This window comes from Mucilaginibacter paludis DSM 18603, assembly GCF_000166195.2.
Classification (GTDB): Bacteria; Bacteroidota; Bacteroidia; order Sphingobacteriales; family Sphingobacteriaceae; genus Mucilaginibacter; species Mucilaginibacter paludis.
Genome location: NZ_CM001403.1, coordinates 6,145,384 through 6,203,054, shown reverse-complemented (window position 1 = coordinate 6,203,054; position 57,671 = coordinate 6,145,384). Strand labels below are relative to the sequence as shown.

General features: G+C 42.5%; 51 protein-coding genes, 2 tRNA genes and 3 rRNA genes (2 of these 56 only partly in view). 25 read left to right on the top strand and 31 right to left on the bottom strand.

Going from position 1 to position 57,671, the window contains the following annotated elements; genetic code table 11:
* The 11 genes from MUCPA_RS26025 to MUCPA_RS25970 all read right to left on the bottom strand — a co-directional run.
* Positions 1 to 219, bottom strand: the beginning of a protein-coding gene (locus tag MUCPA_RS26025) for a glycoside hydrolase family 3 N-terminal domain-containing protein (RefSeq protein WP_157543987.1). Its footprint begins 2,181 nt before the window's first position; 219 of the gene's 2,400 nt are visible here — the first part of the coding sequence; it begins with the start codon at positions 217 to 219; its stop codon lies beyond the left edge, outside the window.
* Between the two features lie 195 nt (positions 220 to 414).
* The gene (locus MUCPA_RS26020; RefSeq protein ID WP_008510462.1) at positions 415 to 4,530 is read right to left on the bottom strand and encodes a hybrid sensor histidine kinase/response regulator transcription factor; all 4,116 of its coding nucleotides are present in this window, start codon (positions 4,528 to 4,530) and stop codon (positions 415 to 417) included.
* A 200-nt stretch (positions 4,531 to 4,730) separates the two neighbouring features.
* A complete protein-coding gene (locus MUCPA_RS26015) occupies positions 4,731 to 5,957 on the bottom strand; it encodes a right-handed parallel beta-helix repeat-containing protein (RefSeq protein ID WP_008510460.1) in 1,227 nt (408 codons plus the stop codon).
* 245 nt (positions 5,958 to 6,202) lie between these two features.
* Positions 6,203 to 6,314 (bottom strand): 5S ribosomal RNA (gene rrf / locus MUCPA_RS26010).
* Positions 6,315 to 6,629: 315 nt separating this feature from the next.
* Positions 6,630 to 9,507: ribosomal RNA gene (locus tag MUCPA_RS26005) — 23S ribosomal RNA — on the bottom strand.
* A gap of 266 nt (positions 9,508 to 9,773) precedes the next feature.
* Positions 9,774 to 9,847 (bottom strand) — tRNA-Ala (locus MUCPA_RS26000).
* 89 nt (positions 9,848 to 9,936) lie between these two features.
* A tRNA-Ile gene (locus tag MUCPA_RS25995) sits at positions 9,937 to 10,011 on the bottom strand.
* 251 nt (positions 10,012 to 10,262) lie between these two features.
* Positions 10,263 to 11,785 (bottom strand): 16S ribosomal RNA (locus MUCPA_RS25990).
* Together the 16S, 23S and 5S rRNA genes with 2 tRNA genes alongside form the textbook arrangement of a ribosomal RNA operon.
* Positions 11,786 to 12,609: 824 nt before the next feature.
* Positions 12,610 to 12,858 (bottom strand): HypC/HybG/HupF family hydrogenase formation chaperone, encoded by a 249-nt coding sequence (locus tag MUCPA_RS25980; RefSeq protein ID WP_008510458.1) that lies wholly within the window; start codon positions 12,856 to 12,858, stop codon positions 12,610 to 12,612.
* 70 nt (positions 12,859 to 12,928) lie between these two features.
* Positions 12,929 to 13,762, bottom strand: coding sequence for a hydrogenase nickel incorporation protein HypB (gene hypB / locus MUCPA_RS25975; RefSeq protein WP_008510456.1), 834 nt, complete (start codon positions 13,760 to 13,762; stop codon positions 12,929 to 12,931).
* A gap of 21 nt (positions 13,763 to 13,783) precedes the next feature.
* Positions 13,784 to 14,125 (bottom strand): hydrogenase maturation nickel metallochaperone HypA, encoded by a 342-nt coding sequence (locus tag MUCPA_RS25970; protein WP_008510453.1) that lies wholly within the window; start codon positions 14,123 to 14,125, stop codon positions 13,784 to 13,786.
* A 195-nt stretch (positions 14,126 to 14,320) separates the two neighbouring features.
* Between MUCPA_RS25970 and MUCPA_RS25965 the strand changes: the two genes are divergently transcribed.
* The 9 genes from MUCPA_RS25965 (at position 14,321) to MUCPA_RS25925 (ending at position 25,607) form a co-directional block, all read left to right on the top strand.
* Positions 14,321 to 15,451, top strand: coding sequence for a hydrogenase small subunit (locus tag MUCPA_RS25965; protein WP_008510451.1), 1,131 nt, complete (start codon positions 14,321 to 14,323; stop codon positions 15,449 to 15,451).
* 29 nt (positions 15,452 to 15,480) lie between these two features.
* A complete protein-coding gene (locus MUCPA_RS25960) occupies positions 15,481 to 17,205 on the top strand; it encodes a nickel-dependent hydrogenase large subunit (protein ID WP_008510449.1) in 1,725 nt (574 codons plus the stop codon).
* Positions 17,206 to 17,220: 15 nt separating this feature from the next.
* Positions 17,221 to 17,973, top strand: coding sequence for a Ni/Fe-hydrogenase, b-type cytochrome subunit (gene cybH / locus MUCPA_RS25955; RefSeq protein ID WP_008510447.1), 753 nt, complete (start codon positions 17,221 to 17,223; stop codon positions 17,971 to 17,973).
* The gene (locus MUCPA_RS25950; RefSeq protein WP_008510445.1) at positions 17,960 to 18,457 is read left to right on the top strand and encodes a hydrogenase maturation protease; all 498 of its coding nucleotides are present in this window, start codon (positions 17,960 to 17,962) and stop codon (positions 18,455 to 18,457) included. The genes cybH and MUCPA_RS25950 overlap by 14 nt, the downstream gene beginning before the upstream one ends.
* 21 nt (positions 18,458 to 18,478) lie before the next feature.
* On the top strand, positions 18,479 to 20,848 hold the full coding sequence (gene hypF / locus MUCPA_RS25945; RefSeq protein ID WP_008510443.1) for a carbamoyltransferase HypF: 2,370 nt from the start codon (positions 18,479 to 18,481) through the stop codon (positions 20,846 to 20,848).
* 13 nt (positions 20,849 to 20,861) lie between these two features.
* Complete coding sequence (hypD, locus tag MUCPA_RS25940; RefSeq protein ID WP_008510441.1) at positions 20,862 to 21,965, top strand: hydrogenase formation protein HypD; 1,104 nt, start codon at positions 20,862 to 20,864, stop codon at positions 21,963 to 21,965.
* Between the two features lie 42 nt (positions 21,966 to 22,007).
* Positions 22,008 to 23,051 (top strand): hydrogenase expression/formation protein HypE, encoded by a 1,044-nt coding sequence (gene hypE, locus MUCPA_RS25935; protein ID WP_008510438.1) that lies wholly within the window; start codon positions 22,008 to 22,010, stop codon positions 23,049 to 23,051.
* 82 nt (positions 23,052 to 23,133) lie between these two features.
* Positions 23,134 to 23,940: a nickel transporter gene (locus MUCPA_RS25930; RefSeq protein ID WP_008510436.1), complete on the top strand. Its 807-nt coding sequence runs from the start codon at positions 23,134 to 23,136 to the stop codon at positions 23,938 to 23,940.
* A gap of 680 nt (positions 23,941 to 24,620) precedes the next feature.
* Complete coding sequence (locus MUCPA_RS25925) at positions 24,621 to 25,607, top strand: 2-hydroxyacid dehydrogenase (RefSeq protein WP_040626456.1); 987 nt, start codon at positions 24,621 to 24,623, stop codon at positions 25,605 to 25,607.
* Positions 25,608 to 25,697: 90 nt separating this feature from the next.
* Here the strand turns inward: MUCPA_RS25925 and MUCPA_RS25920 are convergent, their stop codons facing one another.
* The 3 genes from MUCPA_RS25920 to MUCPA_RS25910 form a co-directional block, all read right to left on the bottom strand.
* A complete protein-coding gene (locus MUCPA_RS25920; protein ID WP_008510433.1) occupies positions 25,698 to 26,132 on the bottom strand; it encodes a putative signal transducing protein in 435 nt (144 codons plus the stop codon).
* A gap of 90 nt (positions 26,133 to 26,222) precedes the next feature.
* Complete coding sequence (locus MUCPA_RS25915; protein WP_008510431.1) at positions 26,223 to 26,945, bottom strand: head GIN domain-containing protein; 723 nt, start codon at positions 26,943 to 26,945, stop codon at positions 26,223 to 26,225.
* A 129-nt stretch (positions 26,946 to 27,074) separates the two neighbouring features.
* Entirely contained in the window at positions 27,075 to 27,683 is a 609-nt protein-coding gene (locus tag MUCPA_RS25910; protein ID WP_008510430.1) for a GIN domain-containing protein, read from the bottom strand.
* A gap of 188 nt (positions 27,684 to 27,871) precedes the next feature.
* On the opposite strand from MUCPA_RS25910, the gene scpB reads away from it, so the two are divergent.
* The 3 genes from scpB to MUCPA_RS25895 all read left to right on the top strand — a co-directional run bounded on the left by scpB (position 27,872) and on the right by MUCPA_RS25895 (position 29,973).
* Positions 27,872 to 28,432, top strand: coding sequence for an SMC-Scp complex subunit ScpB (gene scpB, locus MUCPA_RS25905; RefSeq protein ID WP_008510429.1), 561 nt, complete (start codon positions 27,872 to 27,874; stop codon positions 28,430 to 28,432).
* A gap of 159 nt (positions 28,433 to 28,591) precedes the next feature.
* The gene (locus tag MUCPA_RS25900) at positions 28,592 to 28,789 is read left to right on the top strand and encodes a hypothetical protein (RefSeq protein WP_008510427.1); all 198 of its coding nucleotides are present in this window, start codon (positions 28,592 to 28,594) and stop codon (positions 28,787 to 28,789) included.
* Between the two features lie 65 nt (positions 28,790 to 28,854).
* A complete protein-coding gene (locus MUCPA_RS25895) occupies positions 28,855 to 29,973 on the top strand; it encodes a hypothetical protein (RefSeq protein WP_040626450.1) in 1,119 nt (372 codons plus the stop codon).
* Positions 29,974 to 30,185: 212 nt separating this feature from the next.
* Here MUCPA_RS25895 and MUCPA_RS25890 read toward each other — a convergent pair whose 3' ends face one another.
* The 8 genes from MUCPA_RS25890 to mce all read right to left on the bottom strand — a co-directional run bounded on the left by MUCPA_RS25890 (position 30,186) and on the right by mce (position 36,867).
* Positions 30,186 to 30,527, bottom strand: coding sequence for a helix-turn-helix domain-containing protein (locus tag MUCPA_RS25890; RefSeq protein WP_008510424.1), 342 nt, complete (start codon positions 30,525 to 30,527; stop codon positions 30,186 to 30,188).
* 97 nt (positions 30,528 to 30,624) lie between these two features.
* On the bottom strand, positions 30,625 to 31,992 hold the full coding sequence (locus MUCPA_RS25885; protein ID WP_008510423.1) for a UDP-N-acetylmuramate--L-alanine ligase: 1,368 nt from the start codon (positions 31,990 to 31,992) through the stop codon (positions 30,625 to 30,627).
* 124 nt (positions 31,993 to 32,116) lie between these two features.
* A complete protein-coding gene (gene prmA, locus MUCPA_RS25880; RefSeq protein ID WP_008510421.1) occupies positions 32,117 to 32,953 on the bottom strand; it encodes a 50S ribosomal protein L11 methyltransferase in 837 nt (278 codons plus the stop codon).
* Positions 32,954 to 33,278: 325 nt separating this feature from the next.
* Complete coding sequence (gene tpiA / locus MUCPA_RS25875) at positions 33,279 to 34,043, bottom strand: triose-phosphate isomerase (protein ID WP_008510420.1); 765 nt, start codon at positions 34,041 to 34,043, stop codon at positions 33,279 to 33,281.
* Position 34,044: 1 nt separating this feature from the next.
* Complete coding sequence (locus MUCPA_RS25870) at positions 34,045 to 35,232, bottom strand: putative sugar nucleotidyl transferase (RefSeq protein ID WP_008510418.1); 1,188 nt, start codon at positions 35,230 to 35,232, stop codon at positions 34,045 to 34,047.
* Positions 35,233 to 35,297: 65 nt separating this feature from the next.
* Positions 35,298 to 35,543 carry a type B 50S ribosomal protein L31 gene (locus MUCPA_RS25865; RefSeq protein ID WP_008510416.1) on the bottom strand — a complete coding sequence of 82 codons (246 nt, stop codon included), beginning with the start codon at positions 35,541 to 35,543 and terminating at the stop codon, positions 35,298 to 35,300.
* Positions 35,544 to 35,700: 157 nt separating this feature from the next.
* Positions 35,701 to 36,249 (bottom strand): DUF6252 family protein, encoded by a 549-nt coding sequence (locus MUCPA_RS25860; protein ID WP_008510414.1) that lies wholly within the window; start codon positions 36,247 to 36,249, stop codon positions 35,701 to 35,703.
* A 207-nt stretch (positions 36,250 to 36,456) separates the two neighbouring features.
* A complete protein-coding gene (mce, locus tag MUCPA_RS25855) occupies positions 36,457 to 36,867 on the bottom strand; it encodes a methylmalonyl-CoA epimerase (protein ID WP_008510412.1) in 411 nt (136 codons plus the stop codon).
* 115 nt (positions 36,868 to 36,982) lie between these two features.
* On the opposite strand from mce, the gene MUCPA_RS25850 reads away from it, so the two are divergent.
* From MUCPA_RS25850 to MUCPA_RS25840, 3 genes are all read left to right on the top strand, one after another.
* Complete coding sequence (locus tag MUCPA_RS25850) at positions 36,983 to 38,194, top strand: IscS subfamily cysteine desulfurase (protein ID WP_008510410.1); 1,212 nt, start codon at positions 36,983 to 36,985, stop codon at positions 38,192 to 38,194.
* Positions 38,195 to 38,318: 124 nt separating this feature from the next.
* Complete coding sequence (iscU, locus tag MUCPA_RS25845; protein ID WP_008510408.1) at positions 38,319 to 38,732, top strand: Fe-S cluster assembly scaffold IscU; 414 nt, start codon at positions 38,319 to 38,321, stop codon at positions 38,730 to 38,732.
* Positions 38,733 to 38,910: 178 nt separating this feature from the next.
* Positions 38,911 to 39,237 carry a HesB/IscA family protein gene (locus MUCPA_RS25840; RefSeq protein WP_008510407.1) on the top strand — a complete coding sequence of 109 codons (327 nt, stop codon included), beginning with the start codon at positions 38,911 to 38,913 and terminating at the stop codon, positions 39,235 to 39,237.
* A gap of 141 nt (positions 39,238 to 39,378) precedes the next feature.
* Here the strand turns inward: MUCPA_RS25840 and MUCPA_RS25835 are convergent, their stop codons facing one another.
* From MUCPA_RS25835 to MUCPA_RS25825, 3 genes are read right to left on the bottom strand one after another with little or no spacing between them, the layout of a single operon-like run.
* Complete coding sequence (locus MUCPA_RS25835; protein ID WP_008510405.1) at positions 39,379 to 40,908, bottom strand: dihydrolipoamide acetyltransferase family protein; 1,530 nt, start codon at positions 40,906 to 40,908, stop codon at positions 39,379 to 39,381.
* Between the two features lie 48 nt (positions 40,909 to 40,956).
* Positions 40,957 to 42,201: a competence/damage-inducible protein A gene (locus MUCPA_RS25830; RefSeq protein ID WP_008510404.1), complete on the bottom strand. Its 1,245-nt coding sequence runs from the start codon at positions 42,199 to 42,201 to the stop codon at positions 40,957 to 40,959.
* A 1-nt stretch (position 42,202) separates the two neighbouring features.
* Entirely contained in the window at positions 42,203 to 44,959 is a 2,757-nt protein-coding gene (locus tag MUCPA_RS25825) for a putative LPS assembly protein LptD (protein WP_008510402.1), read from the bottom strand.
* Positions 44,960 to 45,050: 91 nt separating this feature from the next.
* Between MUCPA_RS25825 and MUCPA_RS25820 the strand changes: the two genes are divergently transcribed.
* The 7 genes from MUCPA_RS25820 (at position 45,051) to MUCPA_RS25790 (ending at position 49,552) form a co-directional block, all read left to right on the top strand.
* Positions 45,051 to 45,860, top strand: a complete 810-nt coding sequence (locus tag MUCPA_RS25820) for an N-acetylmuramoyl-L-alanine amidase family protein (RefSeq protein ID WP_157543986.1) — start codon at positions 45,051 to 45,053, stop codon at positions 45,858 to 45,860.
* 26 nt (positions 45,861 to 45,886) lie between these two features.
* Positions 45,887 to 46,837 (top strand): MlaD family protein, encoded by a 951-nt coding sequence (locus tag MUCPA_RS25815; protein ID WP_008510398.1) that lies wholly within the window; start codon positions 45,887 to 45,889, stop codon positions 46,835 to 46,837.
* A 158-nt stretch (positions 46,838 to 46,995) separates the two neighbouring features.
* Positions 46,996 to 47,412 (top strand): helix-hairpin-helix domain-containing protein, encoded by a 417-nt coding sequence (locus tag MUCPA_RS25810; protein ID WP_008510396.1) that lies wholly within the window; start codon positions 46,996 to 46,998, stop codon positions 47,410 to 47,412.
* 184 nt (positions 47,413 to 47,596) lie between these two features.
* Positions 47,597 to 48,046 carry a DinB family protein gene (locus tag MUCPA_RS36415; RefSeq protein WP_008510395.1) on the top strand — a complete coding sequence of 150 codons (450 nt, stop codon included), beginning with the start codon at positions 47,597 to 47,599 and terminating at the stop codon, positions 48,044 to 48,046.
* A gap of 41 nt (positions 48,047 to 48,087) precedes the next feature.
* Positions 48,088 to 48,501, top strand: a complete 414-nt coding sequence (locus MUCPA_RS25800) for a hypothetical protein (protein ID WP_008510393.1) — start codon at positions 48,088 to 48,090, stop codon at positions 48,499 to 48,501.
* Positions 48,498 to 49,124 carry an SCO family protein gene (locus tag MUCPA_RS25795; RefSeq protein ID WP_008510391.1) on the top strand — a complete coding sequence of 209 codons (627 nt, stop codon included), beginning with the start codon at positions 48,498 to 48,500 and terminating at the stop codon, positions 49,122 to 49,124. Before MUCPA_RS25800 ends, MUCPA_RS25795 begins: the two co-directional genes overlap by 4 nt.
* On the top strand, positions 49,124 to 49,552 hold the full coding sequence (locus MUCPA_RS25790) for a c-type cytochrome (RefSeq protein WP_008510389.1): 429 nt from the start codon (positions 49,124 to 49,126) through the stop codon (positions 49,550 to 49,552). Before MUCPA_RS25795 ends, MUCPA_RS25790 begins: the two co-directional genes overlap by 1 nt.
* Positions 49,553 to 49,717: 165 nt before the next feature.
* Here the strand turns inward: MUCPA_RS25790 and xerD are convergent, their stop codons facing one another.
* Positions 49,718 to 50,617, bottom strand: coding sequence for a site-specific tyrosine recombinase XerD (xerD, locus tag MUCPA_RS25785; protein WP_008510387.1), 900 nt, complete (start codon positions 50,615 to 50,617; stop codon positions 49,718 to 49,720).
* Positions 50,618 to 50,646: 29 nt separating this feature from the next.
* On the opposite strand from xerD, the gene aroQ reads away from it, so the two are divergent.
* Positions 50,647 to 51,066 (top strand): type II 3-dehydroquinate dehydratase, encoded by a 420-nt coding sequence (gene aroQ / locus MUCPA_RS25780; RefSeq protein ID WP_008510384.1) that lies wholly within the window; start codon positions 50,647 to 50,649, stop codon positions 51,064 to 51,066.
* An 11-nt stretch (positions 51,067 to 51,077) separates the two neighbouring features.
* Positions 51,078 to 53,582, top strand: a complete 2,505-nt coding sequence (locus MUCPA_RS25775) for a mechanosensitive ion channel family protein (RefSeq protein WP_008510382.1) — start codon at positions 51,078 to 51,080, stop codon at positions 53,580 to 53,582.
* Here the strand turns inward: MUCPA_RS25775 and MUCPA_RS25770 are convergent.
* Together MUCPA_RS25770 and MUCPA_RS25765 are read right to left on the bottom strand one after the other, a co-directional pair.
* Positions 53,551 to 54,582 carry a glycosyltransferase family 2 protein gene (locus MUCPA_RS25770; RefSeq protein ID WP_008510380.1) on the bottom strand — a complete coding sequence of 344 codons (1,032 nt, stop codon included), beginning with the start codon at positions 54,580 to 54,582 and terminating at the stop codon, positions 53,551 to 53,553. The genes MUCPA_RS25775 and MUCPA_RS25770 overlap by 32 nt on opposite strands.
* The gene (locus MUCPA_RS25765; RefSeq protein WP_008510378.1) at positions 54,582 to 55,463 is read right to left on the bottom strand and encodes a lysophospholipid acyltransferase family protein; all 882 of its coding nucleotides are present in this window, start codon (positions 55,461 to 55,463) and stop codon (positions 54,582 to 54,584) included. Before MUCPA_RS25765 ends, MUCPA_RS25770 begins: the two co-directional genes overlap by 1 nt.
* 40 nt (positions 55,464 to 55,503) lie before the next feature.
* Between MUCPA_RS25765 and MUCPA_RS25760 the strand changes: the two genes are divergently transcribed.
* Complete coding sequence (locus MUCPA_RS25760; protein ID WP_008510376.1) at positions 55,504 to 56,115, top strand: WbqC family protein; 612 nt, start codon at positions 55,504 to 55,506, stop codon at positions 56,113 to 56,115.
* Between the two features lie 85 nt (positions 56,116 to 56,200).
* Here the strand turns inward: MUCPA_RS25760 and msrA are convergent, their stop codons facing one another.
* The 3 genes from msrA to MUCPA_RS25745 form a co-directional block, all read right to left on the bottom strand.
* The gene (gene msrA / locus MUCPA_RS25755; RefSeq protein WP_008510375.1) at positions 56,201 to 56,851 is read right to left on the bottom strand and encodes a peptide-methionine (S)-S-oxide reductase MsrA; all 651 of its coding nucleotides are present in this window, start codon (positions 56,849 to 56,851) and stop codon (positions 56,201 to 56,203) included.
* A gap of 99 nt (positions 56,852 to 56,950) precedes the next feature.
* Positions 56,951 to 57,163 (bottom strand): DUF3820 family protein, encoded by a 213-nt coding sequence (locus MUCPA_RS25750; protein ID WP_040626444.1) that lies wholly within the window; start codon positions 57,161 to 57,163, stop codon positions 56,951 to 56,953.
* Between the two features lie 41 nt (positions 57,164 to 57,204).
* Positions 57,205 to 57,671, bottom strand: the final stretch of a protein-coding gene (locus MUCPA_RS25745; RefSeq protein ID WP_008510372.1) for an MBL fold metallo-hydrolase. It continues 481 nt past the right edge of the window; the window shows 467 of its 948 coding nt (coding positions 482–948); the start codon falls outside the window, past its right edge; its stop codon occupies positions 57,205 to 57,207.

Here is a 57,671-nt window from a genome sequence, read left to right as displayed (position 1 = left end):
TGTTTTTTCTTCCAGGGTCATCTGGCCGATCAAATCGTTTAAACGCGCCTCAATAGGTTGCGTGCTATCCTCATAAATATCCTTCTTTCCGTTTTTATTCAGGTCGATCCAGCCTTTCTTATAAATAGGCGGATCAGCCTTAAACGATAGGCAGGTAAGCAGGTAAAAAAAAGCAATTACGCAAGGCAAAGCATATTTGATGCGGATAGTCAATTTCATTTTTATAATAACAGGTTTGGATAATTCAATAAATGTATTTTTTGCAGCACGTGTACCGGTTGCCTGCAACATTTACTTAAAGCGAATATGAGGTTGAAAAGGCCTGACAAGGGGGTAAAATGCAGCCTATTTAGGGGGAATAATCGGGCTAATGCTAAATAATAGTTAAATTAAACGCAATACGCCATTAACTGATCAAAAAGTTGAAGCCGAATTTTGTTCAACATACTCTGAGGGCGCTTTGCCAAACTGTTTCTTAAATTCTTTACTGAAATACTTCCGGTCGTTAAAGCCAACAGCATAAGCAACACCGGCTATAGTGAGTTTATTTTGACTTAACAATAACGCCGCCTGCTTTAACCTGGCCGATTTAATAAAATCGGTAATGGTTAAATCGGTAAGCGCCTTAATTTTGCGGTAAAGTACGGTTTGGCTCATGCCGATCTCTTTCACCAGTTTCACAACATCAAAATCCGGATCTTCCATATTGCGCTCAACGATGTCCATCAACTTAGTTAAAAACTGCTCGTCGGGCGAATCGATCACCTTATTTTTAGGCATTAAAGTAACCTGCTGAGCATATTTTTGCCGCATGGCCTGCCGGGCCTGCAATAAATTGCGGATGTTCAGTTCGAGTATCTGCATACTGAAGGGCTTGGTGATGTAAGCATCGGCCCCTGTTTCTAACCCGCTAACCTGGTGTGTATGGGCGGCTTTGGCGGTGAGCAGTATAACAGGAATATGGTTGGTACGGTCGTCGGTTTTAATTTTTGAACACAGCTCGAGGCCATCCATAACCGGCATGGTTACGTCGCTGATAATCAGATCCGGGATAAGCCTGGTAGCTGTTTCCCAACCTTCATGGCCATTAACGCTCTCATGAATTTCATAGCTGTTGCTCAGGGCTTCCTTCACAAAACCACGCACTTCCTCATTGTCCTCAATTAATAAGATCACCGGCTTTTCAATATCCCCCTCCTTTAATAACTCTTCATTTAAAACAGGTTCGGGATAATAAGGCTGATACGAAGATGGTTCCTGAATAATTTCGTCTACCAGTTCATCATCGCTAAAATGGGTCTTACCCTTTAGTACCGACACTTTAAAGGATGTGCTCCCGGAATGATCGGCAGTGGCGGCTGTGCTGTTAACCGAGATTGTGCCTTGATGCAGTTCAATTATATTTTTGGCCAGAGCCAAACCGATGCCCCAGCCGGATGATTTTGAAGAATGCTTATCCTGGTAAAAATTTTCAAAAATATGTTGTTGCGCCTCGTCAGATATCCCGATGCCGTTATCGGTAATCAAGATATCGATCGTATCTGCGCCTGAAAATACAGATAGCGTGATGCTGCCGTTATCAGGTGTAAATTTAAACGCATTGGATAAGATATTAAAAAGCACCTTTTCAAATTGCGGGCCATCAAAATACGCGGGGATACCTTGGCTATCGCACTCAAAACGGTAGGTCATGTTTTGGGCTACACTCAACCGCTCGAACGACATATAAATATCATAGCAAAACTTCACCATATCATGTTCTGATACGTAGAGCTTCATGTGGCCGGTTTCAACTTTCCTGAAATCAAGCAATTCGTTAACCAACCTGATCAAACGATCAGCATTTTGTTTTACGTAAACCAGTTGCCGGCTTATCACACCATGATCAAGCGTTAAATCAATCAGCTTTTCAACGGGCGCCAATATCAGGGTAAGCGGTGTCCTGATCTCGTGAGATATTTTGGTAAAAAAATCGAGCTTTAGTTGATATACTTCCTGCTGGCGTTCATAATTCAGATGTTCATAATATAAATCGCGCTCAAGCCTTGCCTGCCTGCGGAAAAAGCGGATCACCAGATATAAGATCAGCAAAAAAGCGGATACATAGAACACGTACGCCCACCAGGTCTTCCATAAGGGCGGCAATATTTTGATATGTAACGATTTAACGTTTTTACTCCATAAGCCATCGTTGTTGCTTCCCCGCACTAAAAAATTATAATCGCCGGCAGGCAAATTGGTATAAGTGGCCGTTGGGTTGCTTACATAATTCCAGTCCTTTTCAAAGCCTTCCAATTTGTACATGTAGTGATTCCTGTCAGGCTTATCATAATTAAGGGCGGTAAAATCGAGGCTAAAAACGTTTTGGTCGTGTGTGAAGATAATCTGGTTTGTTAAGCTGATATCTTTTGTTAACAGGTTGGTTTTATCCATAATATTTACAGGCCTGTTAAAAAGTTTTAAACCGGTAAACAACACCGGTGGGGCAATACCGTTCTCTTTAATTTGTTTCGGACTAAAATTTACCAACCCATTGTACGTGCCGAAATATAAATTACCGGCTGCATCTTTAAACGATGAATTGTAGTTAAACTCGTTTGTTGGTAAACCATCCTTTACGGTATAAACCTTCACCTTCCCGGTATTGATGTTAAATTTTGCCAGGCCATTATCGGTACTAACCCATAAGTACCCATCATCGCCCTGCTGAATATTTAATACATTATCGCTCGGCATGCCATTTTGGGTGGTATACGTTTTAAACGTTTGGCTTTTCGCCATAAACCTGCTCAGGCCGCCATGAAAAGAGCCTATCCAAATATTGCCGCGACTATCTTCCTTAATGCAATTGATATAGCCTACTCTTAAACTGTTACTATCGAGCTCATTGGCCTTGAACCAGAAAAATGATGATGCCCCGGCCTTCAGCACATTGAGTCCCCCGGTGGTACCCGCCCAGATATTATGCCTGGAATCCTCATAGATACACCTGATGCCACGGCTGCTTAAATGTAAAGGATTGGCAGGGTTGCTGATGTACTTACAGAATTGTTGCTTCGATTTGTCAAAAATTACCATCCCCATCGATGTGCCAATCCAAAACCGGTTGCTGCTATCTTCAAGCATGCAGCTTACAATATCACTGCTGATGGAATTCGGATCGTCGGCATTATGGCGATAATGTTTAAAACTATCACCTGATGGCATCAATAAATCAAGCCCGCCCTGATGCAGGCCCACCCACAGGTTATTCTCCTTATCCCGGTAAAGTGCTTTAATAAAATTTGTACCTATGCTGCCCGCATCGCCGGGATGATTAATATAGTGTTTAAAGGTACCCTTAGCCTTGTCGAAGTAATTAAGGCCGTTGCCTTCGGTACCAATCCACAGGTTTTGCTTTGAGTCGGCAACAATAGCGCTTACAATATTACTGCTGATGCTGTTTTTAAACTTGTTGCTTTGATAAACCGTGAACGGAATACTGTTAGGCTGGATGACGTTAACGCCGCCAAACATGGTGCCTATCCAAATGGTGCCGTTATTATCCAGGTAAATATCTTTAATGGAATTATCGCTTAAGCTATTCCGGTTTTCAACATCGTGGTCGTAGTGAGTAAACTGTTTGGTACCGGGGTCAAAAATATTAAGGCCATTCATGGTGCCAATCCACAATTTCCCTTTTTTGTCCGGCATAATCTTCCGCACATCATTATTACTCAGGCTGTTGTTATTAAAAGGATCGTGCTTAAAATGACTAAAGGTTGAAGTTTGAGGATTAAAAAGATTTAACCCACCAGTTTCGGTACCTATCCAAAGATTACCGTGCTGATCTTCGGTTATGGTTTTAACAAAATTGCCGTCGAGCCCCTGCGGGTTTGATGGCGAGCTTGTAAAAGAAGTAAATGTGTATCCGCCGTTTTTAAAAGTCATCCGGCTTAAGCCCTCTGTAGTACCAATCCACAAATTTTTGCTCCGATCCTCATAAACCACATAAACTTCATTTCCGGCTAAGCCTGGCTGAGTGCGGCTTGACTTAAAAAAACGGGTGAATTTTTGTGACCCGCCGGCCGGCAGCATATTTAGCCCGTTATTACTGCCAAACCACCTGTTACCCCTACTATCCTGATAAATGCAGTAAATACTATTACCGCTTAAACTATTACTGTTGGCCGGATTGTTCAGAATACGCTGGAACGAATCACTTTCGGGCAGGTATTTGTTGAGCCCTTTTACGGTGCCTATCCAAAGATTTTTTTCCCGGTCTTCAAATACCGAAAATATGTAATCACTGCAACTGATGCTGGTGCTATCCTGGTAATCGTAATTATATACCTTAATGTGGCGGGCATCATACCGGTTAAGCCGGTCGCGCGTACCGAACCACATATAACCCCTGCTATCCTTAAAAATAGAGAGTACCGTACTTTGCGAAAGCCCATTGGCAACAGAGAGGTGATCGAAAGAGATCTGGCCGAACGAGGTATTACAGAAGGTAAAAATTAAACAAATCAGGATTAAATTTTTTCTCATCTCGTACCGTAACAATTACAGATGCCTTATCAACTCCTAAAATTAACATTTTTTTAAGTTTAATAAAACACTCTGTTAAAGTTAACAACGGGATGCTTTGGGCGGGTAACATCAACAAGGCGATACCGGCCCCTGGCAAATAATACGATCCATTTTACCAGGGGCCGATACGGCCCTATTTATCAATCACACTACAATACTCAATAATTGCCGGAGTTGCTGATACCGCTCCTGAGGTACAAATTACCCGCAGCGGTTTGATTATTATATACACCGCCGCCTGCTGCGTTAAAATTAGTTACATTAAGGTTGCTGCCGTTTACCCAAATAGTTCCGTTAGGAATCAGGTTGTTTTGGATGAGGATTGAATATTCGGTATCTGTTGTATTATCGCGATAGTAACCTACGCCATGATAGGCATCGTTTGCGGCACTATCCATGTTGATGGTATTGCCTGATACAATTACGTATTTAAGATAGGGGTATGCAGGCAAATTTGAATACTCATAGAGCAAAACGCCCGAATTATTCATGGTATTGGATGATATGGTCACATTTTGGCCGTTGCGCACTTTTACTGCACCACCACTCCCGTTTGCCGGCCAGCCGGAAATGGTGTTATTGGAGATAGTTAAGCCGTTAAAACTATGTGCATAAATACCATGATCTGTAAGCGAATCTATCGTGTTTAAACTTGTGTTCCGGTTGATCACGTTATTATCCAATAGCGAGTTGCTCTGGCTGTTATCATTAATACCACAAACAAAATAGCCGGTGGTACCACCGTTGCCAAAGGTATTGTTTAATATTTTGGCGTTGGTTGTACTTTTGGTCCACACGCCGCGCCCGGGGTCAGAAGAGCGGTGGCAAAACACACAATTGCTTACAAGCGAGCTATCTGTACTTACCAGCTCCACATAATCGTCTTTCAGATTATTGGTTTTATTGGTATTGACGTTCCGTTTACCGTAATCAAATATGCAATACTTAATTGCTATACTTTGCGCGCTTGTAACCACCATCCGGATGTTCCAGAACGTAATGCCAGAAAATAAACAGTTGTTAACTTCGGTGCCGTAACTTAAGGTAAGCTGGGTAGTTAAACCAGTGGCGTCGAATATGGGATTGGTACTGGTTTGCTTAACCAGTTTAACCCCTGCCTTCATCACAATTTTACCCGTTATAGTATAGGTACCGGCTTGTACAGATACTGTTTGGCCTGCACTGGCACCTGCTATTACCGCATTGATCTGTGCCAATGTCATACCTGTTTCGATAACATGATCGGCAACCGAAAAACTGCTGCTTATTGTTGCGGATTGATCGGGCAGAACCACAGAAGGAGCCACAACAGGATTTTTAGAACACGACAGGAGGCCTGCTGCCATAGCCATTGCCAGGAGCTTCAAAGTAAATTTTTTCTTCATAATGTTTGATTTTAGCTGTTTGATATTGTATGAAAGCGAATATGAGCTAAATCAACATTGATGAGGGGTAAATAATCGGTGTAAATAGGGTTGAATATTCGCTTTTAGCGGGAGGAAAGAAGCAAGAGGTTAGAGGAAAGAAGCAGGAAGTTAGAGGCGAGAAGCAAGATTTGAGAAGCAGGAGGAGGAAAAAGATTATCACATAAAAAAACCCCACTAACAAAAGTTAGTGAGGTTAATTTAAGATTGGGCACCGACCTACTCTCCCACGTTTTACCGCAGTACCATCGGCTCTGGCGGGCTTGACTTCTCTGTTCGGAATGGGAAGAGGTAGACACCGCCGATATAGGCACCTGAATTTCTTGTAGATTTCAGTATTGAGATCTGAGATTTGAGACTCTTTTCTGCTTGATACCGTCATCTGATATTTTATTTGTTTTAAGAATGATGTTACCTGATTGATCTACCTTTCCTCGACTTTCGTCTCAGATCTCATAGCTATCAGCTCACATCTCCTGTAAACAATGACATATTATTGAAAGAAGTAAGTTCCAGAGAAAACAACAGCTTTGTGTTGAGTGAACAGAATCAGGAGTTAAGAGTCAGGAAGCACGACCGAAGTCTTGTTTCTTTTTTCTTGCTTCTTTCCTCTGCTCACCGTTATTACCTGCTATGAGAAAGCTTCGGGTTATTAGTATTACTTGGCTATGATGTCACCACCTTTACACCGGTAACCTATCAACGTAGTAGTCTGCTACGACCCTCTATGGAAGTCTCATCTTGTGGCTAGTTTCGCACTTAGATGCTTTCAGCGCTTATCTATTCCGAACGTAGCTACTCTGCAGTACAGCTGGCGCCATAACAGATTCACTAGAGGTTCGTCCAACCCGGTCCTCTCGTACTAAGGTCAGCCCCACTCAAACTTCCAACGCCCACAACAGATAGGGACCGAACTGTCTCGCGACGTTCTGAACCCAGCTCGCGTGCCACTTTAATGAGCGAACAGCTCAACCCTTGGGACCTTCTCCAGCCCCAGGATGTGACGAGCCGACATCGAGGTGCCAAACCTCCCCGTCGATATGAGCTCTTGGGGGAGATCAGCCTGTTATCCCCAGCGTACCTTTTATCCTTTGAGCGATGGCCCTTCCATGCAGAACCACCGGATCACTATATCCGTCTTTCGACCCAGCTCGACTTGTCTGTCTCACTGTCAAGCAAGCTTATGCTATTGCACTCCACGTACGGTTACCAAGCGTACTGAGCTTACCTTTGAAAGCCTCCGTTACCTTTTTGGAGGCGACCACCCCAGTCAAACTACCCGCCAAACAATGTCCTCGACATTATCGAGTTAGACACCAAATACAGAAAGGGTGGTATTTCAACGTTGACTAACTGACTCCTAGCGAAGCCAGATCACAGTCTCCCACCTATCCTACACATCCTGTACCCGATATCAATGTTAAGCTATAGTGAAGGTGCATGGGGTCTTTCCGTCCCGTTGCGGGTAACCGGCGTCTTCACCGATACCACAATTTCACCGAGCTCATGGCTGAGACAGCGCCCAGATCGTTACACCATTCGTGCAGGTCGGAACTTACCCGACAAGGAATTTCGCTACCTTAGGACCGTTATAGTTACGGCCGCCGTTTACTGGGGCTTCAATTCAATGCTTCGCCTTGCGACTAACATCCCCTTTTAACCTTCCAGCACCGGGCAGGTGTCAGGCCTTATACTTCATCTTTCGATTTTGCAAAGCCATGTGTTTTTGTTAAACAGTCGCCTGGGCCTTTTCACTGCGGCTGACATTACTGCCAGCGCCCCTTCTCCCGAAGTTACAGGGCCATTTTGCCGAGTTCCTTAGCCATGATTCACTCGAGCACCTTAGGATTCTCTCCTCGACTACCTGTGTCGGTTTACGGTACGGGTTTTTATAACCTGAAGCTTAGCGGGTTTTCTTGGAAGTCTGGTTACCTGCTCTATCTGCTTACCCGAAGGCTCGCAGTACTATTGGGTTTCAGCAAAGCTTGCGGACTTACCTACATGCTCTATACCTACGCCTTTTAACGATCTATTCCGTCAGATCGCGGCAGTTTCACTACTCCGTCACCGCATCGCAGTTACAAAAAGTACAGGATTATTAACCTGTTATCCATCGGCTACGCCCTTCGGCTTCACCTTAGGCCCCGACTAACCCTGATCCGATTAGCGTTGATCAGGAAACCTTAGTCTTTCGGTGGGCGGGTTTCTCTCCCGCCTTATCGTTACTTATGCCTACATTTGCTTTTCTAAAACCTCCACAGTAACTTACGTATCTGCTTCACCGGTGTTAGAATGCTCCCCTACCAGATGCATTGCTGCAAATCCATAGCTTCGGTATACCACTTGATGCCCGTTTATTATCCATGCCCGATCGCTCGACTAGTGAGCTGTTACGCACTCTTTAAATGAATGGCTGCTTCCAAGCCAACATCCTAGCTGTCTGTGCAATCGGACCTCGTTAGTTCAACTTAGTGGTAATTTAGGGACCTTAGCTGATGGTCTGGGTTCTTTCCCTCTCGGCCCTGGACCTTAGCACCCAGAGCCTCACTCCAGCGTATATTATATAGCATTCGGAGTTTATCTGGATTTGGTAGGATTTGACTCCCCCGCACCCAATTAGTAGCTCTACCTCTATATAACTCAACCGCCAGGCTGTTCCTAAAAACATTTCGGGGAGTACGAGCTATTTCCCAGTTTGATTAGCCTTTCACCCCTACCCACAGATCATCCGGAAACTTTTCAACGTTTATCGGTTCGGTCCTCCAGTACCTGTTACGGCACCTTCAACCTGTCCATGGGTAGATCACAAGGTTTCGCGTCTACCCCCTCTGACTGCACGCCCTATTCAGACTCGCTTTCGCTTCGGCTGCGTGGCTGAACCACTTAACCTTGCCAGAGAGGAGTAACTCGTAGGCTCATTATGCAAAAGGCACGCCGTCACAGCTTGCGCTGCTCCGACCGCTTGTAAGTACACGGTTTCAGGTTCTATTTCACTCCCCTGTTCGGGGTTCTTTTCACCTTTCCCTCACGGTACTGGTTCACTATCGGTCTCTCAGGAGTATTTAGCCTTACCGGATGGTGCCGGCAAATTCCCACAAGGCGTCTCCGACCTCGCGGTACTCAGGATTCCACTATCCTAACCTAACTTACACTTACGCAGCTCTCATGCTCTATGGCCAGGTTTCCCACCCTGTTCAGTTTCATTCAGTTATTCATGTTGTGGTCCTATAACCCCAGGTATGCCGTAACATACCTGGTTTGGGCTTCTTCCCTTTCGCTCGCCACTACTCAGGAAATCACTATTGTTTTCTCTTCCTCTGCTTACTTAGATGTTTCAGTTCAGCAGGTTTGCGCATATTATGCATCCATTCTTCAAATGGATAGGTTTCCCCATTCGGAAATCCGCGGATTAATTCATATTTGCTAATCCCCGCGGCTTATCGCAGCTTATCACGTCCTTCATCGCCTCTGAGAGCCAAGGCATCCCCCGTGTACCCTTTCTTACTTTCTTCTACTATACCGCCTTTTGCTCGGTATGTATGCTTTTTTGATGGTTGCCTGTTTATTAGTATGGAGTAGTGCGTATTGAGTATTGAGATTTAAACCCCTTTCCTCTTTATTTACTATTTCCGTACTTCTAAAGCCTGACAACGTCTCTACTGTTGTTTTCTCTTTAATTTACTTCTTCCAATATGTCAAAGAACTTTTACCCCGGTCTTCCGTTGCGGATCGCCTTTTTCAATATCCTTACCTTGTTAGGTAAACTGGTGGGTATCGTGGAGAATAACGGATTCGAACCGTTGACCCCCTGCGTGCAAGGCAGGTGCTCTAGCCAGCTGAGCTAATCCCCCTTAAGACAGCTTTTAAGCTTGAAGTTTCTGGCCCGAAGCTTTTTGTTCTTGCTTCTTGCCTCTTACTTCCTGCTTCTTGCTTCACCTTGTAGTCCGGAGCAGATTTGAACTGCTGACCCCTACATTATCAGTGTAGTGCTCTAACCAAACTGAGCTACCGGACTTTTTAGTCTGCAGTCCTGAGTAATTAGTCTTGAGTCGGCTTGTTCTCCGTTAGCTGTTTTGCTAACTGCTAACTTCTGACTTGCGACTGATGACTTCAGACTTTCTTGAACTGCCAACTCTTGTTTCCTGTACCTATTATTAGTTACAGCCACTGATTGGCTTGTCTTTTGGGTGTTTTTTTATAAAAAGAAAGAAACATGTGCGTAGCGGGTCTTTTGTGGTGATTGTCGAGCTTGTGTATCTGCTCCAGAAAGGAGGTATTCCAGCCGCACCTTCCGGTACGGCTACCTTGTTACGACTTAGCCCCAGTTACCGACTTTACCCTAGGACGCTCCTTGCGGTTACGCACTTCAGGTACTTCCAGCTTCCATGGCTTGACGGGCGGTGTGTACAAGGCCCGGGAACGTATTCACCGCGTCATTGCTGATACGCGATTACTAGCGAATCCAACTTCACGGGGTCGAGTTGCAGACCCCGATCCGAACTGTGATCAGCTTTTGGAGATTGGCATCCTGTTGCCAGGTAGCGGCCCTCTGTACTGACCATTGTAGCACGTGTGTAGCCCCGGACGTAAGGGCCATGATGACTTGACGTCGTCCCCTCCTTCCTCTCTACTTGCGTAGGCAGTCTGTTTAGAGTCCCCACCTTGACGTGCTGGCAACTAAACATAGGGGTTGCGCTCGTTGCGGGACTTAACCCAACACCTCACGGCACGAGCTGACGACAGCCATGCAGCACCTAGTTTCGTGTCCCGAAGGACTGATCCGTCTCTGAATCATTCACTAACTTTCAAGCCCGGGTAAGGTTCCTCGCGTATCATCGAATTAAACCACATGCTCCTCCGCTTGTGCGGGCCCCCGTCAATTCCTTTGAGTTTCACCCTTGCGGGCGTACTCCCCAGGTGGAACACTTAACGCTTTCGCTTAGACGCTAACTGTATATCGCTAACATCGAGTGTTCATCGTTTAGGGCGTGGACTACCAGGGTATCTAATCCTGTTTGATCCCCACGCTTTCGTGCCTCAGCGTCAATCGAACCATAGTAAGCTGCCTTCGCAATTGGTGTTCTGTGACATATCTATGCATTTCACCGCTACTTGTCACATTCCGCCTACCTCTAGTTCATTCAAGCTCTTCAGTATCAAAGGCACTGCGATAGTTAAGCTACCGTCTTTCACCCCTGACTTAAAAAGCCGCCTACGCACCCTTTAAACCCAATAAATCCGGATAACGCTTGGATCCTCCGTATTACCGCGGCTGCTGGCACGGAGTTAGCCGATCCTTATTCTCAGAGTACATTCAACCTGGTATACATACCAGGGTTTATTCCCCTGCAAAAGCAGTTTACAACCCGTAGGGCCGTCTTCCTGCACGCGGCATGGCTGGTTCAGGCTTCCGCCCATTGACCAATATTCCTTACTGCTGCCTCCCGTAGGAGTCTGGTCCGTGTCTCAGTACCAGTGTGGGGGGTCATCCTCTCAGATCCCCTAGACATCGTCGCCTTGGTGGGCCGTTACCCGCACCAACTAGCTAATGTCCCGCATGCCCATCTTATCCCTATAAATATTTGATTATTAAACAATGCTGTTCAATAATGTTATGCGGTCTTAATCTCTCTTTCGAGAGGCTATCCCCCTGGATAAGGTAGGTTACATACGTGTTACGCACCCGTGCGCCACTCTCAAGGAAAGCAAGCTCTCCTATCCCGTCCGACTTGCATGTATTAGGCCTGCCGCTAGCGTTCATCCTGAGCCAGGATCAAACTCTCCATTGTAAATTTTAAGTTTTTAAATCTCTGACCCTACTTTATTATTTGTAGAATCTGTGTTATATATCTTTATACAGATACTCTCTTCTTCTCACGGTTCGAATCTCCCTTAGGTGATTCTCCCCGCTACGCTACATGTTACTTCTTTTTAAAGAACTTGATCGGATCCGCCTCACGCTTTTCCTTTTATATTTTTCACCGGTTGCCCGGCTCAAATCTTCTTGTTTTGTTAGTCCTGGAATCGCTCCAGGAACCTTTTCCTTTTCAGGATTTTTTGCCCCTTTCTTTTGGGACTGCAAAGGTAGCAAACCTTTTATTCTTTCAAAGAAAAATGTTTTATTTTTTTCTTTCGCTTTTCCCTCTTTTCTTAGCTTTTTCTTTTCGGATTCAGCCTCGTTTGCGGGTTACAAAGGTAGTAATCTTTTTAACTTTCTGAAATTTTATTTGAAAGTATTTTTTGATTACCCGTTTTGATCTTATCTTCTTCTTTTCTCACTCTCTCCATCAAAACCCTTTTTCAATTCAGGCTAAATTATGCCTTAATTTACTCGTATTCACCTTTTTAAGAACTTCCCGCTTCTTCGTTTGCGGGTTGCAAAGGTACGAGCTTTTTCTACTTAAGCAACCTGCTTCGCGTTTATTTTTACTTATTTATCCTAATACCCTGATAATCATTAAGTATAATTATCAGGGTATTGACCAGGATACAACTCATGCCGAGTAAAGCTTTCTTAAGGCCCATCAAAAGCAGGCTTAATCCGATCTAACCTATACCAAAATGGCAATTATACTCTATACATCGGGCCTTGGCAGTTCAGTTTGCCGTAACATCAGATTTCCAGTTCGTCCACCTCTCCCATCGCCTTCAAGTAACTAAATACCCTCGCTGCCTCTTCTTCGTCAACCTTGCTAATGGCTACCCCTACATGCACCAGCACATAGTCGCCCAATTTGGCATCGGGTACCATGCACAGGTTTATTTCTTTTTGAATACCTCCGAAGGATACCTTAGCTGTACGGAAAACATCATCCAACTGGGCGGTTATTGCTAATATTTTACCAGGAATAGCTAAGCACATGTGTTGCGTTTTAAAAATTGATTATTACTGGGTAAACTTTGCACCCGTTATTTATCTAACTCAAATCAGCCTAAACCGGTTCGGGTGCCAATACCTTTGATTTAAGCCAGCTGTACCACAAAGGCAATCCCTCGCCGGAAGTGCAGCTTAACTCGATGATCTCTAACTGATGGTTGATCCTTTTAGCATTGAGCTTAACCTTTTCTATATCAAAGGGCACATAAGGCAGCAGGTCAGTTTTATTAATTATACACAGCGTTGAGGAGTGAAACATATCGGGATACTTCAATGGCTTATCGTCGCCCTCTGTTACACTGATAATCACAACGCGCTCCTTCTCGCCCAAATCAAACATGGCAGGACAAACCAAATTGCCCACGTTCTCAATAAACAACACCGAGTTTTCTTTGGGTTTAAGTCCTTTTAGGGCGTTAGCAACCATATCAGCGTCCAGATGGCAGCCCTTTCCTGTATTAATCTGGGTGGCTTTTGTGCCCGTGGCGTGTATTCTGTCGGCATCGTTGGTAGTTTGCTGATCGCCTTCAATCACAGCAAATTCCATTTCGCCCTTCAGGTCGGTCAGCGTGCGTTCCAGTAAAGATGTTTTACCCGAACCCGGCGAACTAACGAGGTTGATGGCCAATACGTTTTTTGCATCAAAATATCCCCTGTTGCGCTGGGCCAGCATATCATTTTGGTACAATATATCCTTCTCCACGTCAATCACCGTTTTTTGATGCGGGTGATCATGGGTATGCGGATGCTCGTGAGAATGCGGATGATCATGCGGATGAGTATGCTCATAGCCCAGTACGTAAGGATGGTTATGAGTATGCGGATGATTATTATCCAAAAGATAAAAAGTTGTTTTGCCGCCCGAATCGCAGCCACATGTTGCACACATAATGTTTGTTTTTTATTTAATTTACGAAACCAGTAATGATTTTACCCTCAATTCTTTCCCCTGTATAATATTTAATAAATGCGCGCCACAAAAAGGGCAGGCATCATCATAGCGTTCAATAGCAAATTCGGTATCACAATCCAGGCACATTGCTTTGCCTGTTATCCTGTTAATATTTTTAACCGCGTATTGCAACTGTGTATATTTAACGGCCTGCTGCCAGGCAAACTCGAAAGCGTTCATCTCAATACCGCTCAACGTGCCAATATCAAGTTCTATTTCTTCTATGATGGCGGCGTTAGCGGTTGCGGCTTGCTGCTCGGCAATTTGGATGATGCTCATTACTATTGATAGCTCGTGCATGGCTTAGCTGATTAACAATGGAGAGTCTTATTATATCTAACTCCCATCTGTGAACTTTTCCAACCCAAAACTATCCATATTAACACGCTAAATAAGTGATCAGCATCACATAATAAAGTAATGTTCGCGCTTACTCCGCCCTTTCAAAGTGGATAAATTTGATTTTTTAATACAGTCCTCATTAAAAATCCTGCCATGAATAATGATCACATTTTGGTGCAACAGCCCACTTATTATGAAGAAGTTCAACGGAAAGGGTATTCCCGGCGCGACTTTATCAAGTTTGTGAGCATGATGACGGCCTTTATCGGCCTGGAACAATCGGCGCTGGGTAGTGTAACCAGAGCTTTAGAAACTAAACCAAGGATGCCTGTAATATGGTTGCACTTTCAGGAGTGTACGTGTTGCAGCGAAAGTTTCATACGCTCCTCCCATCCTATTGTTGCCGACATACTACTCGATAAAATATCATTGGATTATAGCGAAACGCTGATGGCCGCATCAGGCACACAGGCTGAAACTGCTTTAAAAGACACAATGGCCAAATATAAGGGCCAATACCTGCTTTGCATTGAGGGGAGCGTGCCCATGGGTGCCGAAGGGGTTTACTGTATGATAGGTGGCAAAACATCGTTGCAAATATTAGAAGAAGTATCCGAAGGATCTGCCGCTATTATAGCGTGGGGAAGTTGCGCCAGCAATGGCTGCGTTCAAGCAGCTAAACCTAACCCTACTGGTGCCACCCCTATTCACAAACTGATTAAAGGGAAACCTATTATAAAGGTACCCGGCTGCCCGCCCATAGGCGAGGTAATGGCTGGGGTGATTGTTCATTATTTAACTTTCGGTACCATTCCGGAGTTAGACAAACTTGGCAGGCCGAAAGCTTTTTACAACAAAAGGGTTCATGATACCTGCTACCGCCGTCCGTTTTATGATGCCGGCTTGTTTGTGGAAACCTTTGACGATGAAAACGCAAAAAAAGGTTATTGCTTATATAAAATGGGATGTAAGGGCCCATCCACCTATAACGCCTGTGCGGTAACCAAATGGAACGGAGGCACCAGCTTCCCTATCCAATCAGGCCACCCCTGTATTGGCTGTAGCGAAGAGAATTTCTGGGATAACGGACGACTTTACGAACGCGGATCGTCGTTCTCAGGTTTCGGTATTGAAGCCAATGCAGATGATATTGGCAAGGTAGGCCTCGGTTTAACTGTTGTTGCTGTAGCCGCCCATGCGGTAGCTACCAATATCGGCAAATCAAAACTGATACATGACCATGAAGCCGAAGGACGGGAAAGCGAGCATGAACTGGATTCTTAATTAAACCTGACCGAATTAGCTATAATATTATGAGCAAAAGAATTGTTGTTGACCCTATTACGCGTATTGAGGGCCATTTACGTATAGAAGCAGATATTGAGAACGGAAAGATAACCGATGCCTACAGCAGCGGCACCATGGTACGCCTGCTTGAAGAAATTTTGCGCGGCCGCGATCCGCGCGACGCCTGGGCCTTTGTGGGCAGGGTTTGCGGGGTATGCACCTCCATCCACTCTTTAACATCGGTAAGATGTGTTGAGGATGCGCTGGATATTACCATACCCGCAAATGCAGAAATGGTTAGGAATATCATGTTCTGTACCTCGTACATGCACGACCACGTGGTGCATTTTTACCATTTGCATGCGATGGATTGGGTTGACGTTTTGAACGCGCTAAAGGCAGATCCGAAAAAAACTTCGGAGTTGGCGCAAAGCATCTCCAAGTGGCCCAAAAGCTCGCCGGGATATTTTAGTGATATCCAAACCCGCATCAAAAAATTTGTTAACAGCGGGCAGTTAGGTATTTTTTCGAACGGCTACTGGGGGCACCCGGCCTATAAGCTACCTGCCGAAGTAAATTTAATTGGCCTGGCCCATTACCTTGAAGCGCTTGAATGGCAAAAGGAAATTGTAAAAGTGCATGCCATTTTTGGTGGCAAAAATCCGCATCCTAATTATTTGGTTGGCGGCATGGCTTGCGCTATTAATCTGAATGATGTGAGCGGCATTAACGCCGAGCGCCTGGCGTATGTGGGCCAGTTGTTAAAAGATGGCAAAGAATTTATAGAGCAGGTTTATATTCCCGATTTGATGACCATCGCTTCCTTTTACAAGGACTGGAGCAAAATTGGCGGCGGCCTGGGCAATTTCCTGGTTTATGGCGATCTGCCTACCAATGGCTACCGCGACCTATCATCTTATAAGTTTCCGGGAGGTGCTATCCTGAATAAGGACCTGAGTAAAATTTACGAGGTTGACCTGAAAAAAGATGATGAAGTGCAGGAGTTTATTACCCACTCCTGGTACGAATATGAAGAAGGGAACGATAAAGGTCTGCACCCATGGAAAGGCGAGAGCAAGGTAAAATATACCGGCCCTAAACCACCCTTTTCCCATTTAAATACCGACGAAAAATACAGCTATATCAAAACCCCGCGCTGGAAGGGCAACGCCATGGAAGTAGGCCCGCTGGCCCGGGTGTTGGTTGGCTATGCCAGGGGAAGGGAAGATTTTAAAGAAGTTGTGGATAAGGCCTTGAAAGATCTGGACCTGCCGATAACCGCCTTATTCTCAACCCTGGGCAGAACGGCAGCCCGCGGGCTGGAATGTATTTTAACAGCTCAATGGGGACTTGATTTTTATGATCAACTGATAGCCAACATTAAAAACGGCGATACACGGATGGCCGACATGAGCAAATTTGATCCGGCAACGTGGCCCAAATCGGCATTTGGTGTTGGGCACACCGAGGCGCCCCGTGGTGCCCTGGCTCACTGGATCAATATCCAGGATCAAAAAATAGCCAATTATCAGCTGGTGGTTCCCACAACATGGAACGCCTCTCCGCGCGACAACAAGGGGCAAAAATCGGCTTATGAAGCTGCGCTGATCAATACACCCGTTGCCGACGAAACACAACCCCTTGAAATTTTAAGAACCCTGCACAGCTTTGACCCCTGTATGGCTTGCAGTGTGCATTTATACGATGAGCATGGGAACACCATCAGTAGGATCAGTGTACTGGGCGATTAATTAAAAGTAAAATGTATGGCAACTAAATATTTACGTATACCCCGCTTAAGAAGAGTATACGTGTGGGAATTACCGGTAAGGTTTTACCACTGGCTAAATGCCCTGGCTATAGTAGCATTAATTGTTACCGGCTTTTTTATATCCAACCCACTGGCCCTGTTAAGCAATAAGGATGCTTCACACCAATATACCATGGGCTGGTTCAGGTTTATCCATTTCGCGGCGGCTTATATTTTCTTTTTTAATTTTTTATTTCGCCTGTACTGGGGCTTTGTAGGTAATAAGTATGCCAATTGGCGGCAGTTTATACCTACGTCCAAAAGGTTTTTCCGGGAGATATGGGTAGTTTTTAAAATCGATATCCTGATGCTGAAAAAAAACGGACAGCAACAGGAGCATCTCAGTATCGGCCATAATGCCATGGCCGGGTTTATTTACTTTTTAACTTTTATAGCCTTTTTGGTGCAATGCCTTACCGGCTTCGGCCTGTATGCGGGCATGTCAACCTGGTGGCTGCCTAAGCTTTTTGCCTGGGTTCCGGCGCTGCTCGGCGGCGATATACTGACCAGGCAGATCCACCATTGGTCGATGTGGTTTTTTATTTTGTTTGTGGTGATCCATGTGTACCTGGTATTTTACCATGATTATGTAGAAGGCCGCGGCGAGATGAGCAGCATGGGCGGCGGATGGAAATTTATTGAAGAAGACGTATTTGAGAAAAACCTGCACCAAACTCCAAACCCCGAAAAAACAGATGAAAAAAAATAAAACACTGATACTGGGCATAGGCAATTATTTAATGGGCGACGAAGGTGTAGGCGTGCATATAGCCAGCCGGATGGAGCTTGAAGAGTTACCCGCTACCGTAGACATATTGGATGGCGGTACCGGGGGCTTTCATCTGCTGGGATTTTTTGAGCTTTATCACCATGTTATTTTAATTGATGCCACGCTTGACGGGAATCCCCCAGGTACTATCCGTTTAATAAAACCCAAATTTGCCGGCGATTTTCCGCCAGCCATGAGCACGCACGATATCGGCTTAAAGGATCTGGTAAGCGCATTGCACCTGTTAGACCAAATGCCCGAAATCGATCTTTTTGTAATCAGCATCGCCTCTGTCCAGCAACAGGGTATTGAGCTTAGCCCCAATATTGAGCGGATTGTGCCTTCGGTAATTGACGAGATCAAGTGCTTACTCGGTAAACGGCACCGCATGCCGGGTAAACATCAGTTAACGTGCCTTTCATAAATAATTAAGTACCGTAAAACAATGGCAACCTATCATATTCATTTAAACGGCATTGTTCAGGGCGTAGGTTTCAGGCCAGCAGTATATCACCTGGCAACAGAGATGGACCTGAAAGGGTACGTAGAAAATGGTAGTGACGGTGTTAATGTATTTATTAACGCCACTAAAAGCGAAGCAAATTTATTTTTTGAAAAACTAAGGCTGCATGCTCCGGAACGATCTAAAATCAGTTCGGCCAGCATTCAAAAAATACCACATCAATTATTCAGCGCATTTTCAATCGCGTTAAGCAAAGATGCAGCAAGCGAAAAGCAAGTATCCATACCGCCGGATCTGGCTACCTGTGCCAATTGCCTTGCCGATTTGCACGATGTAAACAACCGCCGCCACCGGTATCCTTTTATTACTTGTACGCAGTGCGGCCCGCGTTACTCCATTATCAATAGCCTGCCTTACGAAAGGCATTACACATCCATGAGCCGTTTTGAGCCTTGCAAAACCTGCGGCCATGAGTACAACAGTTTAACCGACCGGAGATTTTTTTCGCAAAGTAACTCCTGTACACAATGCGGTATAAGCCTCATACTGCAAAAGGATGCATCATCTGTGATGTTAACTAATGTAGGTGATATTTTGAGCAAGGTTAAAATATTATTGAAACAGGGAAAAATCATAGCTGTAAAAGGTATTGGCGGGTATATTTTGCTGTGTGATGCCCAGCAAAATGCAACAATCAAATTATTACGAAGCCGCAAACACAGGCCGTCAAAACCCTTTGCCATTTTATATCCCGATATAAAAACAATCCAAAATTATTTTGAGGTAAGCGATAACGAGAAGATGTTTCTCACAAGCGTTGAAGCCCCCATCGTATTATTGCATCCTAAACGGTTAGCACGGCGGTCGCTCGCCATCAATCACATTGCTCCGGGCTTGAACAGGTTGGGGGTGATGATTCCTTATAATCCGCTATTTGATTTAATTGCTCGCGATTACGGCAAACCGCTGATCGCGACAAGCGCCAACATTTCGGGTTCGCCAATTATTTACCGTGACGATGATGCCCTGAATTATTTATTTGACATAGCCGACTATATAGTAAGCCACAACCGCGCAATTTTGGTTCCGCAGGACGATAGCGTAGTACAGGTATCAAGCCTTACAAACCTGCCGGTTATTTTAAGGCGATCAAGAGGTTATGCACCCTCGTTTCTGCAATATCAGGCCAGGGCCGATCAATCTATCCTGGCAACAGGGGCATTTATAAAAAGCAGCTTCACGCTTGCTCTTAAAGGGAATGTTTTTGTAAGCCAGTTTTTAGGGAGCGGCGAAAGCTTTGAATCGCAGTTGATGTACCGGCATACTTTGGAGCATTGGCTGAACATGTACACCGTAAAGCCCGATTTAATTATTGCCGATAAACACCCGGACTATTTTTCGCACCAATACGCCCATGATCTGGCGCGGAAATTCAGCGTGAAACTTAAGCTTGTTCAGCACCATGAGGCCCACTTTGCAGCTATCCTTGGTGAGCATCATCATTTATTAAGTACCCCAAAGCGCACTATGGGTGTGATATGGGATGGCACTGGCTTAGGGCACGACGGGCATATCTGGGGAGGAGAGTTTTTCACCTACCAAAACGGACAGATGCGCCGCTGCGCTCACTTTGATTATTTCCCTTCCATCGCCGGTGATAAAACCGCTTTAGAACCCCGCATTGCCGCTTTGTGCGCATCCCACCTGGTTTGCCCCCCATCGCGCCAGCTCAAAGAAAAATTTACCGTAACCGAATGGAATAATTACCAGGCTTTGATTAACAATAGTAAACTGCACACCTCATCGGTAGGTCGCCTATTTGACGCCGCGGCATCTCTGCTGGGCATATGCGACAAGCAAACTTATGAAGGCGAAGCCGCCCTGTATTTACAAAAGCTGGCAGAAGATTACGTTGCCGCTCGCGGTTATTGCAACTGTAAATCCTACTTTGAAGGAAAGCCAGAGGGTGATGGCGTGCCCACAGGTGCTTTAATTGAAGGGATGATCAAAGATCTGCAAGGCGGGAAAGATAAAGGTTATATAGCCGCCCGGTTTCATTACTCGCTGGTTTGCCTGGTTGATGCCATGGCGTTGAGGTTTAAGGTTACCGACATCTGTTTTAGTGGTGGAGTTTTTCAGAACACCTTGCTGGTTGATTGGATCAGGAGTAAATATACGGGTAAATATCAGCTGTACTTCCATATCAACCTCTGCCCTAACGACGAAAACATCTCTTTTGGCCAGATGGTATATGCAGAGAACAACATCACAAGCGCCGAAGGCGGCATACATCAACCCAATTTTAACCAAACAGACCATGCCTTATGCGCGGCAGAAGAATTAATTAACTGAACGATTATACCGTATGAAATATGTATCAGAGTTCCGTTCACCGGAGGTAGTGGCATCTCTTTTAAAAGAGATCAGGCAAACAGCAAAAGGCAACTGGAACATTATGGAAGTGTGCGGTGGCCAAACCCATTCGCTGGTAAAAAACGGTATCCTGAATATGCTGCCTCCCAACATCCAGATGCTGCACGGCCCTGGCTGCCCGGTTTGCGTTACACCCGTTAACCTGATTGATAAGGCTGTGCACCTGGCTACCGACCACGGAGTGATCCTCTGTTCGTTTGGTGATATGATCCGCGTGCCAGGCAGCGGCATGAGCCTGCTCGAGGCAAAATCAAAGGGCGCAGACATCCGCATTTTATATTCGCCGCTTGATGCCGTTAAAATTGCCAAAGAAAACCCGGAAAGGGAAGTTGTTTTTTTTGCTGTTGGCTTTGAAACTACTGCGCCTGCAAATGCGCTCTCGGTTATCCATGCAGCCCGCGAGGGGGTAAAAAATTTCTCTATCCTCACATCGCATGTTTTGGTGCCGCCAGCTATGGAAGCCATTATGAGCGATGCCGAATGCAAGGTTGACGCTTTTTTAGGAGCCGGCCATGTGTGTGCCATTATGGGGATGGACGAGTATTACCCTATAGTTGAGCGTTATAAAATCCCAATAGTAGTAACGGGGTTTGAACCGGTTGACCTTTTAAGCGGCATACTGATGGCTGTAAAGCAATTGGAAAGCGGCCAATATCAATTAGAAAACCAATATAGCCGGGTAGTTGAAACCCAGGGGAATAAAAATGCCATGATGGCGATAAACGAAATATTTGAAGTAACCAACCGCGAATGGCGCGGCATTGGGGCCATACCCTTTAGTGGTTATGGCGTTAAAGATAAATATAGCGCCTATGATGCCATCAAAAAATTCAGGATAACGATCCCGGAATCGCATGAAGACCCAAGTTGCCTGTCGGGCGAGGTGATGAAAGGAAAGATCAAGCCAAACCAATGTCCCAACTTTGGAACAAAATGTATCCCTGTAAAACCTTTGGGCGCGCCGATGGTGAGCAGCGAGGGTGCCTGCGCGGCTTATTACCACTTCCATGCAGCGGCCGACAGGATAGCAGGCTAAGTACCCTAAAGTATTAATGACACTAATAAGCAACACCAAGCAATGATGATGAATCTATCTTGCCCGCTCCCACAACTGGATTTTGATACGATTAATTTAGGGCACGGCAGCGGCGGCACCTTAACCAGCCAGCTATTGGATGCGGGCGTATTTAACTTATTTGAAAACGACCTGCTCAACAAAAAGCACGACGGTGCCATATTTACCCTGAACGGCAAAGTAGCCATGAGTACTGATACTTATGTGGTGTCGCCGATTTTTTTTGAGGGGGGCAACATTGGCGACCTGGCTATTAACGGTACCGTTAACGATTTGGCCATGTGTGGCGCGGCCGCCAAATACCTTACGCTTGGCTTTGTGCTGGAAGAAGGTTTAAAGATGACCGAGTTTTGGGAAATATTACTGAGCATTAAAACAGCCTGCCAGGCAGCGGGTGTACAAATTATAACCGGCGATACCAAAGTGGTTGAAAAAGGCAAGGGCGATAAGATATTTATTAACACTACCGGCATTGGCCAGGTGCATGCAAAGGCAGATATTGATATAAGCAATATTAAAGCCGGCGACCAGATTATTTTAAGCGGTCCACTGGCCCGCCATGGTATTACTATTGTAAGCCATCGCCAGGGTTTACAGTTTGAAACTACCATGAGCAGCGATACCCGCCCGCTTAACGATATTATTTTAAAGCTACTGGATGAATTTGGCCACCAGATCCATTTTTTACGCGACCCCACCAGGGGCGGATTAGCAACCGTATTAAATGAGATTGCCGTACAGGCACAATTGGGTATTACCATTGCCGAAAAAAACCTGCCCGTAGAAGAGGAAGTACAGGGAGCCTGCGAAATGCTTGGCTTCGATCCGCTTTATGTAGCCAACGAGGGCTTATTTATTGCCGTGGTTGATGCCGCCATTGCTCAGCAGGTTCTGCAGCAAATCAAACAATGGGAATTTGGATCAATGGCCAGCCTGATTGGCGAAGTAACCGCAGAGCATCCCCGGCAGGTAATCATGAAAAGTAAAATTGGCGGCCGCCGGGTTGTTAATATGCTGGCAGGCGAACAGTTACCCAGGATATGCTGATCTGTATCATAAAAAGTATGCCGCTATTAGTCGGGAGTCCTGAGCCTGGAGTCTTGAATAATTTCGGTGCGCCTAATTGACAATGAATAAATTGAACACTTTAAACTCAACACTAAGGCTAAGCCACATTACTAACATCGTATTCAAACAAAATAACATGCTTTTTACCTTTCCGCTCCTGCTAACTATTTATGCCGGGTTTACCCATGCCTTTGAGGCCGATCATCTGCTCGCGGTAAGCAATATCGTCTCCCGGCGAAACCGCATTTGGCTCTCCATGAAGGATGGTGCTTTCTGGGGCCTGGGCCACTCGTCTACCATTTTTTTAATTGGTATATTGATGATACTTTTTAAGGTAGGCATCTCCGAACATAGCTTTCATTACTTTGAGGCCGCTGTTGGTGCCATGTTGATAATTTTAGCTATTTACCGGTTAATTCAATTTGGCCGCGGTAAAAACATCCTACTCCATCAACACCAGCACGCTCACAATTATGCGCCGAGGGCATACCAAAAGTCACCGGTATATCTGGCAACCCAGTACACTTTAAAACCGTTGCCTTACTATGCGCAACCAATTCATACACATCATCACACGCATAAACTGGCTTATGGTGTTGGCCTGGTACATGGCCTTGCAGGCAGTGGCGCCCTGGTAGTACTGGTAATGGCTCAAATTAAAAGCCCGGTACACGGCTTATTCTATTTATTAGTATTCAGCGTGGGATGTATCGGCGGGATGTTGGTTGCTGCAGGATTGTTCAGCGTACCGTTTTCAAAAAAATTAATCCAGGCCCCCACCCTGCAAAGTTTGTTAATTGTGGCTACGTCGATACTCTGTTTAGTATATGGCGGTAAGGTAATTTATGATAACCTGATGTTGTTATAAGTAATGGACCCGGCCAACCAAAAAAAAGGGATGACGGTTGGAATTTAGTACAAAGCAATTGCAAGGAGGCATGTTTGTCCTGCATAGTTCGCGATTGCTTCTTTCCTCAATGACACTTTTACATTGGCTATCAATAACTTAACAAGACGTCATTATAAGAAACGGACTCAGCCAACCGAAAAAAAACAGGAATGACGTTTGAAACCTGTAAGCTATTTTGCGCAGAAAGAAATGTGCGAAGGCCAGACTGCACGCCGGGCCGGGTGTTGGCCTGTGGGCGGAAGGATCGGGCAGTCTTGACTTTTTGGTTCTTTTGTGTCAAGACAAAAGAACAAAGCCCTTCCCGCGGCGACTGAGCGGGCCGATGTAGTAAATTAAGAATACTGATTATTAGAGCAAAAACAGACGCATTGATAATCAATAACTTAAGAAGATATCTTTATAATATACAGGGAGAACCTTCAAATCCGCTCTGCCTATGTAGAGATTGCTTCGTACCTCGCAATGACGATTATATATTAATAATCAGCACTTTAAAAAGAACTCATTGTACAGTCACACCAAATTTCAGTTTACAAAGCATCAAAATTTCATCCTTTAGTGCACCTCTCATTAATTAGTTATATTTGGCAAGCCACCACCCGTCACTAATAACAAATTCTGCCATACCGCAAGCCACCATGAAAATAGCCATATTCAGCACCTATCAATACGACGAACAATTTTTTAATCGTTTTAATACCGGCCATACCTTAACTTATTTTGTATTGCCGCTTAACGAACAAACGGCATCGTTAACCAAAGGCTTTGATGCGGTTTGCATTTTTGTAAATGATATTGTTAATACAGCCGTGCTGAATGCTTTGCATGCCAATGGCATCAAACTCATTGTGCTGCGCTGCGCGGGATTTAACAACGTTGATGTTAAAGCAGCCGATGATCTGAACATTCCTGTATTACGGGTACCCAGCTATTCGCCCGAGGCTATTGCTGAACATGCCATGGCGCTTATTTTAACCCTTAACCGCAAAACCCATAAGGCTTACAACCGGGTAAGGGAAGGCAATTTTTCGCTGGAGAAATTAATGGGGTTCAATTTGCATAACCGGAAGGTAGCCGTTATTGGCACAGGTAATATTGGTAAAGCCTTTTGTAAAATATTAAAAGGATTTGGTTGCCGCATCAACGCCTACGATCTTTATCCTAACCAGGAACTGATCTCGCTCGGGGTAACTTATGATACCCTCGAAGCCACCTTACAAGACGCGGATATCATATCGTTACATTGCCCGCTTCTTGATAGCACCAGGCACCTTATTAATGAGCAAACCTTAAAACTATTTAAACGTGGCGCCATGCTGATCAATACCAGCCGTGGAGCCTTGATTAATACCGCCGATGTGATTAAAGCATTAAAAAGCGGCCAGCTGGGCTATTTAGGCCTGGATGTATATGAACAGGAAAGCAAGCTATTTTTCAGGGATTACTCAGAAGATGTGATTCAGGACGATCTGATCACGCGGCTTATTTCGTTCCCTAACGTGCTGATCACTTCGCACCAGGGCTTTTTTACCGCGGAAGCGATGGAACAGATTGCTACAACTACCTTTGCCAATATCGACGCGTTTGTTGAGGGCAAGGCGCTGGTTAACCGGGCGACTATCTAAACATTAAGTTACACAAATTCAAATACCGGCGCGCCTGCTATCAGGCTTGAAGCTTCACAACCTTAGATTACCGGGTTTTGTCGCGGTATTTTAATCAAAATCTTCACTGCAATTAAAGCAATGCCATGCTTTACGGGTAGAAAAAGGATAAACCGAGAGCACTAAAGATACCAGGATGCTTAACCATCCGAAACGATTTTTGGTTGCAGCCCCATAGCGCACATTGGTTGAGCCGCAGTACGGGCAAATCACAATTCCCTGGGTTTCGTCGTCAATTTCAACGTGTTCATCCGCGGGGATGGTTTGGTCCTGGGCTAAAATAGCCCGGCATTTTTCCAGATCGCGTTCAAATATTTTAAGCTTTATCCCTCCCAGCGCATTGTTATATAAAGGGTTTATGCCAATCATATTTTCATCTGCAATAAAACAGGCTACCCCGTTATCTTCCAGGCGCGAGCGCACAATGTGAGCCAGCATAGGGTCGTAATAGGTTTCAAACGTAATAATCTGGTCGTTGATTTCCATCTGCTCTGCAAAATGATTAAAAAAATGCTTTAACTGGCCTGCTAAATTGCAGATAGTTAAAGCATCATATTTAAGCTTATTTTATAATAACTATTCAACTTTTTTTAACGAAGATGCGCCCGATTTGTTATTGCTGATATTCGCTGGGTTTCCGCGGTATTCTATATCCGATGTTCCGCTGCTGTTGATATTCAATTCGTTCAGCACATTGATCTGGCAATGGCTTGATCCGCTGGTTTCGATATGATATTTAGCTACCACAAAATCAAACGCATTGATATGCCCTGAACCGGATAGCTCTACATTATGGGTACTGGCCTGCCCGGTTAAATTTAACTCGGTTAAGCCGCTCCCGCTTGTGCTTACGTTATTGGCATTCAGATCCAGGGTAATTTTTGATGCTCCCGAAAAATCAAGATCTAAATCTTTAACATTTATTTTTCCGGGTGATGAGATAGCAACCGCCCCCGATGTTTTGATGGCCGACAGGTTGCGCAGGCTAATATTGATTACAAACTTGCCCGTACTGCATATATTGCCACTTGAATGAACCCGTAATTTATCACCGTTTACTTCTGTTTTGATATATTTCATCAGGTTATCATCAGCGGTTATGCTTAGTGATTCTGCGGTATCCTGTTTGATCACTACATCATATCCGCCAGAAATATCCAGTTTCGAAAAATCAGCCATCTTACGCGTTTCGGTAATTTGCTTTCCTGAACCTTTTTTACAAGTAAAGCCATTACAAGCGCTTAGTACAACTATGGCAGATGCGGCTATAACCGCCATAAAAACGTATATTCTATTCATTCTATTTTTCTTTAGTCAGACGTGTTATTATTGAATGAAGTTACACCATTTAGTTATATAAAAAAAATAAAGCCGTCTTGTATAAAAAAGACAGCTTTACTGTTAATATGTGATGGGAGTGCTTGCTCCTTAATTGAACGCCAGTTCATCACTTACCTGCTTTGCAGCAACTGCCGCTATCAGTCGTTTTTGAGTAAACTGTTCAGCTGTAAAATTAGTGGTGTTCACAGTGGCCGAATGGTTGATCACCATATAGCTTTGGGTAGCGTTACCAACAATGTCGGCTTTAGCGCTATCATTCAATATAATATTGGTTTTGTAGCAATCCATGTCAAATTGCGCGCTCGCGTTGTTATTCAGGTTCAGGCTGAACTCGATGCCGGAAAATTTACCGAATGATTTAATTGACGCATTATCGTAAGCCGTTACAGAGCGTAAATCCTCCGCTGTTACCCAAACTACCAGCTTTTCGGCTTTGTATGAAGAAATGCGAAGCACGCCATTTTGTTCCTGCACCAAAGCATTCTGGTTATAATAGGTATCGTATACCTTTACCTTGTCGCTCACGCCGGAAGTAACATAGAGCTCAACGTTACCATGAACTTCAATTTGGTTAATGTGGCTGATGCCCGATAACATGGTGGTGGCATCGTTATTTTTACTTGCTGCAAAAGTTTTGCTGCTTACTGAAAATACTAAGAAGAGTATTGTTGCGATTGATAAAATTGTTGTTTTCATATTTGTAATTTTTTGAAAATCAGATACTTGTTGTTTTTATTTTATTTAATATATCCATAAGACCACTTTAATCAAAAAACGTTACACTTTATTTTAAAAAAATTTATATATTGCTTGTTTTTTCCAAAAATCAGCCTTTAAATGAGCTATCGCTATGATCAAAAAACTTTTTACTTTTATGGCGACAAATGGAAAAACCTGACCTATATATTGAAGCGTTGATTTTCGCCTCAGAAAACAGCATCCGGCTGGAAGAAATAGTTTATTGCCTGCAATTAAGTTTTGAGCAAGATTTTTCGGAAAACGAAGTAAAAGGGGCCATACAAAATATCCGTCAAAAGTATCAGCAGCCCGATTTTGCTATCGAACTGGTGAACATCAATAACGGCTACCAATTTTTAACCAAAAAGGATTACCACATTATTATTAAGCAACTGCAGCTACAGCGCTCTAAAAAGAAGCTGAGCCAGGCCGCTTTAGAAACCCTGGCTATTATTGCTTACCAGCAGCCGGTAACCAAACTGGATATAGAACAAATTCGTGGAGTAAACTGCGACTACTCCATTCAAAAATTGCTTGAAAAGGAATTAATCACCATTGCAGGCAAGGCCGAAAGCATTGGCCGCCCTATTATTTATGCAACAAGTGAGTTTTTTATGGATTACTTTGGTATTAACCACATCAATGAATTACCTCAATTAAAAGAACTTGCGCCAGACAACTCCAGCGTTGGCGATCAATCAGAATAATTTTCATTCGTTTTTTTCATTAAAATCATTTTCGTTATTTTTGAAGTAAGCAATGTCGAAAATCATTGATTAAAAAAAATCAAAAAAAAACTTTACTTATTCTATTTCTTAGTAAATTTAAATTAAGATAACACAATTACAACGCTAATCTATTTTTCAATGGAAACCCCTAAGAAACCGGCAAAAAAGACAAGTGCAAGTACTGGACCAGCCAAAAAAGGAACCGACAAAGCGGCATCAGCTAAACCTAAAAATAAATTTATCGATGATGACGACGATGATGAATTTGATGAGCCTATTGACGACCTGGGTTCTTATGATCGCTTTGATGGATTGGAAGAAGAAGAAGATTTTTAAAAAATTTACAACATATTAAAATATAAGCATTCGGCTTAAGCCGAATGCTTTTTTATTTTTAAAGGATGATGATTACCGAAGTTAAAACCAAAGCTGATAGAAAAGCTTTTTTAGACGTTGCGCGCCTGATATACCAAAACGATAAAGTTTGGATATGCCCGCTGGACATTGATATAGAAGCGGTATTTAACCCGGCTAAAAACAATTTTCACAGCCATGGAAAATGTACCCGCTGGGTATTGCGAAATAGCGATAACCGGCTTATTGGCCGCATTGCAGCCTTTATTAACGATGAAAAAGCTTATAATTATGAGCAGCCCACGGGTGGATGCGGTTTTTTTGAGTGCATTGATGATAAGGCGGCCGCTTTTAAATTATTTGACACCGCCAGGGAATGGCTACAACAAAATGGCATGAAGGCTATGGACGGGCCTATCAATTTTGGCGAAAACGACAAATTCTGGGGCCTGCTGGTTGAAGGCTTCACTGTGCCATCGTACGGTATGAATTATAACCCACTTTACTACAAGGCTTTTTTTGACGAATACGGTTTTAAAACCGAATACCAGCAGATCACCAATCACCTTGAGGTTTATAAACCTTTCCCGGAGCGATTCACAAAAATTGCCGAATGGGTATCCAAAAAGCCAGGGTACGAATTTAAGCACCTGGAGGCTGATAAAATTGATCAGTACGCCAGCGATTTTATGGAAATTTATAATGACGCCTGGAAAAGCTTTGAAAACTTTGTGCCAATTAATAAAGCAACCATTATGGAAAGCTTTAAACAAATGAAGGCTATTATGGACGAGAGCCTCATCTGGTTTGCCTATGTTAATGGCGAACCTGCATCATTTACCCTTATTTTGCCGGATGCCAACCAGATGATCAAATCGTTAAACGGCAAGCTCGACCTGATAGGTAAGCTGAAGTTTTTGTATAACAAATGGAGAGGCGTATCGCGAATGAGGGCTATTGTGATGGGTACGAAAGAAAAATATCAAAAACATGGCCTGGAATCGGCAATGTTTATCAAGTTAAAAGAATATGTTTATCCGTTAAACCAGTATTTTGAACTGGAACTATCGTGGGTTGGCGATTTTAACGACAAAATGCTGGCTATCCATGAAGCCACAGGCGCAACTTTTGGTAAAAGACACCTCACCATGAGGTGCATTTTTTAATATAAAAAAGAGGCTGTCTCAAAAGTAAATTGCAAAAAAGCAAAACAGAATTTTATTTTGAGATGCGTTTGATAAACAATAATTCAAAGCAAAAGGGCTGATTTTCGATGCGAAAATCAGCCCTTTTGCTTTATTAAAAACTGCCACATAGAATTTTATTTGGCAGTTCGACTGACAAAATTACTTTTGAGACAGCCTCTTTAATTTTTTTATCAGGCTGTTACTTTATTTAAGCGAAGTTCTTCGTAAAGTTCAATAACCTTTTTTTGCAGGTCAATAACTTCAGTATCCCTATCGCTTAGCCTTTTGCTTACGCTATCCAGTTCGTTACTGTATTTTTGCTCTTGTTCGGCGTCGTTAAAGGTTAATAGTTGAACAACTGTCATATCGAACAATATCGAGATTTGTTCAAGTCTCGATAAATTGATATCTGTAATGCCAGTTTCTATTTTAGAAAAAGCGGGGATAGAGATGTCCAAACGTTTGGCAACATCTTCCTGGCTCCAACCCCTTTGGTGACGCAATAATCTGATTTTTTTTCCCAGAGTTTTCATGTGATAGTCAATTATAGATAAGGTTATTAATAATTAAAAAGTTAAGGTTCTTTATAATATATAAAGTTACGATAATTTTTTAATTAAAATTTCAAAATTATTCAATTTTTAACAATATTTTTTCAGTTAATTCAGCCAAATTGAGCCCTCCAAAATTCCCGGAACTCATTAAAAGCACGTTTGTGTTGCGCAGGCTTATGTTTTCAAGGTACTTCGCCAATAATTGGGGTTGATTAAAGATGATGAGGTCGTTTTTAGCAAATGCGGCTTTCAATATCTCGATTGAATATGGCTCAATATTTTTTTGCTTAAACGTTTTTTCGTCAATAAAAACCACAGCTTCGTCGGCCGGATCCATCGTACCTGCGTATTCGCTTAAAAAATTTTTATTAAGACTGCTAAAGGTATGCAATTCCATCACGGCAATAAGCTTTCTATCAGGAAACTGCGTTTTTACTGCGTTAATGGTAGCCGTTAACTTTGATGGCGAGTGTGCAAAATCCTTGTAAATATTACCTGTACCGGTTTGCGCTAACAGCTCCAAACGGCGCGCAGCACCTTGAAAAGTGGTTATGTATTGATAAAAGGTTTCAGCATTAATACCCAATTCATGGCATATTAGGCGTGCTGCCTCTGTATTAAGCAAGTTATGTTCGCCAAAAACCTTCAGTGCATACTTCTGCTCGTCATAAATAATATATGTAACACCATCAATGATCTCGTATGCGGGCAAGTGATAAGGAATCTTTTTTATGTCCGATGAGCTCTGGCTTACCACATCATTTAAAACATGATCAGTTTCGCTATAAATTACTGCACCACCCGGTTGTATAGTATCTAAAAACAAACTAAACTGCCTGGTATAATCCTCAAAGGTAGGGAACACGTTAATATGGTCCCAGGCTATGCCGCTCAATACGGCAATGTTAGCTTGATATAAGTGAAATTTGGGTCGCCTGTCAATCGGTGATGCAAGGTATTCATCCCCCTCTATTACCATGATCGGCGCATCGTTGGTTAGTTTCACCATCGTGTCAAATCCTGCTAATTGTGCACCCACCAGGTAATCAAAATCCTTTCCGGCACACTGCAGTACATGCAAAATCATCGAAGTGATAGTTGTTTTACCATGGCTGCCACCAATAACAACCCGTAGCTTATCCTTTGACTGCTGGTAAATATACTCGGGATACGAATATATCTTAAGTCCTAACTCTTGCGCTTTAAGTAGTTCGGGATTATCAATGCGAGCATGCATACCCAAAATCACTGCATCAATATCGGCGGTTATCTTTTCGGGATACCACCCTTGTTCTGCCGGCAGAATGCCGTACTTCCCTAACCTTGATACCGACGGTTCAAACAATACATCATCCGACCCGGTTATTTCAAATCCCTTTTTGTGTAAAGCAATAGCGAGATTGTGCATAGCACTACCGCCGATAGCTATAAAATGTACCCTCATTTAAATTTATTAGCTGTAAAGCAAAACTGTGCAAATAAACAAAAATAGGTTTACAAGCGGTAATAATTACGGCATAATAAGAGCATCTAATTTGGAATGTTAGCATTTTGGCACTTGTTAACAATTAATTACTGAATTTGACTGCAACCCAGTTTTTATCCATCTTATGCGATGCATAAGTTAATCTATATTTTCCGGCTTCATTGATTATGATCTCCATATCCGGACTTTCATAAAACCCACTGAAGTATATTTCGCCGCCTGGCTTAAGGGCCTTCGAATAATGCTCCATCTGATCTATCAAGATATTGCGGTTGATGTTGGCCAGTATTACGTCAAAAACTTCGTCAGGGATGGCTTCTTTAGAGCCGCATAGCGGCGTGATATTATTAATTCCGTTGAGCGCCGAGTTCTCTATCGTGCTATCGTAGCAAATCTCGTCGTAATCAATAGCGGTTACAGCTCTCGATCCCATTTTTGAGGCCAGTATAGCCAATATACCGGTACCACAGCCCATATCCAACACCTTCTTATTTTTCAGATCCACCTCCAGCATAAAATCCATCATCATAGAAGTGGTTTGGTGGTGCCCTGTACCGAATGCCATTTTGGGGTCTATTACTATCTGATAAGCAAAATCGGGCTTGGGCTCGTGGAAAGTTGCTCTTACATAGATCTGATCTTTAATCTGAATAGGTTCAAAATTACTTTCCCATACTTCGTTCCAGTTTTTTTGCGGAATAAGCGTCACCTCGTAACTAAAGGTAAACATATCCTGATAGGGTTGCAAAACCGAATCTAAAGCTTTTTTATCAAAATTATCAGCAGGAATATAGGCTTTAAAACCAAAGTCAACCTCTTCAAAAGTGTCAAAACCAAATTCAGCCAACTCGTTCATCAGTAAATCTTGCTGGTAATCGTCGGTGATGATGGTAGTGAAAAGGAGTTCGAAGTAATTCATTGATTGAGTATTGAGATGTGCTTAGTGAGTATTAAGATATGGGTATTGCGTGTTGAGTATTGAGATAGGCGTAGTGCGTATTGAGATTTTAGGTGCAAAAACTTTTCGCGCTTTCAGATCAAAAAGCGTATTGAGATAGGCTTAATGCCCATTGAGATTTCAGTTGCAAGAGCCTAAGCTTTTTCCAACTTTGCAGATCAATCTATGTCATTGAGGTATGAGTATTGAATATCGAGATTGTAATAACCGGAGTTTTTCGAACTTCCGAATCAAATATCGCATTACGCAATACGCACATCTCAATACTCAATACTCAAATTTATCTTCAATTAAAAACCTTCAATATATCCACAAAATCTCTCGATTTTAAAGATGCACCACCAATCAGGCCACCATCAATATCGCCCTTGGCAAATAATTCCGCAGCATTTTTGGGATTGCAGCTTCCGCCGTAAAGGATAGTGATGTCATCGGCAACCTGCTGACTGTATTTTTGGGCAATTTCAGCACGGATAAAGGCATGTATCTCCTGTGCTTGCTCGGCACTGGCAGTTACCCCTGTACCAATGGCCCAAACTGGCTCGTAAGCAATCACAAGCTTAGCGAACGCGGTTTCATCCAAATGAAAAACACCTTCAAGCAATTGCGATTTGATAACCTCAAAATGCTTTTCTGTCTCGCGCTCCTGCAACGTTTCGCCGATGCAAAAAATGGGGGTTAATTGATTCTTTAAAACAGCATCCGTTTTTTTGGCTAACAGATCATTAGTTTCGCCAAAATACTGGCGACGTTCAGAGTGGCCGATTATAACGTATTCTGCCCCTACCGACTTAATCATCCTGGAAGATATTTCGCCGGTGTAGGCACCAGCTTCGGCCTGATGTGCATTTTGAGCACCTACTGATACCTTGTTGTAATCTTTGCCCAATTGCACCAAACTGTGCAAATGTATAAAAGGGCTGCAAACTACCGCTTGCTGGCTTCCGGTTACTTCGTCTTTTATCATATTGATAACCTCCGAAAACAGGGTTAATCCTTCGGTATAATCCAGATTCATTTTCCAGTTACCGGCTACTATTTTCTTTCTCATTTTAAAATACTCTATATGGTTTAGTTAATTCAAATACTTTTTCAAGAATGGTCCTTTCAATCTCATTAAAATCGCGGTTTTCTCTACGTTCAAATACACGTTCATTGGTTTCAAAAGCTTTTTTTAGTGAGTATACTTCAATATGGTGGGCGCCGCCCCAGCTAAAGTCAGGAATAAAATTATGCGGATAACCGGCACCAAAAATATTAGCGCTAACACCAACGACAGTACCGGTATTAAACATAGTATTGATACCACATTTAGAATGATCGGCCATGATAAGGCCACAGAACTGCAAACCGGTTTTACGGAAATGCTGGGTAGCATAATCCCACAGCTTCACTTCGCTGTAATTATTTTTGAGATTTGAATTGTTGGAATCGGCACCGATATTGCACCACTCGCCTAATACCGAGTTGCCCAAATACCCCTCGTGCCCCTTGGCAGAGTATCCCCAAAGCACAGCGTTGTTTACCTCGCCCCCTACCCTGCAATAAGGGCCTATGGTTGTGCCTCCGTAAATTTTGGTGCCCATTTTTACCTGCGAATGATTACACAGCGCAAACGATCCCCTGATGTGGCTGCCCTCCCAAACTGAGCTATCGTTAGCTAAATAGATAGGGCCGCTCTTGGAATTAAAACTGGAACACTCAGCTTCGGCACCCTCCTCGGCAAAAAAATCATCGCCAATAAAAACATTGGTTGAACTTAGCCTGGCACTGGTACGGCCTTTAGTGATCAGTTTAAAATCTTTACTAATTTCAACCGCGTTGTTTTTAAAAATATCTTCGGGGTATTTTATCCGTATAAAGTCACCGGTGTAGTTTACCGGTTTATAAGCACCGGTGTTCAAAGGATCAAATTCCTTACCATCGCTTTCGTTAAGCTTTACAGCGATGAGCAAGTCATCTTTTACCAAGGCTGAGCTGCCATCTAATTTATAAATAGCTTCAATTAATTCATCATCCGGGCAAACCGAACCATTAATAAATAAATTACTGTTCTCTAATTTTAGCGGGAACTTGGCCTGTAAATAATCCCGGGTATAAAATGAATAGCCCTGTTTTAAATGAGTAGCCCATTTTTGAGCTATTGTAACTATGCCGATGCGTAAATCGGCTACTGGGCGGGTGTACGTTAAGGGGAATAGGGTTTGATATGCGTTATCGTCAAACAGGATGATTGCCATTGGACAAAAATAAAAAAAGTCCCGACTGGAAAGCCGGGACTTTGAAATATTTATTTTTTGATTGGTTATCTTTTGTAACGGGTTTTAAATTTATCGATACGACCTGCAGTGTCAATCAGTTTCATCTTACCTGTAAAGAAAGGGTGAGATGTGTGTGAAATTTCTAATTTAACTAAAGGGTATTCGTTACCGTCTTCCCATTTAATGGATTCTTTGGTATCGATGCATGATTTGGTTAAGAAAGCATAGTCGTTAGACAAATCTTTAAAAACTACAAATCTATAGCTGGATGGGTGCAAATCTTTTTTCATCTTGTTATGTATTCCTTTTCAAAAGAGGCGCAAATATAGCTTTATAAATCAAAAAGTAAAAATTTAAATTAAATAATATAATAATTCTCGGACACTAAGACAGCATTTTCGACAAAATTTTTGACCGAAGTAAAAATTGCCATCTTAATAACTGTATCTATTGCTTTTGAAACGTAAACGCAAAACTGTTAAACTGCCCGCTGGTGATGTTATTAGCTGTGATAGACGTTACATTGCCGTTACTATCATAATTTAACTTGGTGGTAACAAAAGCGAATGTCCCGGTCATTACCTTACTTTTTGCGTCAAATGAACTAATGGTAATGTTACCCGACTTTATGGTACCAGTTGCAACAAAAACATTGCTGCTGTTTAACTTATAATACATCGGTTTAACATTAGCGGTATCCGATACATAATAAGTTTTGGAGGTAAATGTACTATCAAGTGATGAAGCCGGTTGTTTAATATTCCACACAATCTTATCAGTAGTATCAATACCGGTACAAGTTAAAGTTTTGGTTTGGGCCTTTGAGTCATAAGTTAAAACAGCGGTAACTGATCTTGGAGTCCATAAAGAATCATTTACATAGACCTGGAAAGTAGGTGTGGTAGTAGTACTGGAATCATCTGAACTTGATTTTTTGCAAGCCTCAATCAAAATAACTGATAGTAAAGAGAGAACGATTAGTGAAAGTTTTTTCATCCGGTTTGATGTTATATGCTAAAATTATGGGTAAAGGTAGTTTTACCAAATGAATTTTTCATGAAAACAGACTGAATAAATGACGTAGCGGTTGGTATTTAACACTTTTTAACAATACAAAAGGCCTATCTACGCCTGATACACGCGCCAAAAAAAATTTGCATTGCGATTATATGCTTTAACCCGGCAGTAGTAAATTACCTTTTTTTATACACCAGGTATTTCCTGACAAAGCTCTATCAATACCCCTTTGGCATCTTTGGGATGTACAAAACAAACCAGTTTATTATCTGCCCCTGCCTTAGGTGCATCGCTTAAAAGTGTAAAACCGTCTGCCTTTAAACGCTCCATCTCTGATACAATGTCGTCAACTTCAAATGCGATATGATGCAGGCCCTCTCCCTTTTTTTCAATAAATTTGGCAATGACGCTATCGGCCGAAGTAGCCTGCAGCAACTCGATTTTATTGGGGCCAACCTGCAAAAAAGCGGTGTTAACATACTCATTATTAACTAACTCTGTTTTATATACATCGGTATTTAAAAGCCGTTGATAGATGCCTCCAGCCTCGGTTATATCGCGTACGGCTATGCCGATATGTTCTATTTTATTCATCATCCAAATATTGCAAATTAATGACTGCCATACATTATTTTGACGATTTAATTGAAAGATTTTAAATAAATGTTTGCTTATATTTGCATCTGTTAACTATACTTAATCTAATTAAGCAATGAACCTTCCAATATATTTAGATAATAATGCCACTACCCCGATGGATCCAAGGGTTTTAGATGCGATGTTGCCCTACTTTACAACTAAGTTTGGTAATGCAGCAAGCCGGAACCATCCATTTGGCTGGGTAGCCGAAGAAGGCGTTGATTATGCCCGCGAACAGGTTGCCAAATTAATTGGCGCATCCGAAAAAGAAATTATATTTACATCAGGTGCTACAGAATCAGACAACTTGGGTATCAAGGGTGTGTTTGAAATGTACAAAGATAAAGGTAACCATGTTATTACCTGTACTACAGAACATAAAGCTGTTTTAGATACCTGCAAACATATTGAAAAATTAGGCGCAAGGGTAACTTACCTTCCGGTACAAGCTGATGGCTTACTCGACCTGAATTTGCTTGAACAAAGCATGACCAGCGAAACCATATTGGTTTGTATTATGTATGGCAATAACGAGATTGGCGTAATACAGCCGATTAAAGAGATAGCTGCTATAGCTCACAAACACGGAGCGCTGTTTATGACTGATGCTACCCAGGCAGTTGGTAAGATACCCGTTGATGTAAATAAAGACGGTATTGATATTTTGGCTATGTCGGCACATAAAATGTACGGCCCTAAGGGCGTTGGTGCATTATATGTACGCCGTAAGGGACCAAGGGTTAAAGTTACCGCCCAGATGGACGGAGGCGGCCATGAGCGCGGCATGCGTTCTGGAACATTAAACGTAGCCGGTATTGTTGGCTTGGGTAAAGCCTGCGAAATTTGCGCTTTGGATATGGAAGCCGATACCAAACGCTTATCTGCTTTGCGCGATAAACTGGAAAAATCATTAACCGAGTTGGAAGAAAGCTATGTAAACGGCAATGTTGAGCACCGTTTACCACATGTAGCCAATATATCGTTTAAATACGTTGAAGGCGAAGGGTTGATGATGGCCATGAAAGATCTGGCCGTATCATCAGGTTCGGCTTGTACTTCAGCGTCGCTTGAACCATCTTATGTTTTGAAAAACTTAGGTTTATCTGATGATTTGGCTCACTCGTCTATCCGTTTCGGTTTAGGGCGTTTTACCACCGAAGAAGAAGTTGACTACGCCATAGAAGTTACCAAAAAAGCAGTTACCCACTTGCGCGAATTATCGCCACTTTGGGAAATGTTTAAAGAAGGTATAGACCTTGACTCGATTGAGTGGGCAGAACATTAATTAAATGTGCAAATGAGTTAATATGCTATGTGCAGATTGACTTAATACATAAAATTTATTCAGGTCCGATTTTTGAGGCTTATTAACATAAAAACACACTAACAAAATAAATAAACATACAGCCATGGCTTATTCAGATAAAGTAATTGATCATTATACGCACCCACGCAACGTAGGTACTTTAGATAAAAGTAAAAACAGCGTAGGCACAGGCCTTGTTGGCGCACCAGAATGCGGCGATGTTATGCGCCTTCAGATTGAAGTTAACGAAGATAACGTAATCACAGATGCCAAATTTAAAACGTTTGGTTGCGGATCTGCAATTGCATCATCGTCATTAGCTACAGAGTGGTTAAAAGGTAAAAGCATCGACGATGCCATGAAAATTGACAATATGGATATTGTTGAGGAGTTAGCATTACCTCCGGTAAAAATACACTGCTCTGTTTTAGCAGAAGATGCCATTAAGGCAGCTATTAACGATTACCGTATTAAAAACGGAATGGAAGCATTAGTGAGCGAAAAATCGCATCATTAATTTGTATTTGAGATGTGCATATTGCGTAAAAGATATTGCTACGTAGTATTAACATCTTTTTTTATCAACCATAGTTTAGACTTAAACTAATTAAAACAGAATTAGTCTAACATAATACAATCGCGATTTAGGCGGGGCTGTGAAACGCTATACTAATATCGCAATACGCATTACTACAATGGTAACTATAACAGATAAAGCAAAAAGCAAAATTGATCACCTGATGCAAGACGCGGGAATGGATACTTCCTATTTTTTACGCGTATCGGTTCAGGGTGGTGGTTGTTCCGGCTTATCATACAATCTTGATTTCGATAACGAAGAAAAGAAGGGCGATCAGTTTTTTGAAGATAAAGGCATCAGGATGGCGCTTGATATGAAATCGTTTTTATACCTGGCCGGTACCGAATTGGATTTTAGCGATGGATTAAATGGTAAGGGATTTAACTTCCATAATCCCAATGCAACACGTACATGTGGTTGCGGCGAGAGTTTCTCGGTTTAAAGCGGATTATATAATTAGCAAAAAGGCTCATGATTATCCATCATGAGCCTTTTTTATTTTATGAAGTATCGTCTGGTATATTGGTCTACACATATCTGTCCATCAACAGTTGAGTGTGTAGTTATACCTATTACACTACACTCAAAAACTCCTGTTTATATCCCACGCTTCCAGGTAATCCGCCACACGGCGAACAAATGATCCTCCTAAAGCTCCATCTACCACGCGATGATCATAAGAGAGCGACAAGAACATCATGTGCCTTATAGCTATTACATCGCCTTCGGGCGTTTCAATAACCGCTGGCTTCTTTTTAATGGCGCCTACCGCCAGTATAGCAACTTGTGGCTGGTTGATAATAGGCGTACCCATCACATTGCCGAAAGAGCCTACGTTAGTAATGGTGAACGTGCCATCCTTAACTTCGCCAGGTTGTAATTTATTAAGGCGCGCCCTGCTGGATAAATCGTTAACGGCTTTACTCAAGCCAATCAAATTCAATTCATCGGCTTTACGTATCACCGGAACTATCAGGTTTCCGCTTGGCAAAGCCGTGGCCATACCTATGTTAATATCTTTCTTTTTGATGATCTGTGTACCGTTAACTGATACATTGATCAAGGGCATATCTTTAATAGCCCTTGCAACCGCCTCTATAAATATGGGGGTAAAAGTAATTTTAGTTCCTTCGCGCTGTTCAAAAGCATCCTTGATATTTTCGCGCCATGCAACAAGATTAGTTACATCCGCCTCAACAAATGACGTAACGTGCGGAGAGGTATGTACGCTCATTACCATGTGGTCCGCAATTAAGCGACGCATGCGGTCCATTTCAATAATCTCGTCGCCCCCGCTAAGCGACTGCGAAGGTGCCATTGCTGGTGCATCAGGTTTTGGAGCAACGGGAGCTGCCTTAACCGGTGCTGGCTGGGGTTCTTTAACCTCTGGCTTAACGGGAGCCTCTACAGGTTCTTGCACAGTTGCTCCAGCCGGCTCTGCAACAGGTACTTCTTCAGCAATAGCAGGGGCAGGGGGCATATTGTTCCGGTTGTTGATATAATTTAAAAGATCGTCTTTAGTTAAACGCCCATCAGCACCACTGCCGGGGATAGCGTCAAGTTCAGCGGCACTTACCTTTTCTTGCGTAGCTATGTTTCTAACCAATGGCGAATAAAACCTGTTACCTGATGTTTGCGCAACCGGTGTGCCCGCTGGGAGCTGATCAATACCCGGTAACGACAGCGTTTCCGGAAACGAGGCATCTTCCTTAACAACGGCACTGTATGCCACAACTGGGTTTGGTTGCTCTGCAGCACTACCGCCTACCTCGTTACTTTTGTGGGCATCGTTTTCCTTTTTTGCGTCAGTTTCGGCTAAAGCAATAATTTCTTCGGCTGGCGCAGTGCCATTTTGTATGTAATTGGCAGGCTCTTCTGTTTCAATAACAGCAATGACAGAGCCAACCTGAACAACCTCCTCCTCTTTACAAAGTTGTTCGATCAATTTGCCCGAAACTGGTGATGGCACTTCGGAGTCAACCTTATCAGTAGCTATCTCCATTACCGTATCGTCCATCTCAACGCGGTCGCCTATAGCTTTGTTCCATTTAATAATGGTTGCTTCGGCAACACTCTCTCCCATTTTCGGCAAAAGCAGTTTATATAGAGCCATAATAACGTCAGAATTTTTTTTGTGCGTATAACAAATAACAAGTCGAAATTACGAATTTTCCCTGAGTAAATTGATCAACATACCCATAGCTGTAATTGCCGTTCGCTCAATGTTTTGTATCCGTTTATTACCAAAAATAAATTTCCTCGCTACCGTTTTACCTTGCTTGGCCACTGCAATCCAAACGGTACCTACGGGTTTATCCTGCGTTCCGCCATCGGGCCCGGCTATCCCGGTAACGGCAATAGCATAGCTCGATTTAAAGTTGAGCAAAGCGCCTTCAACCATTTCAATAACGGTTTGTTCGCTCACGGCGCCATTAGCCCAAAGCGTTTCATTTTTTACGCCAAGCATACTTTCTTTCAGCTCATACGCGTATGAAATAGCACCGCCCAAAAACACTTTGGACGAACCCGGATGCTGGGTAAACAAATGCGAAATGTAACCGCCCGTACAACTTTCCGCAACTGATAAAGTCAGATCAGCAACTTCCATCTCGTCTAATATGGCCTTTTCGATAGGCACATCCTTATCGGTTACCACATTTTTGCCAACCCGGTTAATAATTTGGCTGGCGTATGTATCAACTTGGTTTTGCAAATCGTTTTCATTTTCGCCGTAGGCGCTAAGCCGTAACCTTACAGAGCCTAACTTAGGCAAATATGCCAGTTTGATATGGGCGGGCAAAGCATCTTCTATATCTGCTATTTTTTCTGCTAAAAACGATTCGCCTTCGCCTACAGTTAAAATGGTTTTATGCAATATAACCGGTAAATTAAAGGTCTCCTTCAATTTAGGTATAACAGCCTCTTCCATCATGTACATCATCTCGTGCGGTACTCCGGGCATAGAAACATAAATTTTTCCATCGTGGTTAAACCACATGCCTGGCGCCGTGCCGTTTTGATTCAATATAATTTCACAATTTGCCGGCACTTCGGCCTGTTTGATATTCACATCGAGCAGGGGGCGGTTGTACTTGGCAAAAATACGGGCTACATTTTGCAGGGCTTCTTCATTCTGCACCATCCCTACATTAAAATAACCAGCAAGTGTGGTTTTGGTAATATCGTCTTTGGTAGGGCCCAAACCACCTGTTATTAATATGATATCAGCGCGGTTCTTCGCCTCCCTTAGCGCGTCGATGATGTGCTGGCTGTTATCAGAAACCGAGCTGATCTGTTTAACACGGATGCCAACCGCATTGAGTTGCTGGGCTATCCAGGCCGAATTGGTATCAACAATCTGCCCTATCAGTATCTCGTCGCCAATGGTAATAATTTCTGCAAGCATCTTAATTATTATTATAGTAATCTTTCCTCTTACTCAATTTCAGGTCCTGTAATATCGAGGCTTTAACTTTTAAATCTACACTGTAAAATTTATAATATCCAAAGGGTATCCACTGGAACGACATATCCCAGCAATGCAGATCACGATAAATAGACAATGAGGTTGTACTTACCTTACCTTGCCTAACGTCGAAGCCCGATGTATACTGTAATTTCCACTTAGAGGTAACATTAATATCCCCGTTAAAGTTTAACGTGTTGGATACTGTGGTAGATACGCCCGAGTTAGTATAATAAAAACTATAGCTCAAATTAATGTTCCAGGGTACGTTAAAATCAACAAATGCATTTGGATTACTGTTAATCAGCGCGAGGCGGTCGGCCTGGTTGGGTGTCATGGAGGCCAGGGTATTGGCGTTTTGCTGTTGGCCCGCGTTACTGGGGTGCTTTAACGATGCCGAGTTAAGGCTGATATCCATAGAAAGATTAAACTGCGTTAAGGCCGGAAACTTACCGTCTTGCCAGGTATAGCGGTTAATCATGTGTGCATACCGCACAATTTGTCCGTTGGAAATGGAATCACGAACCTGGTTTACATAGGGGTTTAAAGTACCTCCAAAATTGATTCCCAGTTTTTGGTTAAATAAAGAAGTACGACCCGAAAACCCCAGGGTAGATAGTTTCATGGAATCTGCTATCAGGTTATAAGAACCTGAGAAAGATAACCCTTGCAGGATAGGGATTTTTTTATCGAGTCCGGATGTATCCGAGCTTTTAGCAGCCATTTTAGCTTCGATTGTATTATCAACGCTAAAATTAATGGACGCCGATTTGCCCCCACTCGGTCCGCCGTAAACGCTTTGCTCAAAAATGGAGTACGTTTGGTAGGTATAAGGATAGGGAATGGTGGCGTTACTTACAATAGTGTTGTAGTAACCGTACTTGGGTTCAGAAAAATCTGGCCGGTATGAAAAGCTCACATTAGGCGTTATTACCTGGCGTATGGCTTTTAACCGCCCTTTTTTAAACAGCACAGTACTGTATAGCTTAGTTGAAAAACCGCTGGAGATTTGATAATCACCAGCCCGCCTGAAACCTTGAACGGTATCAACTACGATAGAATCTGCGCCGGAAATGCTTCCGCGTGCGTAATGCTTACGGATAGTTTGAAAATAATCGCGCTCGTTATAGTTAATACTGGAGCTAAACTGAAAGTATTTTAGGATATTTAAGCTTAGGCTTACCGGAATTTGCTGACTGAAACCATTTTGAAACCGCTTTGAGAGGGTGTTCGACTTAAATAGTTCCGATTCGGGGAGATCAGATACCTTATTGGTTCCCTGTAAACTGTAACCCACTGTTATCCGCTGATACCATTTTTGTTCGCCCACGCGGTCTTTAGAATCAAAGGGGCTTAACGTAGCCATGTTTAAACTGAAACTGGGCAGTTCAAGCGTAAGTGTTTTTTTTGTGATATCCTGCCGGTGCGATATATTGGCGGTGAAGTTAAAAGGCGAACCAGCCCAGGTTTTGCCATAAGCTATACTGGAACTTAATGTATTTTGCGTTAAAGCCTGGATATTATAATTGGTTTGCGCAGGCGAATTTTGATAAAAGCTTGACGTACCAGCATTTACAGAAGCGCTAAAGGTTGTTCCGGGATGAGCGGCGGGATCCTGGCTATGCGACCACTGAATATTAAAATCCTTTTGAGCGGGATCTGTTTCCAGCCCATATTTATGCGAGCCATAGCTTAGGGTAAGTGTTCCCTGGTATTTGTATTTTTTTAAATACCTCGCCGTTGACGACAGATCGTAAGATCCTTTGGTATAATAACTACCGGTAGTAGTTAAATCTACATAATCACTTATACCTAAATAATAGCCAAAGCCTTTTAAATAAAAACCCAGTTGTGTGTCCTCACCAAACGTAGGTAAAATTACACCAGACGAACGCTGATCGGGTTTAGGAAAAAAACCAAATGGGATAAACAAGGGCAGCGGTACACCTTCAATTTCTAAATAGGCGGGGCCTGATATAATTCTGTGCTTTTCGGCAATCCCTTTGGTAATTACGATGCCAAAGTGCGTAGCGGGGTAAGGCAAATCACAGGTACTAAAAAGTACATTTTTATAAGCAACTTCCTGATCGTTCAGCCTTTTAGCAGTACCGCCGGAAATAAAGTTCCCATCCTGCTCAGACGCCGCGTTAAAAATTTTTCCCTTTTTGGTTACATAGTTAAACGTTAGCGAATCGGCAACCAGAGGCTTATCATCCTTTTGTTTGAAAATTGGCCTGTTGGCATATTTCTTTGTCCGCGGATCGGGTAAGCCGCTGGCATATATCAGGTGATTTTTTTGGTCAACGCGTATATAGTCTGCATCGAGTTCAACATCATCATAAGTTACGCGGGCATTTCCCCATAAATACAACACTTTGTTTACATTATCTGCACGCGAGGAATCCTTAGAAGTATATTTAATTTCAGTTTGGAAACCTTCCTTACCTTTTTTGGAAGTATCGGGCAAGGTTTTCATGCCTTTTTTCGAGGTATCGGAGGCTGATCGTTTACCTTTGATGTTAATTGTATCCTTTAAAATTACCGGCTTTTTTTTGAGGAGTTTTTTATCTTTAACAGAATCAAGATGAATAATAGTATCGGCCACGTTGGAATAGCTTACTTTTACATCGTGAGGCGAGGAGTATACCCGGAAGATGAAAATCACCAATAAAAGAAAAAAGAGACTTATAAATTTCAAAATTGATTATGAATAGTATTTTTGCAGATATTGATTACTTGCGGCTTCAAAAATAATGAAAAATAGGGCATTGAGAAGATACATTTATTGTTTGTCACCATTACTTTTTTTATTCCACTCTGGTTCGGGCCAAATTGCCAATCCTGTTAAAAAAGACAGCACTGTAAGTTCTGGCTTTAAATTACGTACGGTAGTTGTTGATGCCGGCCATGGCGGCCATACCGGCGCCGCAGGAGCATATTCTACTGAAGAAGGTGTAACGCTTGCGTTGGCATTTAAATTGCAGAAAGCCATCGAAAAAAATCTGCCGGATATTAAGGTTGTGATGACGCGGACCACAACCGCCAACGTACCCTGGCAAACAAGATCAGATATTGCGAACAATAACAAGGGAGATTTGTTCATATCGTTACACTGCAATTCATTAGCCGACAGAATTGTAGTTAGCCATGGCAGAAGAATCCGCGTACCCGACAAGTCTGGCCGTGGTGTGCTTGTACTGGTTTATGGTTTTCACCGCGATAAGGAAGAGGCAGCTGCCCTGCGTGAAAACTTATTTGAAGAAAAGGACGGGCAGGGTTCAAATTCGGGCTTTGACCCGAACGACCCGACAGCGATGATATTGCTGAATGCTTTTAAAGCTAAGTATCGTAAAAACAGCATTCGTTTTGCAAATTTGGTAAATAACGAATTTGTTGATACCGATGGCCGCCACAGCGATGGTGTGAAAGAACAAGGTATATTGGTGTTATGCCACAGCGCTATGCCGGCGGTGTTAATTGAAACTGGCTTTATCAATAACCCAATTGACGAGGATTACTTAAACTCGGAAGATGGACAGAATGAAATTGTGGCATCGATAGTGAGAGCACTTACAGAATATAAAAAAGAAGTAGAATAATAATTAAAACTTAAACACATAATCCCTTGAAAATATCAAACGAAACCAAAATAGGCGCATTAACGGTAATATCATTAGCCATATTGATACTTGGGTACAGCTTTTTAAAAGGCAATGATGTTTTTACAACCGAAAATAAGTTTTATGCTCTTTACAATGATGTATCTGGCTTAGCTGTATCAAAACCTGTGTTGGTAAATGGTTTCCCTATAGGTCGCGTATCCAAGATGGAGCTAAAACCGGATGGCCGTACGCAGGTTGAATTTAAAATTCAGCAAAAATACGATATCCCCAAAAACACACTGGCCAAATTGGAAGGCACCGATTTGCTGGGCAGCAAAGCCATTATATTTGAATTAGGCGATAGCAAAGAGATGGCCGAAAACAAAGATACCTTGAGAGCATTTGTAAAAGGCGGACTGGCCGAAAGCCTGCAACCTGTACAAAAAAAGGCCGAATTGATTATCGGCAAAATGGATTCTATCCTGACATCGGTAAACGCCATCATGAATCCCAGGTTTCAAAAAAACGTTGACAGGAGCTTTAACAGCATTGCTAACACCTTACAATCTTTAGAAGGTACTACCCAAAAAGTTGATGCCCTGGTTGGTAAACAAAGTGTACGCATCAACAATATTTTAGCCAATGTGGAATCCATATCGGCAAACCTGAAGAGCAGCAACGTTTATTTAACCGGCACCTTAGCTAATTTCAACAAAATTAGTGATGATGTGGCTAAAAGCAATATCAAGCAGACTTTAGACAATGCCAATAAGGCTGTTGCCGATTTGCAGAACACAATTGCTAAAATAAACAACGGGCAGGGATCATTGGGCTTGCTGCTTAACGATGATAAAATGTATAATAACCTGAGAGATGCATCGGCCAACTTGAACAACCTGTTTATTGATATTAAGGCACACCCAAAAAGCTACGTAAGCTTCTCGGTATTTGGCGGCGGTAAAAAGAAAGATTAAAGTTAATCCAGTTTAGGGTTCATCAATCACGTTCCATTTCTTGGCTGTTTGATCATGTTACCACATGGCTTCATTAATTACAATTTAAAGTCGCTATGACGTAGCCTCGGGTTAACAATCTTGATTAATATTTTCGGCAACAAATCAAATATGGAATAATGAAAACTCCTAAACTTGATCTTGAAGACAGTGAAAAATACCTGCTTAAAAAAGCAGGTATAACACTCCCCGAGATTACCAGCTACGCTCCGGATGAACTTTGTATAATACTAAAAACAACAGAACAACGCGCAAGGGAAATCAATGCCCTGGTTAATTTTCAAAATATCCCATCAATTGGGCCCAAATTTGCCCGCGACCTGATAGCTTTGGGTTATTACTCCCTCAATCAGCTTAAAGATAAAAATGGAGCCGAGCTGTTTGATGCACACCAACAATTTATAGGTACCAAAACCGATCCCTGTGTTGAAGATCAATTCCGGTTAGTGGTTTACTATGCCAATAATCCGGGTAGCAACAAACAGTGGTGGGATTTTACAAGCGAAAGAAAGGCTTACAGAGGCGGAAGTTCTTAGTTATTGGTTAGTTATTAGATAATGGCGAATTAAATTATCAGTAAAAATCAATAATTCGCAACAGATATAAAACAAACAGCACATTATCAGGTAATTAATTATCAAAATCCAGCTTTTAAATCAACAATCAATCTACCAATAAGCCAATCAATAACCTAATCACTCAATAACCAATACCAACCAAATGCAACGATATTTTAAACGACTCTTTGAATACGATAAATGGGCAGGCCATATTTTGCTATCCAAATTTGAAAAGCAGTTTCCTCAAAACGAGCGCATATACCAATTGTTTTCACACTTGTTATCGGCCCAGCTTATCTGGCTCGACAGGTGTATTGGTGCTCCGCAAAAGGCTATAATATGGGGCGAACGTTTGCCCGAAGAGATGAGGAACGATCTGGAAATTTACCACCAGGCCTGGGTAGAATTTATTGATCAGCTACAGCCTGATGATTTTGACAAGAACATTACTTATACCAATTCAAAAGGTGATACTTTTACCACACGGCTATCTGATATTATGACACATGTAATCAACCATGGTACGCATCACCGTGGATCAATCATCACTTTGATGAAAGAAGAAGGGTTTGTGCTACCTAATATTGATTTTATTACTTATGCGAGATAAGCAGAATTACGTTGCCGCTTTTAATAACCATTATAAAAAGGATGAATAAATTAGTTTACATAGCGGTATCAGTGCTTATGCTTAGTGCTTGTGCCAATGCAAAAAAAGAAGAAAAGGTTTTGCAGAAAGAAGTATTGGACAGCCACGAAAAGGTAATGGCCAACGACGAAAAAGCCATGATCAATAAAATGAAGCTGGATACTTTGATTAAAAAAGCTGATAGTTTGAAATTGAACAAGCAAGAGGCTGTTGAATTAAGTAATAAGTTAGTTTATGCTGATGAAAAAATGAGCGACTGGATGGGAAAACTCAGCCTGGATAATTCCGGGAAAAACCATGATGATATTATGAAATATTGGGAAGCGCAAAAAATCCAGGTAAAACAAATAGATTCCATGCTGGTAGACGCAACCGCCCAGTCTGAAGCGTACTTGCAAAAAAACGTTAAAAAATGAAACAACTACTATGGGCAATGGTTTGCTTAGCTTTTTTAAATGCATGCCACTCTGCCGCTACTAAAACTTTACCCATTTATGGGGAACGCCAAACGGTAACTAAAACAGTAGATGGTAAATCGGTTGTTGATACCATTTACCAAACTATACCTGCGTTTAAATTTGTTAACCAGTATAACGATACCATCACCAATAAAAACCTGGACGGTAAAATTTACGTAGCCGATTTCTTTTTTACAAGTTGCCCCTCTATCTGCCCCATTATGCAGCGCAATATGTTATTGGTATACAACGAATTTAAAAACGATCCGAACGTTAAAATACTATCGCATACCATCGACCCTAAACACGATACGGTACCGGTTTTAAAAGATTATGCTGATAAATTAGGCATCAGCGGCAACTCGTGGTGGTTGTTGCTGGGCCAAAAAGAGGTTGTTTACCAGTTAGCCGAAAAACATTACCTGGTATCTGTAAACGAAGGTAAGGGTGGCTTTATTCACCAGGGTTGGTTTGTACTGGTTGACAAGCAAAAGCGTATCCGTGGATCGTATGATGGCACAGTACCCGACCAGGTTAAGCAATTAGTTGCCGATATGCATACTTTACAGCAAGAAAAATAATGAAGCAAAAGGTTGTTTTGGCTATTGGTATTTTTATGGCTGTGGCGATCATCATCTCGTCGTGCCAGTCCGAGTCCGACCTTAATTTCAAACGTTATTATACTGCGGGTCTGGCCGTTTATCAAACCCATTGCCAAAACTGTCATGGCGCCAATGGCGAGGGCTTGGGCGCTTTAATGCCGCCGCTTAACGATTCGGTATACCTTAAAAACAATCTGCACAATTTGTCGTGCTCAATAAAAACCGGCAAACAGGGAGGCATCACCATCAACAGAAAAACTTATAACCAGCAAATGCCAGCTCAAAGTGATTTAACACCGATGGAAATTGCACAAGTATTAACCTATATCAACAACTCATACGGCAATAAACTGGGATTATTAGATGATCAACAGGTTGAGGCTGATTTAAAAAGATGTAATTTTTAAATCGGGGTTGATTGTAAAGCCTCGCTAAAAATCAAGCCAGGACGCTAAGGCGCAAAGTTCTCATTTTTTATGCTTAGCGTCCTGGCGCCTTTGCATGACGAGTTTACAGCCATTAACCATGCAGGGCTGGCCACTCTACTTCAACAGTTTTGTTAGCTTTGTTCTTCAGCTCCTGGGATGGTGCTCTATAATAACGCCCTTTAAATATTCCCTGTCAAGGTGGGTATATATTTCGGTAGTGGTAATGCTTTCGTGGCCCAGCATTTCCTGTACGGCGCGTAAATCTGCCCCACCTTCAATCAAATGCGTAGCGAACGAGTGCCTGAAAGTATGCGGACTGATGCTTTTCTTTAAACCGATTTTTTCAGCCAATTCCTTAATCATCATAAAAACATAAACCCTGCTTAACCTGTTGCCGCGCCGGTTTAAAAAAACAATGTCCTCCTCCCCCATTTTTACAGGCGTATGTACCCTCACCTCTTGCAGCCAGATCTTTAAAAATTTGATGGCCTGGGCACCAATGGGTACCAAACGTTCTTTATTACCTTTGCCTAAAACCTTAATAAATTCGATATCCAGGTAAAGGTTTGATATGCGCAAATTAACCAGTTCGGTTACGCGCAAACCACATCCGTATAGTACTTCAATCATGGTTTTATTGCGCATGCCTTCCGGTTTCGACAGGTCGATGGCATCTATCAGTTTATCAATATCAACAATACTCAAAGTATCAGGCAGCTTGCGCATTAATTTGGGCGCTTCCAGTAATTCGGAGGGATCATAGCTGAGTTGGTTATCCATCAGCAAATACTTGTAAAAAGCTTTGATGCCCGAAATGATGCGCGCCTGTGATGAGGGTATCATACCCAACTCATTAACCCACATAATAAACTCCCGTAAATCATTCATCCCGATAGTATCGGGGTATAGTTTAATCAGTTTACTGTCTGCAAACTGGATCAATTTATCCAGATCGCCCAGGTACGCCCCTACAGAATTAGCCGACAACGATTTTTCGAGCCTTAAGTACGAACTAAAGCCTTTTTTTGCTTTCTGCCAATCCACAGTATTTTAAATGTTTTATATTTGAGCAGATGAAGATACAAATTATCAACGGACCAAATTTAAACCTGCTCGGGGTTCGTGAAAAATCTATTTACGGGAGCTCGGATTTTGAAAGTTATTTAGCCGAACTACGCCAACGCTACCCTCATGTTGAGATTGAATATTTTCAAAGCAACGTTGAAGGCGAATTGATCAATAAACTGCACGAAGTTGGTTTTAGCTATCAAGGCATCGTCATCAATGCTGCGGCCTATACGCATACTTCTATCGCTATTGCCGATGCTATTGCAGCCATCAACGTACCGGTAATTGAGGTACACATTTCTAACGTGCATAAGCGCGAAAAATTCAGGCATGTATCAATGATTGCCGCCAACTGCAAAGGTGTAATTGCCGGGTTTGGATTAGACTCGTACCGACTTGCCATTGAAGCCCTATTAAACGAATAATACGATAAGCTATGCGCCCCTTGTTTAAACTGATTTCGTTAGTTTTAATTTCTTTATTACTGATCACGGTGGTACACGACGGCTCAGCACAGGTCAAGAAAAAAACTTCCCGGAGTTTAAGGGATTCTCTGCGCGAAAAGGTTTTGGAGCGCACTTCGCTGATGAGATCGTTTAAGCGCACAGATGATGCTTCGTTAGATGATCTGTTGGGGCGGATAGAGGACTATACGAGCTTATATATCCAAACCAATTCAGATCTGTCAAAGGGTTTTGATACGCTTGATATCAGCCAGCGCCTGCCTACGTTGGAAAAGCGGATGGCGCTGATGAAAACAACCATTGACAACTCGGGCACACTGGGCTATCTGGTTACTATCAGGACTATGGTTGATCATATTACCGACCAGCTCAATAGCTGGGAAGATAAGTTAACCCGCTACAGCAACCAATTAGATTCTATCCATGGCGACATTGTAAAATTTAAAAAAGACAGTGTGGTACACAGCGCTCCAGAAGATAGTACCTTGCAGGATAAATACATTTTACAAGTACAAGAGCTTGAGGTTAAGTGGCAAAAGTTAGATAGTTGCTCCAAAAAATCCATCATTAAAATAGGTTTATTACAAAACCGGATTTCATCCTTAACTATTTTGATGATCGACCTTAACGATAAGGTAGATATTAAGATCCAAAAGTTTACAGTTAACGCCATCAACAACGAAAATGGGTTCATTTGGGATATGCATCCCCAAAAGTATGCTACCGGCAGTGCAATTGATCAGACCTATAACCTTAACTCCAGATTATATAAATATTTTGTTACAGGTAAGGCAAATTACTGGAGCCACCTGGGTTGCGTTTTGCTGCTGGTGGTATTTTTTGCATGGATATTTAACAGCAAACGTAAAATAGCCCGGCTAAAAAAGAGCGACGCAACCGCTACTTTTAGTCAAACACACTATATTGTTAAACATCCTTTTGCTTCATCCCTGGCAGTTTTAAGTATCCTGGCGCCTTATCTTTACGATCATCCGGCCGAGATATTTACTCAAACTATGCTGCTTATTTCGATGGTGTGCACAGGCGTGTTGATTAAACACAACTGGCCAAAACCATTATTTAACTATTGGTTGGTATTATTGGTGTTAACACTGTTATTCACCGTTAGCGATTTGATGCTCGCAGTAACTTATGCCGACAGAATTTTACTGTTACTACTCTCGGCCGTAGCCATTTACACATCATTCTCTATTTTAAAGTACTTAAAGGCAACACCAGGCAATTACCCTCCTTTTATGGAGATCATTGTAAAAATATTTATCGCGCTCAATGGCATATCTGTGCTATTGAATATAGCGGGCCGCTTTAGCCTGGCTAAAATTATGGGCACAATGGCCGTTTTTAACCTTTGCCTGGGCATGGGTATGTACTTGTTTGTACAAATATTAATGGAGAGTTTGTTTTTACAATTAGAAGCTAACAAGAGTGCTGATAATCAAAACCAAACTTCATACATCGACTTTAAAGTATTGCAAAAAAAGTTTAAAGATGTGGTGATCAAGGTAGCGGCGATACTTTGGCTAATTGCTTTGACCAAAAATCTGTATATAGACGACTACTTGTACGACCAGGTGGGCGATTTTTTAAACCATCCGTACAAATTCAGCAGTACGGCTTTTACGCTGGGCAGTGTATTGATTTTTATTATCGTGATCTGGATATCGGGCTTGGTGGCAAGGGTAATCAGTTATTTTTACGATTTTGCCGGACAACAAACCAAGTTGACACCGCATGCTAAAAAAACGCGTTCTTCCATCCTGCTCATCCGTTTAACTATATTTGTAATTGGCTTTTTTGTAGCGATAACCGCCGCAGGTATCCCTATGGACCGGGTAACTATTATTATCGGCGCCTTGGGTGTAGGTATTGGTTTCGGTTTGCAAAACATTGTTAATAACCTGGTATCGGGCGTTATCCTGGCGTTTGAGAAACCGGTACAGGTAGGCGATATTATTGAGGTGAGTGGTAAATCGGGTGTTATTACAGAGATAGGCATCCGGTCAAGCAAAATTGATTGTGGTGATGGCTCTCAGTTGATTGTGCCTAACGGCGATCTGATCTCTCAGCATGTAATTAACTGGACCTTAACCAACAACAACCGGCAGGTTGAATTTGTAGTTGGCGTTGCCTACGGATCTGACGTAAGTAAGGTAGAAGGCATTTTAAACGCCGTGGTTAATAATCATGAAGATATTATGAAATCACCCGCACCTGCCGTATATCTGCATAACTTTGGCGAAAGCTCCATCGACTTTAAGTTATCTTTCTGGGCTGCTGAAATTGGCAAGTGGACGGCGCTTAAAAGCAATGTGTTAAGCGAAATATATATGCAATTTGCAAAAGAGGGTATAGAAATCCCCCACCCAAAGCGCGATATCCAGGTGTATTTCCCAGATGGCAGCTTAGCTAAACCTAATGAAGCACCTACAAAAAATCCGCCGGATCAAGATCACTAAAGTGCTTTTTGTTTCTCACAAAAAAATCAACGACGATGCTTCGCCTGTACATGCCGGTTAAATTGTAATTGCGATAACGGGATTTTACCGTAGTGATATTTTTATTGAATAACCTTATTACAAAATTTTGATGGGCCCGGCTTACCGCCCATGCATTTTTATATTTACGCTCGCTTAAAAATCTAAAAACGGCCATCAGATCAAACACCATCCTGATGGGTATGATGATCACGGCCCTCGAAAAAGGTAAATTCTTTTTAAGCAATACCAGGTTATTTCTAAAATTGAGATACGTTTTAAATGGATTTTCGGTATCCAAAGTCCCACCACCAACATGGTATACCTCTGATTCGGCGCAGTACATTACCTTTAAACCCATATTTTTTAACCTCCAGCATAAGTCTATCTCTTCCATGTGGGCAAAAAAACGCTCGTCAAAGCCCAGGCACTCGTCCCAGTACTTCTTTTTGATGAACAAGGCCGCTCCCGATGCCCAAAACACTTCTTTCGATACTTGATACTGACCCCTATCCTCTTCTATATCAAAAAATATACGTCCCTCGCAAAAAGGGTAGCCAAACTTATCAATAAAGCCGCCAGCAGCACCTGCATGCTCAAAATATGTTTTTTGCTTAAATGATTTTATTTTGGGTGCCGCAGCTGCTATCAGATCGTCGCTCTCCATTAAGTTAATGGCTGGCTCTATCCATCCGGTAGGCACCTCGATATCCGAGTTTAACAAAACATAATAATCTGCCTCAACGCGGCTCAATATCCTGTTGTATCCACCCGTAAAACCAAAATTTTCTTCGTTTTGTAAAACGGTTACAGTTGGATAGTTCTGCTTTAAAAATTGCACAGAATCATCGGTAGAGCCATTGTCGCCCACCACAATTTCAAGGTTAGGATAGGTAGATGCCAAAACCGATGGCAAAAAATCGTGCAGGTATTTTTTGCCGTTCCAGTTTAGTATTACTACGGCTACTTTAGGTAAGCTCATTAAACAGCGCCCTCCGGTTTAAACTTCCATCGTCTGTGCGACCATAACCAATACTGGGGTTCTCTATTAATCATCTCTTCCAAATATTTTGTGTGGGTATCGGTAATTTCATAAGGTTGGGTTTGTTTGGCATAATCAAACAAGGTTACAATTTTATATTCGTAATAGCCGCGTTTAACACAACGAACATCAGCAAAAACTACTACGGTATCAAACATTACCGCCATTTTTTCTACCCCTAAAAACAAAGCTGTTGGTTGATTTAAAAACCGGGTAAAATATTGGGCCTCGTGCTGCACCGGGGTCTGGTCGGACACCAATACAGTAAATGTCAACTCATTTTTTAGTGCTGCAAGTTTACGCAGTGTTGATTTCATGGGTACCAACATCGCACCAAAGCGCCCTCTAATCTGCTGGTAATATTGATCGGCCCGCTTGTTTGACAACGGTTTATATACTATAATTTTTTGATATTCCGGAATCAGGCTAAAACGATGAGCGGCCATTTCCCAATTACCATAATGAGCTACTGCTGCTATAATGCTTTTGTTTTGGTTATAGTAATGCGTAACTAATTCAGGGTTGGTAGCCTTCATCCTGCGCTTAACTTCGTTGGCCGATATGCTGATCATCTTAATCGTTTCCACTATCAGATCGGCAAGGTAGCGATAGTATTTTTTTTCGATCACCTTAATCTCTTCAGCACCTTTGCCGGGAAAAGAATTAATCAGGTTTTGATATACCACTTCACGCCTGTAACCTATTATCTTGTAAAGAACGATATAAATACCATCAGCCAATAGATACAAAAACCAAAACGGCAATAACGACAGCAGGTATAAAAAGAAAAACACTATTCTTGAAAGCCCTGCTTTTATCATTATTTTTGCAACAATCCAACCACAAACATAAAAAATATATATGACCGAAGAAGGGGCTATTTTGCCAATGTTTTATTTGCCTCCCGTTGAATACTTTATACAATTAAATAAACACAAATCCAACTTTTTAGTAGAACGCGAAGAGAACTTTATCAAACAGACTTATCGTAACCGCGCGCACATCTATTCGCCCGACGGGGTATTGGCATTAACCGTCCCGGTAGCCAAGGGCGCTAAAGTACACACTAAAGTTAAGGATGTTAAAATAAGTTATGATTTTGACTGGCAGCGCTTACATTGGCTAAGCCTGCAAAATTGCTACCGCCGGTCTGCCTATTTTGAATATTACGAGGACGATTTAGCGCCCTTTTATCATAACAAATACGAGTATCTTTTTGATTTTAACGAGCAGCAACTGCAACTGATACTTAAACTGACTAAAATAAAAGCCGATATTAAATTTACAGATGATTATATAGCTGAATACCCGGATCAGGAAGACTTTAGATTGATTATCAATCCTAAAAAAAGCAATCCCTTTAATCAAAAAACGTATTTCCAGTTATTTGAAGAAAGGCAGGGCTTTTTAAAAAACCTAAGTATTGTAGATTTACTTTTTAACCATGGCCCGCAGGCTTTGAATTATTTGTAGGCATTTTTAGATTTGAGTATTGAGATGTGAAACTTGAGATTTTTCATTTCTCAATACGCAATACTCACATCTCAATACGCACATTTCATTTAGCAAACTCCGGTTTCAATAGTTGCGGAACGGCCTTGCGCATTTTCATCACTTTAGGCACCGATACACTTGCAATGTAACCACTTTCCGGGTGTGCTCTGTAATATCCCTGGTGGTACACTTCGGCAGGATATAACACCTTGTAGGGTACTACCTGTGTAACTATCGGGTTGCTGTAATGGTGTGTTGCGTTTACTTTTTTGATCAGGGCCTCAACTGTAGCTTTTTCTTCGGGTGTGCGGTAAAATATAGCCGACCGGTAATCGTCGCCCTCATCAGGTCCCTGTCTGTCAATTGTAGTTGGATCATGGGCATAAAAAAATGCTTCAACCAATTGCGCGTAGCTAATTACCGACGGATTATAATAAATCTGTACCGATTCGGCATGCCCGGTAGTTTTGGTGCATACGTTTTCGTAAGTCGGGTTTTTAACGGTGCCACCTGAATATCCGGCAACCACCTTGTTAACGCCTTTGAGTTCAGACATGGCTTCCGTCATGGCCCAAAAGCACCCGCCTGCAAAAGCAGCAACTTTTTCTCCGGCTTTTGGCTCCGGTAACTTGGCAAAACTATGATTTTCAGGCTGTCCCTGTGCACAGCCCCACAATAATATGATACTTAAAAAATACAAACCTATCTTCTTCATGATTAAACTATATATAACACAATATACGCAATTTAAAGGCTTGGAGTTTTTAAATGGCCAATAGTTTAATCATCTCAAATTCAAATTTGCATTGCGCTGCTACTTATTTTTTAATGGCCTTAACAGATAATCCAACCCGTTGATCTTAATTTCGTGGATGGTATGCAGCAGCATCCCCAGGTTACCCTGCGGAAAGCCCTGCGCATACATCCATTCAAGGTAATGAACTGGCAAATCGCAAATTAAGGTGCCTTTATATTTGCCATACGGCATTGGGGTACTTACTACTTTTTTAAGAATATCCGGATTCAAGCGCGCTACTTTTGGTATGCACAAATATAGCAGGTATTATATCATAAAAACCGTTTCTGCACCTCTCTTACCGCGAAAAATCCGACAGCCACTGTGGCTATAGCAAATGCAGCCGCCTTAAATTTTACCGAAGGTGCTATTGGCGGAACATATTCTACCCCATTTTCATCGGCCATTGCAGGCACACGTACATAACGGCCGCTCATCGGGATAGCAATATCTTCAAAATTATCAGCCAGTTTTTTGAGTGCTGCCTGCAATTCCCGTCCTCTCATCGGATAACCGTGGCCGGTGGCTACTGTGCGTGGTTCGAGTTCGTACAGTTTCCTTACAGATTGCGCCGCAGCTGCCCAGTCTGTAGTAAGATATTTAGGCGGCCCTGATAATGTTTGCGCGAACGACAAAGCATAAAAGGCAGATTCGGGTTTGGTAGTAACCAAAGCGTCGCCAGCAATTAAGGTTGCATTCAATTTAAAAAATAACGAAACATGGCCGGGAGTGTGTCCGG

Coding starts and splice junctions, on each gene's coding strand:
- MUCPA_RS25790 (WP_008510389.1), top strand. CDS start 49,124: ATGAAGCAAAAGGTTGTTTTGGCTATTGGTATTTTTATGGCTGTGGCG.
- hypD (WP_008510441.1), top strand. CDS start 20,862: ATGAAATATGTATCAGAGTTCCGTTCACCGGAGGTAGTGGCATCTCTT.
- MUCPA_RS25800 (WP_008510393.1), top strand. CDS start 48,088: ATGAATAAATTAGTTTACATAGCGGTATCAGTGCTTATGCTTAGTGCT.
- MUCPA_RS26015 (WP_008510460.1), bottom strand. CDS start 5,957: ATGAAGAAAAAATTTACTTTGAAGCTCCTGGCAATGGCTATGGCAGCA.
- MUCPA_RS25910 (WP_008510430.1), bottom strand. CDS start 27,683: ATGAAAACAACAATTTTATCAATCGCAACAATACTCTTCTTAGTATTT.
- MUCPA_RS25895 (WP_040626450.1), top strand. CDS start 28,855: ATGATGATTACCGAAGTTAAAACCAAAGCTGATAGAAAAGCTTTTTTA.
- MUCPA_RS25850 (WP_008510410.1), top strand. CDS start 36,983: ATGAACCTTCCAATATATTTAGATAATAATGCCACTACCCCGATGGAT.
- aroQ (WP_008510384.1), top strand. CDS start 50,647: ATGAAGATACAAATTATCAACGGACCAAATTTAAACCTGCTCGGGGTT.
- MUCPA_RS25840 (WP_008510407.1), top strand. CDS start 38,911: ATGGTAACTATAACAGATAAAGCAAAAAGCAAAATTGATCACCTGATG.
- MUCPA_RS25765 (WP_008510378.1), bottom strand. CDS start 55,463: ATGATAAAAGCAGGGCTTTCAAGAATAGTGTTTTTCTTTTTATACCTG.
- iscU (WP_008510408.1), top strand. CDS start 38,319: ATGGCTTATTCAGATAAAGTAATTGATCATTATACGCACCCACGCAAC.
- tpiA (WP_008510420.1), bottom strand. CDS start 34,043: ATGAGAAAGAAAATAGTAGCCGGTAACTGGAAAATGAATCTGGATTAT.
- MUCPA_RS25865 (WP_008510416.1), bottom strand. CDS start 35,543: ATGAAAAAAGATTTGCACCCATCCAGCTATAGATTTGTAGTTTTTAAA.
- MUCPA_RS25860 (WP_008510414.1), bottom strand. CDS start 36,249: ATGAAAAAACTTTCACTAATCGTTCTCTCTTTACTATCAGTTATTTTG.
- MUCPA_RS25965 (WP_008510451.1), top strand. CDS start 14,321: ATGAATAATGATCACATTTTGGTGCAACAGCCCACTTATTATGAAGAA.
- MUCPA_RS25980 (WP_008510458.1), bottom strand. CDS start 12,858: ATGTGCTTAGCTATTCCTGGTAAAATATTAGCAATAACCGCCCAGTTG.
- MUCPA_RS25930 (WP_008510436.1), top strand. CDS start 23,134: ATGAATAAATTGAACACTTTAAACTCAACACTAAGGCTAAGCCACATT.
- MUCPA_RS25760 (WP_008510376.1), top strand. CDS start 55,504: ATGACCGAAGAAGGGGCTATTTTGCCAATGTTTTATTTGCCTCCCGTT.
- cybH (WP_008510447.1), top strand. CDS start 17,221: ATGGCAACTAAATATTTACGTATACCCCGCTTAAGAAGAGTATACGTG.
- MUCPA_RS36415 (WP_008510395.1), top strand. CDS start 47,597: ATGCAACGATATTTTAAACGACTCTTTGAATACGATAAATGGGCAGGC.
- scpB (WP_008510429.1), top strand. CDS start 27,872: ATGGAAAAACCTGACCTATATATTGAAGCGTTGATTTTCGCCTCAGAA.
- MUCPA_RS25925 (WP_040626456.1), top strand. CDS start 24,621: ATGAAAATAGCCATATTCAGCACCTATCAATACGACGAACAATTTTTT.
- MUCPA_RS25870 (WP_008510418.1), bottom strand. CDS start 35,232: ATGGCAATCATCCTGTTTGACGATAACGCATATCAAACCCTATTCCCC.
- MUCPA_RS25795 (WP_008510391.1), top strand. CDS start 48,498: ATGAAACAACTACTATGGGCAATGGTTTGCTTAGCTTTTTTAAATGCA.
- MUCPA_RS25900 (WP_008510427.1), top strand. CDS start 28,592: ATGGAAACCCCTAAGAAACCGGCAAAAAAGACAAGTGCAAGTACTGGA.
- hypE (WP_008510438.1), top strand. CDS start 22,008: ATGATGATGAATCTATCTTGCCCGCTCCCACAACTGGATTTTGATACG.
- hypF (WP_008510443.1), top strand. CDS start 18,479: ATGGCAACCTATCATATTCATTTAAACGGCATTGTTCAGGGCGTAGGT.
- MUCPA_RS25920 (WP_008510433.1), bottom strand. CDS start 26,132: ATGGAAATCAACGACCAGATTATTACGTTTGAAACCTATTACGACCCT.
- MUCPA_RS26020 (WP_008510462.1), bottom strand. CDS start 4,530: ATGAGAAAAAATTTAATCCTGATTTGTTTAATTTTTACCTTCTGTAAT.
- MUCPA_RS25960 (WP_008510449.1), top strand. CDS start 15,481: ATGAGCAAAAGAATTGTTGTTGACCCTATTACGCGTATTGAGGGCCAT.
- MUCPA_RS25770 (WP_008510380.1), bottom strand. CDS start 54,582: ATGAGCTTACCTAAAGTAGCCGTAGTAATACTAAACTGGAACGGCAAA.
- MUCPA_RS25830 (WP_008510404.1), bottom strand. CDS start 42,201: ATGCTTGCAGAAATTATTACCATTGGCGACGAGATACTGATAGGGCAG.
- MUCPA_RS25810 (WP_008510396.1), top strand. CDS start 46,996: ATGAAAACTCCTAAACTTGATCTTGAAGACAGTGAAAAATACCTGCTT.
- prmA (WP_008510421.1), bottom strand. CDS start 32,953: ATGAATTACTTCGAACTCCTTTTCACTACCATCATCACCGACGATTAC.
- MUCPA_RS25775 (WP_008510382.1), top strand. CDS start 51,078: ATGCGCCCCTTGTTTAAACTGATTTCGTTAGTTTTAATTTCTTTATTA.
- MUCPA_RS25890 (WP_008510424.1), bottom strand. CDS start 30,527: ATGAAAACTCTGGGAAAAAAAATCAGATTATTGCGTCACCAAAGGGGT.
- hypB (WP_008510456.1), bottom strand. CDS start 13,762: ATGTGTGCAACATGTGGCTGCGATTCGGGCGGCAAAACAACTTTTTAT.
- msrA (WP_008510375.1), bottom strand. CDS start 56,851: ATGAAGAAGATAGGTTTGTATTTTTTAAGTATCATATTATTGTGGGGC.
- MUCPA_RS25950 (WP_008510445.1), top strand. CDS start 17,960: ATGAAAAAAAATAAAACACTGATACTGGGCATAGGCAATTATTTAATG.
- mce (WP_008510412.1), bottom strand. CDS start 36,867: ATGATGAATAAAATAGAACATATCGGCATAGCCGTACGCGATATAACC.
- MUCPA_RS25885 (WP_008510423.1), bottom strand. CDS start 31,992: ATGAGGGTACATTTTATAGCTATCGGCGGTAGTGCTATGCACAATCTC.
- MUCPA_RS25835 (WP_008510405.1), bottom strand. CDS start 40,908: ATGGCTCTATATAAACTGCTTTTGCCGAAAATGGGAGAGAGTGTTGCC.
- MUCPA_RS25970 (WP_008510453.1), bottom strand. CDS start 14,125: ATGCACGAGCTATCAATAGTAATGAGCATCATCCAAATTGCCGAGCAG.
- MUCPA_RS25915 (WP_008510431.1), bottom strand. CDS start 26,945: ATGAATAGAATATACGTTTTTATGGCGGTTATAGCCGCATCTGCCATA.